Raw genomic sequence first — 57,671 nt, 5'->3', positions numbered from 1 at the left:
AACTAAATCCTGCTGTATTTAAATATTATCATAACCGGGCACTTGCTTATTTAAATAAAAGTAAAACCTTGTCTTCGCAACAAAAAAATTTAAGATTGGATTCTGCCGTTAAAGATCTTAGCAAATCTCTTCAACTAAATCCGGAATTCTGGAAAACATATTGGGTAAGGGGCCAAACATATATGGAATATTATACCTACCCTACTTATCCTAAACTTGAGTTAGCTATTGCCGATTTTACTAAAGGGTTGGAGTATGATAAAAATAATTATCAGTTGTATGTGGAGAGAGGTAATGCTTATACAAAAGATCCATATCAATATCATGATGAAGCGATAGCAGATTTTGATAAAGCCATTGAAATAAATAATACCGAACCTTTTCCTTATCTCGGCAAAGCGGATATGGAAAAGATAAAAAATGAATATGCTGCTGCAATAGCTGATTACAGTAAGTCATTAAGTCTTGCAAAAACAGATAATGATAAAGCATATATCCTGATAAGCCAGGGCAGGGCTTATGAGTTAAATGACATGCCTGAGAAAGCTGTCATTAATTATGCCGATGCAAATAAATTATTTCCTTCTAAGCAGATTGAGGATATGGAAACAGCAGCAACAAAAAAAGTTGTAGAAAAAGCGGGTAGAAATATTTCCAGTCAGTCGGCCAATTTACCCGATACGGACTCATTGCTTGCTGCTCTTGACAGAGAGTACAAACAAAAGCAAGCTGAAAAAGCTACACAACAGACTTATAACAACCAGAATAATAATAACTCATTTCCCTCTTATTCAAACAGTCATGTATGCCCGGCATGCGGTGGCAGTGGCTGGATAGAGACTTTTGGTAGAAAGATGGAATATGTAGATATAAAAGATTGGCAGGGTAGAATTATTGGAAGTGAGTTCAAACCTGTTGATGGCTTTCATTCAGAAAAATGCAGCAGATGTGGCGGTTCGGGAAAAAATTAAATGTTTTCGCCGTTGTTTATCTCCTGCCCAACATCATCGAAATTTTGATTAATTACAAGAAGCAAAAATTATAAATTATTATCCAGATACATCTGCAGATCCGCCTCAGTTTTTATCAATACATCTCTGGCTTTGCTACCCTGGTTAGCGCCTACAACACCTGCAGCTTCTAACTGATCCATCAAACGGCCGGCACGGTTATAACCCAATTTCATTCTGCGTTGCAGAAGAGAGGTACTACCCACTTGGCTGGCTACAATCAATCTAGCCGCATCTTCAAATAATGGGTCTTTATCATTGAGGTCAAAATCTTTCGCTTCCATGTCCTTCTCATCCACATATTCAGGCAATAAAAATGCCTGCGGATAACCACGTTGATCGCCGATAAAATCAACGATCTTATCTACTTCAGGGGTATCAACAAAAGCACATTGCAAACGAACCAATTCACCATTGTAGCTGATCAGCATATCTCCTTTACCAATTAATTGCTCCGCACCACCTGCATCTAAAATAGTACGACTATCGATCTTACTACTAACCTTAAAGGCTATACGGGCAGGGAAGTTGGCTTTGATCGTACCGGTAATGATATTTACTGAAGGACGTTGTGTGGCAATAATTAAATGGATACCGATAGCCCTTGCCAATTGTGCCAGGCGTGCAATTGGCATTTCAACTTCTTTTCCTGCAGTCATGATCAGGTCGGCAAACTCATCTACCACCAACACAATAAATGGCAAAAACTGATGTCCTTTTTCAGGATTCAGTTTTCTTGCAGCAAATTTTTCATTGTACTCACGGATGTTACGACAACCTGCTTCTTTTAACAGGTCGTACCGGTTATCCATTTCAATACACAAAGCATTTAATGTATGTACTACTTTCTTTGTATCAGTGATAATGGCATCTCCTTCATCAGGCAATTTTGCCAGGAAATGTTTTTCAATTGTTTTGTAAATACTCAACTCAACTTTCTTAGGATCAACCAACACAAATTTTAATTGTGATGGATGTTTTTTATACAACAAAGAAACAAGTATTGCATTCAGTCCTACAGATTTACCTTGTCCGGTTGCACCTGCCATCAGCAAATGCGGCATAGCCGCCAGGTCAACGATAAAGTTTTCGTTATCGATCTTTTTACCAATTGCAATTGGTAAAGAGAAATTATTTTTCTGGAATTTTTCAGAAGCTAATAATGTCTTCATGCTCACTACCGACTTCTTTGCATTAGGCACTTCAATACCAATGGTACCTTTGCCCGGTATAGGTGCAATGATACGGATGCCCAGTGCAGCAAGACTTAAAGCGATATCATCTTCTAAGTTTTTAATACGGGAGATACGAACGCCGGCAGCAGGAATGATCTCATACAACGTAACGGTAGGGCCTACAGTTGCAGAAATTTTCGATATAGCGATATCGTAATTCTTTAAAGTATTAATGATCTGGTTCTTGTTGTTTTCCAGTTCATTGGTATCCTGAACAATTTTATCACTACCATGATTTTCCAAAAGATCAAGTGTAGGATATTTATAATCTCTCAGGTCAAGGATCGGATCATATGGAGCAGGTGCCGCTTTTGCTTTTTCTGCTAAAGCCTGCGGAATTTCTTCGGCCGGTTTATCAGGCACTGTTTTTATTTCTAACTCCAAAGCACTTGCAGCAGCAGTTTTGGCAGGGGCCACCGGTTCCGGTTCAGGAACGATCTCTTCTTCAATTGGTTCAGGCTCCGGTATTTTTACCTCATCTTTCTCAACAATTTTTATATCATGATTCAATGCCGGATTCTCTTGTGAAGGGATTGGTCTCATTCCACCCTTACCCGTATTCGTTACAGTTTCCTCAATGGTCTCTTCTTCTGGATCATCATCTTCTACTGCTAATTCAGTAGGTACAGATTTTTCTTCAGGGATAATATCAACCGGAAGTAAAGTTTTTTTAGTAGGAAGGGTGAAGACAGGATTAAAACGCCAGATGATGTAAGATAGAAGCACCACACCTAAAATAGCAATAGTTCCTATCTGTCCGATGGCTTCATACATCCATACTTTTATCATATCACCAACAGCACCACCCCATGGAAATATTTTTCCATTCATTATCACTGATGCAGCAACACTCAACACCACCAATCCAATAAGAACATATTTAATATTACGGCCGATAGCAAATACTTTCTTTCCAAAAAACAAATTAACACCGATCACAAAAAGAGTACTGCAGATCAAATAAGATGCAATACCAAAACCTTTGTAAATAAAAAAGTGAGAAAGAAAGGCCCCGAGTGTACCCAGCAAATTGTTTACTTTGGCATCGGTGCCCAATAATAATTTATAACCGTGCTGAAATACTTTATCCTGGTCTTCTTCCCAGGTAAACAGGTAAGAGGTGAATCCGATAAATAACAATGCAGCCATCATCAAAAAAACCGCACCGGTAATTTTGTGTGTACGTTCATCCTGCAACAATTTTTTCACTTCTACCTTTTCTTCGGTTTCAGCTTTCAATGTTGTTTGATCGTCTGCTTTTTTTACTTTTGGTTTAATTGCCATTGCTAACAAAGATATAAAAAAGCATTACTGTAAATACCTATTCTACAGTAATGCGGATAAAATTAAAATTACTTTGATTTAACACCTATTGCCAGTAGTACCCAACCTGAAATAAAGCACAGCCCTCCTATAGGAGTGATGGCGCCAATGCCTCTGTAGCCAATAGTTTCAGTGGCTTCCAGATAAGTAAGCAGGTAAAGAGAGCCACTGAACAATACAATGCCAATGATAAAAAGATGACCGGCTCTTTGCACAAATGTATTCATATACTCTTTGTACAGGATGCCTGTAAGCAGTATAGCAAACACATGATAGAACTGATACCTCACTGCTGTTTCAAAAGTAGCAAGAGCAGAAGTTGGTAACACTTGTTTTAAAGCATGTGCTCCAAAAGCTCCTAAAATAACAGTTACGGCGCCAAGCACAGCAGCTATCTGAATGAATTTTTTATGCATTAATTGTGTTGATTAGAAGATGATATTGTTGAAAATGTTTCTTCGTTAATTGTTGCAGCATCAAGTGTAATGGTTGCCTGTGAGTAGAAGGGTTCTCTTTCTTTTAATTTTTGTTCGATGAAGAAAAGTAGTTCGGCCTGGTTTAATTTTTTTAATAAAGGTCTTTTATCCTGTTCTGCTAATACTCTTTTTAAAATATCATGAGAAGACGAACTGATATAAACAGTAGTGCCTTGTTTATTCATCCATTCCATATTGTCGTGAAAGCAAGGAGTGCCACCGCCGCAGGCAATGATGGTATGTTGTTTGTTGATCAAACGACGAAGCATTTTTGTTTCCAGTAATCTAAAATAATCTTCGCCATGTTGTTCAAATATCTCAGCTACAGTTTTGCCTTCGGCTTTTTCAATCATTTCATCCAGATCAATAAAGGAAAAATTATGTGCAGCCGACCATATCTTACCCCAATGGGTTTTGCCGGTTCCCATAAAGCCGATCAGAAAAATATTGTTTGTCGAAGCTTGTCCCATTTCACAAATATAAATACTGCAAAGGTTAAAGGAAACAATTTACAATATAAATGGATACGATAGAAGTATAAGTGGTTAACAGGGAGGGGTACTATTTCTTACTTTTAAAATCCCCTCGTTTCCATGCCTTTATAAATTCATTCCAGGCAAATGGGTTTAAGATATTCATAGGGGCATTTTGCCCTGCGTAATAAGTTTTATTAGCTTGTTTGTTAAAATATGCCCGCTGTGCCTCTTGTCCGTCTCTTGGCAGGTACGACATTAAGATCTTTCGTTTGGCCTCATCATTATTTTGCCGGGCAATTTCTAAATTATCAGCCGGCACCTGTGTGTTTAAAAAATCTCTTTCAAATTGTTCTCTCCGGGGCCTCGATTTGATCACTGTTGCGGCTAGGTAAACCGTATCTGTAACCATTAATTGGATCACACTGTATTCATTCCCCTCAATCTCTCTTGGAACAACAACAGATTTAGGCTTATATCCAATGCTGGAAAAATCAATTTCATCTCCTTTTAACACCACAATACTAAAAACCCCCTGGTTATTGGTAACTGTACCCCGGTTTTGCCCTTTCACAAGCACAGTTACGGCAGGCAGCCCCTGTAAACTATCGGCAGTCATTACTACGCCATATAGTTGAACAACAGAATCTTTAAAGGTTTCAAATTGTGCCCGGGCATCGGTAGGTAAAAAACAAATAGCGATAAAAATGTATAATAAAAATTTCTTCATGTAACCCGGGTGTAAAAAGACAGCTTTTTCTTAATTAATAAACAAAGTAACGGTTTCAATGGTTAATTTTGCGGTTCGAAACGGTTTTTTAACAATAAATTCAGTCTGTTTGTTGTCTGGATCAGGATTTACAGGATGAAAGGATCAACAGGATTTTGAACTGTTAATTTGTTGATACCAAGTTAAATGCTTCGATTTTAAGATCAGGGAACTGATGTTGAGTTTACAGTAGTACAAAAGCTTAATCAGGGAACCAATCTACAAACGGGATGTAATCGTTTGTAGACGGCTTTTTTGGTTACTTTTTTTCCGCAAAAAAAGTAACATAAATACTGCAACGATAAAATTAAAGAGAAGAACATGACACAAGAAGACATACTAAAAGCCCTCAGCAACGTACAAGAACCCGATCTTGGCAAAGACCTTGTAACACTCAACATGGTAAAAGACATTACCATCGATGGCAACAATGTTGCTTTCACCATCGTATTAACCACACCCGCCTGCCCGATGAAAGACATGATGCGGATGGCCAGTGAGAATGCAGTAAAATTATTAGTGAATAAAGAAGCTGTTGTAACTGTAAACTTTACTTCAAATACCAGCAGCAACAGAAAAGATGCAAAAACCGTTTTAACCGGAGTAAAAAATATCATTGCTGTTGTAAGTGGAAAAGGCGGCGTGGGTAAAAGCACTGTCAGCAGCAACCTGGCATTAGCATTGGCGCAAGGCGGTGCAAAAGTTGGTTTGATGGATGCAGATATTTATGGCCCTAGTCAGCACATCATGTTTGGTGTACGTGGCGACAGACCATTGATGAGAGAGGTAGATGGTAAAGGCATGATCATGCCAATTGAAAAATTCGGCATCAAAATGATGAGCATTGGTTTGCTGATCGATGAAAAACAGGCAGTGGTTTGGCGTGGTCCGATGGTGAGCAGTGCTATTCGTCAGTTCACTACCGATGTTGATTGGGGCGAATTGGATTATTTAGTAATTGATATGCCGCCAGGTACCGGCGATATACATTTAACGATGGTGCAAACCGTACCTGTAACCGGCGTAATTGTGGTTACCACACCACAAACTGTTGCATTGGCAGATGCCAAAAAAGGTATCGCTATGTTCGGACAGGCACAATTAAAAGTACCTGTAATTGGACTGGTTGAAAACATGAGTTTCTTCACTCCGGCAGAATTGCCTGAAAATAAATATTACCTCTTTGGTAAAGACGGCGGTAAAAATTTAGCCGAAGAATTTGATATTCCTTTCCTCGGACAAATACCTATTGTACAATCCATTCGTGAAGGAGGAGATCTTGGTATACCCGTAATGGTTAGTGATGATGAGATCACTAAAAATGCATTCAGAGATTTCGCCGGCGCAGCCGTAAGAGGTATTGCTATGCGTAATGCGAATCTGGCACCAACGGAGATTCAGGAAGTAGTAGTGTAAAACGAAAAGATAAAAATGAAAAATAAAAAAGTCAAAAACGTAAATGTTTTTGACTTTTTTGTTACGGGCATTTTAGCTTTGGTCATCATCGTTGTGTCACTCACTTGTACCGCATACCTTTCTGGAGCTTTTATTGCAGCGTATTTTTTTGAACTGTGATTTGGAATAATTCCTAAGAGTATGCTGATTATAAAATCAAAATCCTTTTAATTTTTTCAATCAATCTAAATCGTCGTTCATACAATTGATCTACTGTCCATCCGTATATCATTGTGGCGTTTTTGGGGTAATGCTGGCAGATCGAATGTCGGAAGAATGTATCATTTGTAGAAAAATGATTGAAAATCATAGTACTATCACTAACTGTTGTAAAGAAATGATCAACTGTTGTAAAGAAATGATCAACTGTTGTAAAGAAATGACCAACTGTTCGAAGGAAATGACCAACTGTTGTAAAGAAACGACCAACTGTTGTAAAGAAATGACCAACTATTAGAAGGAAACGACCAACTGTTGTAAAGAAATGAACAACTGTTCGAAGGAAATGACCAACTGTTGTAAAGAAATGACCAACTGTTCGAAAGAAATTACCAACTATCCAATCACAATTTAAAAAAGCAATAAAACAGATAATATTATCTTTGCGCCACCATGACACGTCAATTCTTAATCGACCAAATAAAAAGCAAAAGATCATATCTCTGCGTAGGCTTGGATACCGATATAACAAAAATCCCGAAACACCTGCAAGATCACCCCGATGCAGTGTTTGAATTCAATAAACAGATAATTGATGTCACCAAAGATCTTTGCGTAGCCTATAAAATAAATACAGCTTTTTACGAAGTCATGGGTTTAAAAGGTTGGGAAGCTATGCAAAAAACAGTGAACTATATCCCTGAAGAACACTTTACTATAGCCGATGCTAAAAGAGGTGATATAGGTAATACTTCCACGCAATACGCCAAAGCTTTTTTCAACACGTTCAATTTCGATTCTATCACTGTTGCTCCATATATGGGAGAAGATAGTATTCGTCCCTTTCTGGATTTTAAAAACAAATGGACAATTGTTCTTGGACTAACCAGTAATAAAGGTGCTGCAGATTTTGAAATGCTCAAAATTCAAAATGGTAATGAAGCACATTTACGAAGCGATTATTTATATGAAAACGTCATAAGAAAAGTAGCTTCTTGGGGCACACCCGATAATTTAATGTTTGTACTTGGGGCCACACAGGCAACAGAGTTGGAAAATATCCGTAGTATCATCCCCGATCATTTTTTATTAGTACCCGGCGTTGGTTTTCAGGGCGGCAGTTTAAAAGATGTAAGTAAATACGGTATGAATAAAGACTGTGGCTTACTCGTAAACGCATCAAGAGCCATCATCTATGCAAGCGATAAAGAAAATTTTGCAGAAGAAGCAAGAATGATCGCTATGCAATATCAAACAGAAATGGCCGGATACTTATAACAGAAATAAGAAATGTGGAATAAAAAATAAGGAAGTTGAGGGACCTGTTAAACAGCTAAACCTTCTAAACACATTCATAATATCTTCAGCCCAATTTTCAGTATCTTTAGTATTGAAGAAATTCGTAATTCGTAATGCTCAAATCGTAAATCGTATGGCTGCCAAAACTGATAATTTTCAATCTCCCGATTATTTTAATGTAGATGAGTTACTAAGCGAAGAACATAAACTCGTTCGTGAAAGTGTACGCAGTTATGTAAAAAAAGAAATATCCCCCATTATAGAAGAGTATGCCCAGCAGGCAGCATTTCCTCAGCAAATTGTAAAACAATTAGGCGACCTGGGTTGTTTCGGTCCAACAATACCCGAACAATATGGTGGTGGTGGATTGGATTATATCAGTTATGGATTGATGATGCAGGAATTAGAAAGAGGAGATAGTGGTGTACGCTCAACAGCAAGTGTACAGGGCAGTTTGGTAATGTTTCCTATCTATCAATATGGCAGCGAAGAACAACGGAAAAAATATCTTCCCAAATTAGCCAGCGGCGAATGGTTAGGTTGCTTTGGGTTAACAGAACCCGACCATGGAAGTGATCCGGGTAGTATGCTCACCAATATAAAAGATAACGGAGATGGACATGTTATTTTAAATGGTGCAAAGATGTGGATCAGTAATGCACCTTTTGCACAAATTGCAGTGGTGTGGGCCAGAGATGAAGAAGGGATTGTAACTGGCATAATTGTAGAAAGGGGAATGGAAGGCTTTTCAACACCCACCACACATGGCAAATGGAGTTTAAGAGCCAGCGCTACAGGAGAGTTGGTTTTTGATAATGTAAAGATCCCTAAAGAAAATATCTTACCCAATGTACGAGGTTTAAAAGGCCCGCTGGGCTGTTTAACCAAGGCTCGTTACGGAATTGCATGGGGAGTCATTGGGGCTGCAATGGATTGTTACCACACTGCATTGCAATACAGTAAAGAAAGAATTCAGTTTGATAAACCGATAGGTGCATTTCAGCTACAACAAAAAAAGTTGGCAGAGATGATCACCGAAATTACAAAAGCACAATTATTGAACTGGCGTTTAGGTGTGTTGATGAATGACGGAAAAGCTACACCACAACAGGTAAGTATGGCAAAGAGAAATGCCTGCGAAATAGCCACAAATATTTGCAGGGATGCCCGCCAGATGTTAGGAGGCATGGGGATTACAGGCGAATATCCTATTATGCGTCATATGATGAATTTAGAAAGTGTGATCACTTATGAAGGTACGCATGATATTCATCTGCTCATTACAGGTATGGATATTACGGGTTTCAATGCATTTAAATAAGTATTTAGATATAAATAATAATGATGAGCGAAGAGTGAAAGGAAGAGTATAATAAAAGACAGAAGCTTTCTTTAAGCAAAACGTATAATTAAACTCTATAAGCATTCATAAGGAAACAGAAGAAGTTCTAAAAATGAGTAGAAGTGCTATTATTACAACAAAATCAAAGAAGTAAGAACACTTATAATTTATAATTCATCACTCATAATTTTAAACATGGTTCATGTAGTTAGTGTAATCGGAGCTGGTACGATGGGCAACGGGATTGCTCATGTGTTTGCACAGGGTGGATTTACTGTAACATTGATTGATGTTGATCCAGCTCAATTAGAAAAAGCAATAAAGACCATCTCTAAAAATTTAGATAGGCAAATTGCCAAAGAGACAATTACTGAAGAGCAGAAATTAGCAACGTTAAAAAATATTTCTACATCTACAGATATCATAGAGGGAGTAAAAAATGCTGATCTGGTTATAGAAGCAGCAACAGAAAATGTAGAGTTGAAATTGAAGATATTTCAAACAATTGATGAAGCGGCTCCTGCAGGATGCATACTTGCTACCAATACTTCATCCATCTCTATTACTAAGATAGCCTCAGTAACAAAAAGACCGGAAATGGTAATTGGTATGCATTTTATGAACCCTGTTCCCGTAATGAAGTTGGTGGAAATAATCAATAACCCTGCAACTAAGCAAACCGTAACGTCAACAATAGTATCATTAGCAGAGGAGTTGAATAAAGTTCCATGTGTGGTAAATGATGCGCCTGGGTTTATTGCCAATCGTATTTTAATGCCTATGATCAATGAAGCGATTTATAGTTTACACGAAGGTGTAGCAGGTGTGGCAGAGATAGATACAATAATGAAAGTAGGAATGGCGCATCCAATGGGACCATTACAATTGGCTGATTTTATTGGTTTGGATGTTTGTCTGAGTATTATTAATGTATTGTACGAAGGCTTTGGTAATAATGCAAAATATGCACCCTGTCCCTTACTTAAAGATATGGTAGCAAAAGGCAGGTTGGGGGTTAAAAGCGGGGAAGGTTTTTATGTATATGGTTCAGGCAGTAAAGAATTGGTGGTAAATAAAAGCCTGAAATAATCGCTGTTCTTCATTTGTGAAAATGCAAATATTTTAGTTTGTAGTGCTATCGATAAACTTTTATTGACTTGCTGAAAAAATGAATCCATTTTTTTGTCATTTCAAAATAATGCATTAACTCTGCATACAAATGTGTAAAAAATACACATACCAGGTCCCTTACCCGTTGTTTAACCCTTGATAGCCTTACCTTGATCTGTTTATTTAAAACGAATGCTGTATGAAAAAAAATGTACTTTTTTTAAGCATGTGTCTATGCTTTGCGCTACTATCAAAGGCTCAAACCCAATCACTGGTAATTCAAAAGAATACATTACCCAATGCAAATCAAAATTTCACATTTGCTACTTCAGGTCCTGTCGGTTCTGCATTTGCTGCTAATCCTACCATTACATTGCATGATGAATTTGGAGGTAAACAACCGTTAGAAGTGGGTGCTTCTTCTTCTGGAACTGGGTATCTTGCTTTTACACAAAAAGATGCACCTGTAAATGATGTGTATACCTATACATCAGGTAATGCCGCATGGGTACATCCTGCAGGTAATAATGCAGTAAGAATAGATATCGAGACAAGCGGTATCAACTGGCAGATCAATTCATCTAATAATATTTACAGAAATGGGGTTCTATCCGGTACAGCGAAAGATGTTGGTGTAGGGCCCGATAATGGAGTGTATGTGGTTGGCACTGATGATAAACTCTACAAATGGGTAAGCGGATCAACCTATACAGCATTAGCCGGATCTCCTCAGCCAACAGGTAAACGTATAGATGGCGGACCTTCTGGAACAGCATGGTACATCGGATTGGATAATCATGTTTACTATTACAATGGAACATCGGCCACAGACAATGGACTTCCGGGTGGGCAGTCTGCAAAAGATATTGCTGTAGGTGCAGATGGTACAGCATGGGCAATTGCGGTAAATCCGGCAAATGTGAATTACGATATCATTTATTACTGGAATGGATCGGCCTGGACAGCAGATGCATTAGCTCCCACAGGTACTACCATGTATAATGTAACCGTAGGTGCAGATAACGAACCGCTCATGACCTTGAGCTTTAACGGAGGTCGATCTTATTTATTAAAAAGATTATCAGATGGCAGGTGGGTGGTGATATCAGCGCAAACGGCCGGCCTTAATAATACATTGATCTATTATAATCAACCTACGGGTAACTATAGTTTTACCGAAACAGTTGCTTCAGGATATTACCTGCAGGACATCATTATTTTTGGAAGTACAGGCGATTCATATAGTACCACTACAGGAACATCTTCTATTTCTGTAGGAGCTAACGAACATGTGTATGTGCAGTATACAAACGTATTGGGTACTAAACCTGCGGCTCAAACCATCTCTACAGCTTGTGGCGGTACATTTATTGAAACCTTTGGAACTGGTAGTACAAATGTGGTAAATTCTTTACCTGCAGGACAAACCAGCTATACCTTTAATAACAATCCTATGGGGCATTATCAAGGTAATGGGGTGAATGATGGTCAGTATGTGTTAACCACTTCTGTATATGATGCCACCGGGTATTATTATCAATGGATATCAGGACCAGGCCTAAACGGGGCAAACTGTAGCTACACTTGTGATGTGCATGGTGATGTTAGCTATGGTCTCTCAAAAGTGGCTTCAGATACAGATCATACAGCTGGAGATGTAAACGGTCAGATGCTTTTGGTAAATGCAGATTTTTCTTCAGGTGTTTACTATGAAAAAGAATATGCTGGATTGGTACCAGGTAATAGTTATCGGTTTTCTGCATGGTTGGCAAATGTGTTATTAGCTGCCGCTACAGATGCCACAGATCCTAATGTTATCTTAAGAGTAGTTGATCCAACAACGGGTGCTATTTTATTAGACCTTCCTTCGGGAGATATACCTAAAACAGGAAGTACATTAACCTGGATAGAAAAGAAAGGTTCATTCATAGCCCCCGCAAGCGGAAATGTAAGGGTGTACCTGATCAATAACAAGCCGGGCGGACAAGGGAATGATCTTGTGTTGGATGATATTTCTCTCACAGCAACCTGTCAAACAATTACTGGAAAATTGTACAATGACGCTAACGGATTGGCAGATGGTTTGGTAAATGGGATTGGCACTAACACCACTTCCACTTTGTATGCAATTTTAGTAGATGCTACTAATCATGTTGTAAATTCAGTTTTATTGCCATCTACAGGCGAGTATAGTTTCAGTAATTTATTTTCAGGTAACTATTCTGTTAAGCTGAGTACAACTGCACCAGGAGGAGTAGGTACTATCGCTCCAAATTCAAGCATGACCGCTGGCTGGATACATACCGGCAATAGTAAGGGAAATAATAATGGAGCAGGTTCCGGAAATGTTACAACAGGGAATTTGGATTCAACCTACATTGTTGTGGGTACTGCTGATGTAACAAATGTAGATTTTGGAATAGAGAAAGCACCAACCGCAAACACGGTAACAGCGATACCCCAGGTAAATCCGGGGGGAACGAATACAGTTGTAGTACCTACCTTAAATGGTAGTGATCCTGAGCAAGGAGTTTTTGATGGCGACAGTAAATTGGATACAGTAATTATAAAAACATTGCCCACCAATGCAACACTCTATTATGATTTCGGGGCAGGATTTGTTGCATTAGTTGCAGGTGATACCATAAAGAATTATGATCCGTCGTTATTGGTAGTTGATCCAAATAACGGAGGCCTTTTAATAGTGACATTTACTTACGTTGAAGTAGATGCTGCACTTATTTCAAGTACAGCGGCAACAGTTACAATGACATTTACACCGCTTTTGCCTGTAGCGCTTATAGATTTTACAGGCCAATTTAATAATAAGAAAGTTGATCTGAAATGGAGTACAAGTACTGAAACTAATGTCGATTATTTTGTTGTAGAAAGAAGCGCAGATGGGAACTCTTTTGCCGAAGTAGGAACGATGGGGGCAAAAGGGATTGCCTCAGTGTATCAATTTGCTGATGTATTGCCTTTTAATGGAGTAAATTATTACAGAGTAAAAACAACCGATAATGATGGCAGGATTACCTATAGTAAAGTGATCGTAGTAAAAGCAACTATTACCAATAGGGTTACAATTAGCGGCTGTAAACCCAATCCATTTGTAAACAAGGTAGATGTGTATATTGATCTCTTGGAGAGTGCAGTCATTAAAATTAATATGGTAGATGCAGTGGGCAGGTCTGTTTATCAACATACTGTAAAAGGAGCAAAGGGATTGAATTGGGTCAATATTGATAACCTCGAAAATTTATCATCAGGCATCTACATTATACGTGTAAATGCAGGTAATGTTGGGGCACAACAAAAAATAATCAAGCGTGACAGGTAAATAGAACTTGGGGGTTTCAGGAAGAAAAAATGTTATGTTTTTTAGCTCTTCAGTAATGAAGAGCTTTTTTTATTGTTGCCGGATATAGTGATAATAAAAAAAGCTCAAAATCTCTTATTGAAATTTTGAGCTTTTACAAGGCAGGAATGGTTTCAATTATAAACCAAATATGCCACTGTTAATTACCTGTAGCGTTTGTGTTTTATAGCTACCCGGAATAAGGATAGATACATTGTGTTTGCTTCCACCATAACTAACCATTCTTACAGGGATATCTGCCAATGCAGTAAATAAACGTTGTACTAAATTTTTTGTTTCACTGATCTCGTTACCAACAATGGAAACAATAGTTTGACCTTTTTCTGCTTCAACAGTGCCGAATGGTTCAAGCTCTTTTATTATTTCATCTAAGTAAGTATCGTTATCAATTGTTACAGATACGGCTACTTCAGAAGTAGTGATCATATCAATTGAAGTGCGGTATTTTTCAAAAACTTCAAAAACTTTTCTTAAGAAACCATACGCCAATAACATACGGCTACTTTTGATATTGATAACAGTGATGCCATCTTTTGCAGCAACAGCTTTAACGCCGTTTGAACCGGCTTCTGATGTAATGGTGGTTCCTGCAGCGTCAGGCTGCATGGTGTTTAATAATTTTACCGGAACCTTTGCTAATTGTGCAGGCCAGATACAAGTAGGGTGCAGGATCTTTGCACCGAAGTATGCTAATTCAGCAGCTTCATCAAAACTTAATTGTTCAATAGCTACTGTCTTGTTCACAACTCTCGGGTCATTGTTATGCATGCCATCAATGTCAGTCCATATTTCACAAACAGTAGCATTGCACGCTGCTGCTATCAATGAGGCACTGTAATCGCTACCGCCTCTTTTTAAATTATCCACTTCACCTTTTGCATTTCTGCAGATATATCCTTGAGTAATGAATAATTTTTTATCTGTATTCGCATTTAAAATTTCCGATAATTTCTTTTTAATTGTATCCAGATCCGGTTCGTCATATTCATCAATTACCATAAAATCCAAAGCAGGTAGATACATATGGTCAATGCCTTGCTCTTCTAAGAAAGTAGAGAATAACTTGGTGCTTAATAATTCACCTTGTGCTAAAATATCTTTATTCAATGCTTCATTGAAAGATATTTTTAAAATGATATTTAAAAATTCGAAATGCTCAGTTAAGATGGCTTTTGCTTTTGCCAAAGCCGCATCCGTTTTTACTAATTCGCTGATGAAGTTTTGATAATGGGTTTCCAGTGTATCAATTTGTTGTTTAGCAGTAACTCTGTCACTCTTAGCCAATGAGTCGCTGATTGCTACCAAAGAATTGGTAGTGCCGCTTAAGGCAGATAACACTACTATTTTGCTTTCAGCATCTTTAGTGATCAATCTTGACACTTCATGCATTCTTTCAGGCTTACCTACGCTGGTGCCACCAAACTTCATTATTTTCATCAGAAAAAGTATTTGATTTTTAAAATGGAGTGCAAAGATAATTACAAATTATATTGCTAGAACACAGATTGGATTTATCTGTAGTTACGTGGGTAAAGCAGAAAGGCCGGAAACTCAAATGGCACAGTATCAATAGGCTATACAAATATCGAATTTTTTACCAAGCTGGTTAAGGTCATCCACTACAGATTGTAAAAGAGGAATGCCATTGGCCATTCTTTCAATTTCAAATTCGGCCTCCGGTTGGCCGGGAATGATCACACGTTCGTGGCCGTTTACTGTTTTAGCTGATTTAAAACGTTGGATCCATTTATCCATGTGTAGTTTGAAATCTTCTGCAGGTCTAAAAGCATCTATACGCATAGCGCCAAAGAAATGACCGATGCCTTCACCGGGCATGCCTTCTGGCATAGGAACATAAGCAGGGAAAGGCGGAACCCAGGGGCCGTAATTGGCACCACTTAGTATTGCAGAAAAAATATCTACAATGGCACCGAGGTTATAACCTTTATGACTGCTATGGTCTCTGTCGCCTCCTAAAGGGAGTAAAGCCCCGCCATTTTTTAATTCGTTGGCATTGGTAGAAGGAAGCCCTTCTTTCGTTTGTACCCATCCGTTAGGAGTATCCAGATTTTTACGCTGTAATATTTCTAATTTGCCATTAGCAGCAGTAGTTGTTGCAAAATCAGATACAAAGGGGGCTTCGTTGCCTGCCGGTATTGCTACGGCTATCGGGTTAGTGCCCAATAGTTTTTCTACAGAAAATGTAGGGGCAACCAATGCAGAGGCATTGGTCATGGCAATACCGATCATATCATCCTCCAGCGCCATCATTGCATGATAACCTGCAATACCAAAATGGTTGCTGTTTTTTACACTTACCCAACCGGAGCCTACATTTTTAGCTTTATCAATAGCAATTTGCATAGCAGCGGGGGCTACCACTAATCCTAATCCTTTATCGCCATCAACTGTAGCGGTAGAGGGAGTTTCGTGTACTATTCTGATATTGGGATTTGCATTAATTCTTTCAGCTTCCCATAACCTAACGTAACCGGTTAAACGAGCAATTCCATGGCTGTCTACTCCACGCAGATCGGCGGAGAGTAACACTTTTGTGGCAGTTTCGGCATTGGCTTCATTGCAGCCCATTTGTAAAAAAATATTTTTTGCGAATGAAGCCAGTTGTTGATAAGTGTATACTGCTGCCATTAAAAGAGTTGAATTTTTGGATGTTCTAATAAACTTTGTTTACTATGTTGTCTGCTGCCGGTAGTACTAAAAGTACAAGAGGGCGACGCAACAATGTTGCCCAAAGATATACAGCCCGGACCAAAAAAATTAAAAATGCAGGTGCCTTACCGTATGACCGTTATTCATAATTTGTTTCAATGAATCAATACCGATCTTAATATGACGTTCTACAAATTGTGTGGTAACTTTTTTATCACTTGCTTCAGTTTTCACACCTTCTGGTACCATCGGACTATCACTTACAAGTAATAAAGCGCCGGTTGGTATTTTGTTGTAAAAACCTACGGTAAAAATGGTAGCGGTCTCCATGTCGATGGCATACGCTCTTACTTTTTGAAGATATTCTTTAAATGCTTCATCATGTTCCCATACACGGCGGTTGGTAGTGTAAACGGTACCGGTCCAGTAATCACAATCGTAATCTCTGATGGTGGTACTAATAGCTTTTTGCAACATAAACGCTGGGAGTGCAGGTACTTCAGGAGGAAAGTAATCATTACTGGTACCTTCGCCTCTGAGGGCTGCTATAGGTAAGATCAGGTCGCCGATAGTGTTTCGTTTTTTTAGTCCGCCGCATTTACCCAAAAACAATACAGCTTTTGGAGTGATGGCGGATAAGAGATCCATAATGGTGGCCGCACCCGGGCTGCCCATACCAAAATTGATGATGGTGATATTATCTGCAGTAGCACATTGCATTGGTCTGTCTCTACCCACCACTTGTACATTATTCCACTCGGCAAACATGCCCACATAATTGCTGAAATTGGTAAGCAGGATATATTCTCCAAAATTTTGTAACTCTTCACCGGTATAACGATGTAACCAGTTTTTTACTATTTCTTCTTTTGTTTTCATATCTTAAATGTTTTATTACGTTAACTGCAAATTTTAAATTTTAAACCCGCTTTAGTTTCAAATTTGTTTCTTTGCCATTGATAAAAGTACAAAATATTTTTTTGTTAGCAAGATGATCAAGATAGAATACCCTCCATACCAGCCAAAAATCAAGAAAGAAATGGAAAAAGAGTACATTTTTGATGCGGTACGCAAGCAGTGGGTGGTACTTACGCCGGAAGAATGGGTGCGACAAAACTTTTTGCAGTATTTAATACAAGTAAAGTGCTATCCGGCTTCATTAATAGCCATTGAGAAAGAGATTCAATTAGGAGAACTGAAAAAGCGATTTGATATAGTTGTATATGATGCAAGCACTTTACCCTGGATGATCATTGAATGTAAAGAAATGAATGTGCCTTTAGATGCTGCTGTATTGAATCAGGTACTGAGATATAACCAGGTGCTTAAAGTACCTTTTCTGGTAATTACAAACGGGAGCAATACGGTTGCTTATTCCACAAAAAATAATGAATTGATTGAGTTGTTGGTGTTACCTGAGTTTTAATTTTTTTCACAGAGAACACAAAGATTCACAGAGACAGTATCATATTTGATATCTCTCTTTGAATCTTTGTGCATACTCAGTGCCCTCTGTGAAAATATTATGGGAAGATGCCTAACTCGGCGTAAATGGTAGCAACCTTGTTAATAGCACTAACGTATGCGGCTGTACGCATATCCGGTATCGCTGGATTACTGTGCCAGATATCCATTATCTCTCTTGTAGCAGCAATCATTGTTTCCTCTAAACCACTATGTACCAGGTCAATTTCGTCAGGACCATGTTTGATAAAGGTTCTTTCTTTTTCGTTCACCTGTTTGCCACTTAACTCTTCTATTTGCGCCAAAATACGTGTGTTCAGGTTTTCTGTAAATCGTTTTTCTAATCTGCCATAACGTACATGGCTTAGATTTTTAAGCCATTCAAAATAACTAACTGTAACACCTCCTGCATTCAGATACATATCAGGGATACATACAATACCTTTCCTGGTAAACACTTCATCTGCTTCCGGCGTGCAAGGGCCGTTAGCTGCTTCACCAATTATTTTTGCTTTTACTCTTTCTGCATTTTCTTTATTGATGACATTTTCTAATGCAGCAGGGATTAAGATATCACAGGCTAATTCTAGTGCGTCTGAAGTTTTTGCCAGATTTGTTGCACCCGGGAAGTTTAAAATAGATCCGGTAGCTTTTCTGTGTTGAAAAACTTCTTCTTCATTTAATCCATCAGCATTGTATATGGCTCCTTCGTATTCGGCTAGGGCAACAACTTTAGCACCATGTTCTCTGAAAAATTTAGCGGAATGATAGCCCACATTACCCAGTCCCTGTACTACCACAGACTTTCCTTCCACACCAACAGTAAGGCCTATTCGCTGCATTACTTCCGGCATATTGCATACCTCACGAACGCCGTAAAATACACCAAGCCCCGTTGCCTCTTTTCTTCCACGAACACCACCCAATGAAACAGGTTTACCTGTAACACAACCGGCGCTATCAATTTCTCCGGGTTTTAAAGATTGGTAGGTATCAACTATCCAGGCCATTTCTCTTTCGCCAGTTCCATAATCAGGAGCAGGAACATCAATGCCCGGGCCGATAAAATTCTTCTTTACTAATTCAGATGTATACCGGCGGGTGATCTTTTCAAGTTCGTAAGCAGAATAGTTTCTCGGATTGATCTTTAAGCCGCCTTTTGCTCCGCCAAAAGGAACATTTACAATAGCGCATTTGTAGGTCATTAAAGCTGCTAGTGCCATCACTTCATCCTGATTTACTTCATCACTGAAACGGATACCTCCTTTACAGGGAGATTTGTGCTGGCTGTGTTGCACTCTGTATGCTTCAATTACTTCAATGTTCCCATTATCTCTTTTTATCGGAAAACGGATTTGGTAGACTGCATTGCAGGCTTTTATTTGTTCAAGAATTCCGGGATCCCATTTGGTAAGTTGTGCGGCTTTGTCGAAGCTTTGTTCCACGCTATGGAAAAAGCTGTAGGGTTTTTGTGCTGACATATAACAATCGTTTAAAGGTTCAAAACGTTTACAACGTTTTATAAGAAGATGGCAAGGAATGTAAAAAGATAGCAGACCGCTGGCTTAATTTCTGTCTTCTATCTTTCCTACTTTTCTGTCAATGGTTATTAAATATAAAATAAGTCCTACTAAAATAGTGATACAAACAGCCATCACTACATATATTTTTCCGTTGCTACGCATGATGCTTTCTTCTGTTGCATTAGTTTGTGCAAAGGTGTTTGTAGTAATTAAAAAACTACAGATCATAACCAGCAAACTGAATATTTTCTTACTCATGAATTAAATTTTTATCTCTTAATAAAGTTATTCTGATACTTACCGTACTGATCCATACACCTAATAATGTCCAGCCAATTACAGCAGGCCAAAAAACCAGTCGCATGGTAGCATCCAGATCAGCTCCGTTTAACCCCGGGTTGCCTTGTACGCCTTTACCTCCGGGGTGAAGCGATTCAACTAATCTTGGTAAGATCATTATCAACGGCAGATAAATAAAATAAGCGAAGATGTTGTACACTGCTGCTACTTTAGCTCTTCTGTCAATATCAGGCATTGAATTTCTTAATACCAGGTATGCAAAATAAATAAGCAATGCAATTGCTACTCCAACTTGTTTCGGATCATTACTCCATGGCTCTCCCCATGTGTATGTTGCCCAGATAGCTCCGGTTAACAAACCGAGTATACCCATGAATATGCCTGTTTTAGCAAATGCTGCTGCATAGATATCATGCTTTAAATTCGGGCAGCGCAAATATTTAATGGAATAGATAAGTGAAACGGTTAGTAATATGATTTGCCCGAACCACATAGGTACATGAAAAAATAAATTACGAATGGTTTCTTTTAAATTACCGAGGTCAGGCACTTTAATCAAAAAGCCTGCGGTAAATGTATAGATTAATAAAACTACCGCTAATATTTTCCACCAGGATTTACGCATAAAAAAATTGTATCTGCAAAATTAAAGGAAAGTAGGGTTGAAAAAACGGTAAATACTTGGTAACAATAAATTATAATACTCAGGATAACTTATTTATGCTAATCTTTCCATAAAAAAGGAAATAGAATTATAGACAGAACAATCACCATTACATCTAATCCAACAATCAATAAAGATAGCTGCATGAGGGCGCCTTCTCTGAAAACCTCACCAAATGCAGTTTTTGATAATCTCATTAACAACAATAATTGAGGTATGATTAGTGGGAAACCTAAAATGGCCATTAATGCGGCATTTTGCTGAGCTTTTGCGGCTATAGCCGACAGTAAGGTGAAGACCAGGCTTAAACTTATACCACCTAAACAAGCAATTCCTATAAAGGTAATAGTATTTGTGAGAGGGTTTTTTAGCAATACAATAAACAACCCGATACTGAGCAAACTCATGATCAACATCAAAATAATATTATAAATGAGTTTTGCAATAATAAACTCCTGCGGCCCGGCAATAGAATAAAAGTAAAGCATCCGTCCACGGCTCTCCTGCAGAAAGCTTTTTGCCACTGCATTGATACAAACAAACAATTGTATGATCCAGAATAATCCGTTCCAGACATCACCTTCGGGTTTATTGATGGACAGGTTTACTACAAAAATGCTGGCTACCAGGTACAGAATTATCCCATAAAAGGTATGTTGTTGCCTTAATTCCAGTAAAAGGTCCTTCTTTAATAAAGTGAATACAGATCGGTTCATTTATGCAAGTTTACAATTTATTATCAAAGAGTTAGAAATAAAATTTTACAAAAAAATGGTTATTTTTTCTGTTTTTATTGCAGAAAAATAGCAAATAATTACAAATATTTTATAAACAATTGTTAAATTGGATTGGTTTTTGCTTGCCAAAAAGCTACATTTATTCCTTATTTATTTAAAAAACAAACGACTATTATGAGAAAACTGTTGTTGTTGGCATTTTCGTTAATGATGATTTTAACGGTAAGTGCACAGGAAAGAAATTTTTGGAAACAGGTAAAAGAATCTTCTATTAAAAAAGATCTGTTTGCAAAAAGATACAAACCGAGTGCATATAAGATCTTTCAATTAAATGAAAATTTTTTCAAAGTTGATATTGAATCTGCGCCATTGTTAAAACACATATCTGCAGATAAATCAGATTTTATTTTATCAGTACCTAATGCTGATGGTAAAATAGAAAGATACAAATTAGTTGAAGCGCCGGTAATGGATCCGGCTTTAGCGGAAAAATACCCCAATATAAAATCTTATGCAGGACAAGGTATTGATGATCCTACATCAACCATTCGTTGCGATTATTCTCCAAGAGGTTTTCATGCAATGATCTTATCATCTGATAGAAAAACAATTTACATAGATCCTGTTGACAGAGACAGCAGATCATATGTAGTTTTTTCAAGACAAGATATGGTTAACTACAAACAGTCATTTCATTGTTTAACTCCTGAAACTGCAGATGCGTCATTAGTTAATGTAGCACCTGCACCTACAACATTGTACAGAGGTGCGGATGATGGCAAACTGAGGACGTACAGACTGGCACTGGCATGTACAGGTGAGTATGCTCAATATTTTTTGGATGGAACTGAGACAAGTGATGCACAACGCAAATCAAAAGTATTGGCGGCAATGGTTACGTTACTTACCAGAACAAATGGTATCTATGAAAGGGACTTTGGCATACATATGAATTTGATTGCTAACAATGATGCGATCATTTATTTGAATCCATCTACTGATCCATGGTCAACAGAATGGAATACAAAAACACAACAAACAATTGATGCGGTAATAGGTAGTGCTAATTATGATATCGGACATCTGGTGCATAAAGAATCTTCAGCTGCAAATAATAATGGTAATGCAGGTTGTATTGCATGTGTTTGTAAAGCAGGCTCTAAAGGAAGTGCTTTCACATCTCATGTAAATCCAGAAGGGGATCCGTTTGTAGTAGATTACACAACACATGAAATGGGGCATCAATTTGGAGCTAATCATACTTTTACTTTCAGCAATGAAACAGGTACAGCTTCACAAATGGAGCCAGGTAGCGGTTCTACAATTATGGGATACGCCGGTATTACTGGTACTACCGATGTACAAGCTCATAGCGACGATTATTTTCATGCAAGAAGTGTAGAACAAATTACAGATTATATAAAATTAGCAACGGGTGGAGGTAGTTGTGCAGTAGTAACGTCTACGGGTAACGCAATACCAACAGTTAATGCCGGAGCCGATTATACCATTCCTAAATCAACTCCGTTTGCATTAACAGGAGTAGCTACAGATGCTACCATAGGTGATGTGTTAACTTATACATGGGAGCAATACAATACAGGAACTAAAACTACCACTATGCCTAGTGCTACTGCTACTTCTGGTCCTGTTTTTCGTTCAAGAACATATACAACATCTCCTACACGAACATTCCCGATTTTAGCGTCTATCCTTGATGGTACAAATGGAAATACATGGGAGAAATTACCTTCAGTAGCAAGGACATTGGCTTTCAGACTGACAGTAAGAGATAATAATGCTGGTGGTGGTGCTAACAACAGCGATGATGTAAATGTAACAATATCAAGCACAACCGGTCCTTTTGCGGTAACGGCACCTAATACAGCTGTTACATGGGCTGGCGGCTCTTCTCAAACTATTACCTGGAGTGTGAATGGTACTGCAGGAACTCCTATAAACTGTGCGAATGTTAAAATTTCTTTGTCAACTGATGGAGGTCAGACATTCCCTACAGTCTTAGCTGCAAGCACACCAAATGATGGTAGCGAGGTATTAACCATACCTGCAACTCCAACTACAACAGCAAGAATTAAAATAGAAGCGGTTGGAAATATTTTCTTTGATATCAGTAATACCAATTTTACAATTGGAGGTACTGTTGCTTGTGGAAACCCGACTGGTTTAGCTTCTTCGGTAATTGGTAATAATACTGCAACAGTGAGCTGGACTGCAGTTAGCGGAGCAATTAGTTATGCGGTAGATTATAAATTAACGTCTTCATCAACATGGGTAAGCGCAGCAACTGCTACTACTGCTACATCTGTGGTATTATCAGGTTTAACACAAGCATCTACCTATGATTGGAGAGTGAAGGCGACTTGTACTTCAGGAAGTGGTACTGCTGTACAGGCACAGTTTACAACAACAGCTCCTGCTGTTTGTAATGCACCGAGCGGTTTAACTTCTTCTGCTATTACTACAAACAGTGCAACGATAAACTGGACTGCAGTTAGTGGGGCATTAAGTTATGTAGTAGATTATAAACTAACCTCATCATCAACATGGATAAATGCGGCAACAGCAACTACATCAACATCTGTTGCATTGAGTGGCTTAACAGCTTCCTCTACTTATGATTGGAGAGTGACCACAAATTGTACAAGCGGAACAAGTGTAGCAACCGCATCACAGTTTACCACAGCAGCAGTAACAACAACCTGTACTACTGCTTATGAGGCTAATGAAACTTTAGCAACTGCCGCTGCTATTGCTACAGGCACTCCAATATCTGCGGCAATCGGTTCATCTACAGATATCGATTATTATAAAATAGTAACAACCACTACTGGTAACATTACAGTGGCACTTAGCAATTTGCCAGGAGACTATGATCTGTATGTATATAATGCTGCTGGTACTCAGTTGGGGGCCTCAGAAAATGCGTCTACAACAAACGAGTCTATAGCGTTAACAAGCCAGGCTGCAGGAACTTATTACATAAAAGTAATTGGTTACAGCGGTGCATTCAGTACAACAGTTTGTTATGCTTTGAATGCTACTACATCTGTTAGTACAAGTTGTGTAAGTACCTACGATAATGCTACTAATGGTACAGTTTCCGGTGCTGCACAAATTCCGTTGAATACAAATGTTACCGGATTGATCAATACTTCTACTGATGTAGATTATTACAAATTTGTAATTACTACAGGAGGTACAATTACAATCACGTTAGGAACATTGCCTGGTGATTATGATGTTAAATTGTATAGCAGTAACGGTACAACGCAGGTGGGTATTTCTCAAAACAGCGGTACTACAGCAGAAACAATTAATTATACTGCAGCAGCAGGCACTTACTACGTTAGAGTGTACGGATACAATAGTGCTTACAGTGCATCTGTTTGTTATACCTTGAAAGTAGCTACGGGAACTGCTTCTAAAGTAGTGAGTGATTTTGTTACTGTTAATAAAAACAAGCAGTTGGTAGAGATATATCCTAATCCGGCAAGAAATACAGTAAATGTTAATCTTACAGGATATGAAGGTGCATCAGAAATTCGTTTATTTGACATTAATGGACGTCAGGTATTAACTAAGAAAACAGCATTAATAAATTCACAAATAGATATTTCTACTTTACCAAAGGGTGTTTATCTGGTGAAAATAATGAATGGTAAGACTACTATATCAAGTACAAAAATTGTAAAACAATAGGAAGATAATACAGGTTTGAACAAATAAGATGGGTTGCTTTTATGGCAACCCATCTTTATTTAAACAAGAAATTGTCTTTATGTAAAAATTGGATATATTTATATAGTACAATTTTTATACAATAGATATGCCACAACAAAACTTATCCGGCAAAGTATATCTGGCAATAGTAGGAGCTTTAGGATGGTTTGCATTGATAGCACAGTTTTACATTAACATTACCAGCAAAATAGCATCTACACCAGAATTGCTGATTCGTTATTTTAGTTATTTTACAATTCTTACCAATATTATTGTAGCAGTATGTTGTACTACATTATCATTGCTGCCGGATTCTCGTTGGGGACTTTTTTTTTCCAAACAAAAAACATTTGCAGCGGTTACTGTATATATTTTTGTTGTCGGATTAGTATATAACGTAATACTGAGGTTTTTGTGGAATCCGCAAGGCTTGCAAAGGATCGTAGATGAATTGCTGCATTCGGTAATTCCTGTGATGTTTTTACTTTATTGGCTAGTGTTGATGTTGAAGGATGAATTGCATTTTAAAAGTATTTTCCCCTGGTTGATATATCCTTTTGTCTACGCCGTATTCGTGATCTTTCGGGGGAGTGTATCTGGTTTCTATCCTTATCCTTTTATTGATGTCAGTCAGATCGGGATGACCAGAGCATTGTTTAATGCTGTAATGCTTACAGTTTTATTTTACTTCATTTCGGCTTTGTTTGTAGTAATCGGAAGAATGGAAAACAAGAAAAAGCGTCACCGCTGAAAATTATTTATTCAGTAAGAATGTCATAGGTATATGCAATCTTTTTCTCCATGCATTTTCACTATGGTCATCTCCCTGAAATTTTTTTGTGATCCAGTTTGTGGTAGTATATCCTTTTGCTTTCATGATCGCATCAGCTTTCAGTTGGAATCTTTCATATAAAACATCCAGTGTTTCTGTGCCATAGTCAAAATAGATACGGTGGTTTTTAGGAGAGGGTAAATGGACAGATAAATATTGTAATATCTTATCGGGAATAGGGTTGTTGTCTGAAGTGTATACACCTGTCCAATGTGTAGAAAGGCATGCGGCACCCCCAAATATTGCAGGGTATTCGCAGATAGCATACATCGAGATTAATCCTCCTTTACTGGAGCCGGCAATAAAAGTATTTTTTCTATCGCTTAATGTAGAAAATGTTTTGTCGATAAAAGGTTTTAACTCGGTCACTAAGAATTTTAGGTACTTATCAGATCGTACTTTACCAGAGAAGGCAGGAGAGCCGTCTGGTTTTCTTACTTTCAATAATGAATCCTGTTGAGCAGGGGAAATTGTTTCAAAAGGTTTTTGAGGAACATAATCGATATCTCTGTTGGCTCCGCTATTCCATATACCCACCACAATGCATGGTTTTATTTTCTTTTGGCTGATAAGCTTTCCTACCACTTCATCCACTTCCCATGCCTGATGATTCCACGTAATAGCGCTGTCAAAAAGCATTTGTCCATCATGCATATATAATACCTGGTATTTTTTTTTAGTACTATATCCTTTGGGCAGCCATACATCTATGTTTCTTGCATCAACGTATTTTGATGCAAAATTTTCGAAACGTTTTACTGAGCCTGATGAAACTTTTGGAGTTTGAGCAAACAGCGGCGATCCTGCATATGCAATACCACCTAGGAGAATGAGTATTCTTATCATATAAAAAAATAATATAAACAATGAAGGTAGTGATAAAACGAAAAAAGCCTCAACATGTGTTGAAGCTTTTTTGTACCACGTACGGGACTCGAACCCGTGATTCCTCCGTGAAAGGGAGGCGTCTTAACCTCTTGACCAACGCGGCGTTTTTGTTAATGGACGGCAAAGATAGTATTAGGCAGTTAATAAGCAAAATATTTCTGAATTATTCCTCCAATAAATCTGGTCTTTTTTCCTGTGTTCTTTTGTGGGCCTGCTCTTGACGCCATTGGTCAATTTTAGCATGATTGCCGCTCAGGAGAATTTCGGGCACTTTCCAGCCCCTGAATTCCTCAGGCCGGGTATATACAGGAGGGGCTAATAAGTTGTCTTGAAACGAATCTGTGAGAGCAGAAGTCTCATCATTTAAAACACCGGGTATCAGCCTGCCAATAGCATCTACCAAAACTGCGGCTGCCAATTCTCCTCCGCTTAATACATAATCACCTATAGAGATCTCTTTGGTTATGAAATGGTCTCTTACACGCTGATCAATACCTTTATAATGACCACAGATCAACAATAAATTCTTTTTCAGAGATAGATGATTGGCTGTTTTCTGATTGAAGGTTTCTCCATCCGGAGTCAGGAAAATGATCTCATCATAAGTAGTTTTTTTTTGTAAACTTTCGATAGCATTTACCAAGGGCTCTACCATCATTACCATGCCCGCCCCCCCGCCAAACTGGTAGTCATCAACCTGTGCTCTGGCGTAGGTAGTATACTCCCTTAGATTGATCACATTCACTTCCAGCAAACCTTTGTCCTTTGCTCTCTTCATGATTGAATGTGCAAAAGGACTCTGTAATAAATCCGGCACTACCGAAATAATATCTATTTTCATACTTCAAACTTATGCATTTGTAAATTGAATCTTTTTCAAGATGAAAAGAATTCGGGGAAATCTCTTTAATCCGTATTCCATTGTGTAAAATCGTCCAGGTCTCTTTTGTCTTTTTTTGTCGGTCTGCCTTGCTTACTCATTCTTTTACCGGTATGAAAAACAGCCGCCTGAAATTTGATGCGGTCTAATTCTTCAACTGGAGTAATATCTTCATAAAACTTAATTGCTTCGCTGTACTGAACTCTTTTCGGTAATAATCCCGTTACTTTTATGATCCAGCGTTTAGCCTCGGTCTTTACTTCATATTCATCGCCAATATTTACCGTCTTAGATGCTTTTACATTATCTCCTTTATATTTCACCTTGTTTTTATCGCATGCATCAGCCGCCTGGCTTCTTGTTTTAAAAAGTCGGATAGCCCATAAATACTTGTCCAGCCTGAGTTTTTCAATTTCCATATTCAAAAATAAATTCTTTTATACGAATGGTAATTATAACAGGGGGTATTTGTTTAATTTAGTCCTATAAATGTAAATATATGGGTATTAAAACGCATAAATGGCTGCTTATAATTATTGTTGTTTTTTCGGTTCAAACACTATCAGCACAATTTCCAAGAGATGGTATAAAATGGACAAGTGATGGAAATGGCTATTATAAGCTGACCGGCAAAAGCATTTTAAAAATAGATCTGGCAACCGGAGCAGAAACACATCTGGTTGACCCTGAATTACTGGCTGGATTACCAACATCTGTAGCGGCGTTTAGTATCAGCGCTGACAATAACAAAATATTGATTTTTACAAACACTGCCAGAGTGTGGCGTTATAAAACCAGGGGCGATTATTGGGTGTTGGATATTCCTTCAAAAAAATTGTCAAAACTGGGGGCTACATTAACACCGCAATCGTTGATGTATGCAAAACTCTCTCCTGACGGAAGATCGGTAGCTTACGTAAGCGAAAAAAATATTTATGTAGAAGATATTTTGTCAAACAAAATAAAGCAACTAACGTTTGATGGTACACGAAAATTGATCAATGGTACTTTTGATTGGGTGTATGAAGAAGAGTTTCAATGCAGAGATGGTTTTCGTTGGAGTCCTGACGGACAATCGATTGCTTTTTGGCAAATTGATGCTACCAAGATAAGGGATTACTATATGCTGAATACAACAGACTCTATTTATTCAAGAGTGATACCGGTAGAGTATCCCAAAGTGGGGGAGTCTCCATCTCCTGCAAGAATAGGTGTTATCAATGTAAACAGTGGTAATATAAAATGGATGAATGTTGAAGGAGATCCGCAACAGCACTATATTACCCGGATGGAATGGAATGATGCTAAAACTTTAGTTATTCAGCAATTAAATAGGAAACAACAGGTAAGTAAATTGTTTTATTGTAATACTGTTAATGGCAGCAGTTATTCTTTTTATACTGAAAGTAATAATTCATGGATCGAAACAAAGGATTACTGGAATAATGATGATCCTACAGGATGGGAATGGCTGAACAACGGAAAGGAATTTCTGTGGGTTAGTGAAAAGGATGGGTGGAGACATATCTACAAACTAAGCAGTGATGGTAAAAAAGAAACATTGCTCACTATTGGGAAATATGATATTCAGAATATCAAGTGTATAGACACCAAAGGCGGATATGTTTATTTTATGGCTTCGCCGGATAATGCAACGCAATTGTATTTGTATAGAGTAAAATTGGATGGTAAAAGCAAACAACCTGAAGCTATATCTAATCTCTCTTTAAAAGGAACGAATGACTATACGCTCTCTCCAAATGCAAGATGGGCAAAGCATTCTTTCAGTAGCTATAAAGTACCTCCTGTAGAAGAATGGGTCAATTTGCAAAACAAAATGCCTTTAACTTCAGCAGATTTTACAGAAATTCCCAACACCACAGTTGAGTATACGAAGATCACTACAGAAGATGGAGTGACGCTAGATGCCTGGATCAACAAGCCGATCAATTTCGATAGCACAAAAAAATATCCGATCGTATTTTATGTGTATGGTGAGCCGGGTAGTAGTACAGTAACAGATGAATACGGGAATCAGAATAATTTTTTGTATGATGGAGATATGAGTGCCGAAGGATACTTTCAGGTGTCGGTAGACAACAGAGGAACGCCATCTTTGAAAGGAGCAGCATGGCGTAAAGCTATTTACAGAAATATCGGTAGAATTAATGTGAGAGATATTGCGATGGCAGCAAAAAAAATAATAGATAAACCTTACATCGATAAAGACAGAGTGGCTGTTTGGGGATGGAGTGGAGGAGGTTCTACAACCTTGCATCTACTGTTTCAATATCCGGAACTTTTTAAAACAGGTATATCTATTGCAGCACTAGATAATTTGCTGTTTTATGATAATATTTATGAAGAAAGATACATGGGCTTACCGCAGGAAAACAGAGAAGATTTTGTAAAAGGTTCCGCTATCAATTATGTAAAAAATTTGAAAGGGAACTTGTTGGTGATACACGGTACAGGCGACGATAATGTGCATTATAGCAATGCCGAAGCATTGGTGAATGAACTGATAAAATATAATAAGTTATTTCAGTTTATGCCTTATCCTAACAGAACACACAGCCTCTCTGAAGGAGAAGGCACAAGAGCACATTTATCTAATATCTACACCGATTATTTAAGGAAAAATTGTCCTCCGGGTGCAAAATAAAAACGGATAATATATGTAACTACAAGTAAGTCATTTCGTAGTAAGATAATATAAAAAGATAGTCGGGTTTATTTGCATTTAATAATTAAAAAAGTAACTTAGTAGACCGAATAGAAGCATACATAGCCGTACCTGGTTTACGATTCTTTTAAGAGTTGTTTTCTTATATACTTCTAAGAACGAGATCCGCCCTTTATAACTTCCAGCATAATGTGCAAATAGTGAACAGCTAATTTCAATTCCTGTAAGAACCCTTTCAGTTTGAATTTTCGATCCTGCAATATCATATGGGGAACTTATTTGTTAACCATAAACAGACCCAGTCATGAAAATTTTTACCCCACTAAAAAATGGCAGATTAAAGTTTTATACAATCTTCATTATACTTTGTTCATCTATTTATTCTACGGCTCAAGTAATAAGACCGTATAACCAAATCTATTCCAATAGCTTAAAAGGAGGGCATATAATGTTTGGTAATACAAGCATGCGCATGGATAGTGCAAACGGTGATGAATTATTATACCGTATGAATGATTATGGTAATTATGCTAATGGAACAACAAGCCAGTATGGTAATGATAATTCAAACATGCAGTTTGTTGATATTGATGGAGGAGGAACGCCTGTTTCACTTGTGTCATACGGAAGTTCATGGAATTATTCCAATGCAAACAGCCAGCCAGCGGGTTGGCCTAATGTTACTACACTTGCAGGTGGTCCGGGCAGTGCACCATTAGGCTACGGCCCTACGGGAGGCGTAAATACAACGCTTACCGATCGCAGAACATATTACTTCACCAAAACAATAAATTTCGATCCGGCAGATCATGATAAGTTTATATTCGAATTGAATTTAGATGATGGTGCAGTTGTATATGTAAATGGAATTGAAGTGGGTAGAATAAATATGAATGTCGGTACACCTGATTATAATACAGATGCGATGGGTGACATCGAACCTGAAACAATTACAAGTTTTACTGTCCCTTCCGGTGCACCATTTGTTAATGGTAACAATACCATACAGGTAGAAGTACACACTTCGGCAAGTAACGAAAGTGGAACAGATGACCTGTTCTTTGATCTGCAATTAACCGGGTCCGGATTAAATCCTACATTCAATTCATCTTCTGCAGACCTTGTGCTTCCTGCCGGTACCAATACTATCAAGTATGCTCGTTTGTATTGGGGAGGAAGAATAACAAGTGGAATGAGTGGTGCAGATAATATTAATTTGCGTACGATCCTGATTAGAAAAGGAAATGCAGGTCCTTATACCACTGGTATAGCTCCAAGTGGTCAGGTTGATAAAGCATCTGCTGCAGCAATTTATACAGATTCTGCTTATCAGTCATATGTTGATATTACCGGTTTTATCAGTTCAAATGGAGCAGGTACTTATACAGTAGCAAATGTTACTGCAGCAACAGGGTCCAGAAATAGCGGAGGCTTTTATGCTGGTTGGAGTATTGTAGTGGTATATGAAAACCCAACGTCAACTTATTCAAGTGTTAGAATTTATGATGGTTTTCTGCAAGTGTACAGTGGCGGAAATGTAACAACCCAATCAATAACGCTTACCGGTTTAAATGCACCAAGTACGCCATTAAATTCATCCGATGCATATATGACTACGATGGCTTGGGAAGGTGATGCAAATTTGGCCGCATCCGTTATTAACCCTGACGGAGATTTTATGAAATTGAATAATATTACAGTAACGAATGCTCATAACCCTGCTACGAATTTCTGGAACGGAACCATTACCGAAAATGGGGTAGACGTTACCACTAAATTTCCCAACTATATAAATCAGTTTGGTTTGGATCTGGATGAAACAGATGTTGGAACAGGATTTGGAATAGTACCCAATGCAACTCAAGCAACTGTTGAATTTGGCACAGAAGCAGATCAGTATTTCCCAAGTGTATTTGCTTTTACTATGAAAACAAAAGAGCCGAGTATATTCATTGACAAAGCTGTAAGTGATGCGATTCCTCCATTTCATGCGTTGACAACAAATGAAATACTTACTTATACATTATCAGGTTCTAATGTTGGTATTGGGGCAGCATATAAGTGCACAGTGATAGATACGATTCCATCTAATGTAACTTTTGTTTCAGGTAGCTTAGAAGTTCTGGCATCACCCGGTGGTATTGTTGGTAGTAAAACAGATAATGCCGGCGATGATGTTGCTTTTAAAGGAACAGTTGGTAGTAAAACATACGTTAAGTTTTATATTGGTACGGGAGCAACGAGTTCTGAAGGTGGAGTATTGGAATCAGGTGAAAATTATTCTGTGAGATTCAAAGTAATAACACCAGCTATAGCCAGTCAGGTTACAACAGTAGCCAACTTAGTGCGTATTATGGGAGAAGGTATTTCAGGTGATCAATATGTAGATGACGCCACAGCTATTATTGGTCCGGAAGGAGGTTCTTTAGCTGTAAAAATGTCTTCATTTAATGTATTTAAAGAAAATGGAAATGCAGTATTGAGATGGACAACTGTTAGCGAAGATAATAATGATCATTTTGAAGTTGAACAAAGTTTTGATGGAATTAATTTCTACAAAGTAGGAACGATAGCAGGTAACGGTACTTCTCAATTGGTAAATAATTATCAGTTTATTAATATTCTTTATAATAATGCAGTCAGTGTAGTTTATTATAGATTGAAAATTTATGATAGAGATGATAATATATCGTTAACAAAAATTATTGCACTGCGTTTGAGTGGAGAAGAAAAGATCAATCAACTTAATATTTATCCAAATCCATTTGTACATAATATTAAAATACAATTGCACAGTGATAATGATCAGATATCAACCATAAGAATTGTAAATATATCTGGCCAAGTCGCCATTAAACGTTCAATTGGACTTCAGGCAGGTGAAAATATTATTGTATTGAAAGATCTGGAAGTATTACCAAAAGGAACTTATACCGTAGAGGTTCAAACACAAAGTGGTACCCAAACACAACGAATTATAAAAAATTAGGGTTTTAGGGTATAGTAAAAGCGGTTCCATTTGGAACCGCTTTTTTTTATTTACTTAATTCACAAAAGTTTTTGTGAAAAAATGGGATCGTTTCTATGCCTTTATAAAAATTTTCCAGGTTGAATTTTTCGTTCGGACTATGCAAGTTATCGCTATCCAATCCAAAGCCCATGAATACGATCTTAACACCTAATTCTTTTTCAAATAATGCACAGATAGGAATACTTCCGCCTCCACGAACAGGAATAGGTTTTTTATTAAAGGTTGTTTCAATTGCTTTTGCTGCAGCCTGATATGCTATGCTGTCAATGGGGGTCATGTAAGCTTCTCCTCCATGATGTTCGAATGCACTAACGGTAACGCCTGCAGGAGCAATTAATTTAAAGTGGTTCAACAGTTTTTCTGTGATCTTTACAGATGATTGATTGGGAACCAATCGGGCTGAAATTTTTGCAAATGCTTTACTTGGTAAAACAGTTTTTGCTCCTTCACCCTGGTAACCGCCCCAGATGCCATTTAACTCGAGCGTAGGTCTTATGCCGGTTCTTTCATTGGTGGTAAATCCTTTTTCACCCCACAATTCTTTTATGCCTAGATCATCTTTATATTCTTTTTCATCAAATGGAGCTGCAGCCATTAATTTTCTTTCCTCATCAGTAGCTATTACTACATCATCATAAAAACCAGGAATAGTGATATGATTATTTTCATCATGACAGCTTGCGATCATCTTTGCTAAGATAGTAATAGGGTTTGCAACAGCACCTCCATATACGCCACTATGCAGATCTCTGTTTGGGCCTGTTACTTCCACTTCAATGTAGCTCAGACCCCTTACACCGATATCAATGCTGGGTGTATCTAAACTGATCATTGCGGTATCGCTAATCAAAATCACATCAGCTTTTAATAGCTCTTTATGTGCGGCAACAAATACCCCCAGGTTAGGAGATCCGATCTCTTCTTCACCTTCGATACAAAACTTGATATTGCTTTCAAGTGTATTTGTTTTAACTAAAGTTTCCAAAGCTTTAACATGCATATACACCTGCCCTTTGTCATCGCAACTACCCCTTGCAAATATTTTTCCATCTACAATTACAGGATCAAATGGCCCGCTTTTCCAAAGATCAAGTGGTTCTGCAGGTTGCACATCATAATGCCCATAAACCAATACAGTTGGCTTACTTGGGTCTATGATCTTTTCTCCGTACACGATCGGGTGGCCTGCGGTAGGGTAGATCTCAACTTTGTCTGCACCCGCTTCAAGCAAACGTTGTTTAAAAGCCTCAGCACATTTGATCATGTCAGCTTTATGCTCTCCCTTTGCACTAATGCTTGGGATACGAAGTAAGTCCAGTAATTCATTTAAAAAGCGGTCTTTATTCTTGTCTTGATATTCTTTCCAGATCTGCATAGTGAAATAATTTAGAGTAACGAATGTAAGCGTTTTCTTACTAAAGTTTTTAATAAGATTTTTTGTGATTTATTTTACAACCACGGCAATATTTCCTTGAAATGAACGTATATATGTAAGATAAGATTCTTGTCAAACTATCAGCCTTTGTTTAGCATTACATTATGTGTATAATGACGCTAAACAAAGGCTGAGTCTATTTTATAGTAAATTGAAATAGCAGAAGTATTAACGTCCCATACCCGGCATTTTCCCCATTGGCATTTTGTTCATCATTTTCATCATGCCTTTCATTTGTTCAAACTGTTTTAAAAACTGATTCAGTTCTACAATGTCTTTCCCGGCACCTTTAGCGATTCTTGTTTTTCTGCTGGGAGTAATAATATCTGGGTTTCTTCTCTCTTCTAATGTCATTGAATTGATCATTGCTTCGATACCTTTAAAGGCATCATCTTTAATATCAATGTCTTTTATTTGTTTGCCAATGCCGGGGATCATGGCCATCAGGTCTTTTAGATTACCCATTTTTTTTATCTGCTGTAGCTGTGTTTTAAAATCTTCGAAATCAAACTGATTTTTTCTGATCTTTTTTTCCAGCTTGGCCGCTTCTGCCTCATTGAATTGTTCCTGTGCTTTTTCAACCAAACTGACGATATCCCCCATCCCCAAAATACGTTGCGCCATCCTTTCAGGATAGAACACATCCAGCGTTTCCATTTTTTCACCGCTGCTGGCAAATTTTATCGGTTTATTTACCGTGTATTTAATGGATAATGCCGCACCACCTCTGGTATCACCATCTAATTTGGTCAGTACAACGCCACTAAAATCAAGCCTTTCATTAAAAGCAGCAGCCGTGTTTACAGCATCCTGTCCGGTCATACTATCCACAACAAATAATATTTCCTGAGGATTTACAGCTGCTTTTATATTAGCAACTTCCGTCATCATCACTTCATCTACTGCAAGACGTCCGGCAGTATCAATGATGATAACATTTTTATTTTTTGCTTTAGCTTCTTTGATGGCATTTTGCACAATGCTAACGGCATCTTTATTTTCTCTTTCACTGAATACGTCCACGCCAATTTGTCCGCCTAATACTTCCAACTGATCTATCGCCGCAGGACGGTAAATATCTCCAGCTACCAATAAAGGTGATTTTCCTTTTTTTGTTTTCAGATAATTAGCCAGCTTACCACTGAAAGTGGTTTTACCACTACCTTGCAGCCCTGCTACTAAAATAATGGCGGGGTTTCCTGTAATAACAAAATCACTCTCTTTTCCACCCATTAATTGAGTCAATTCATCCTGAACGATCTTTACCATTTGCTGCCCGGGGTTCACAGATAACAATACCTTTGAACCTAAAGCAGTTTCTTTTACTTTGTCGGTAAATTCCTTGGCGATCTTATAATTCACATCGGCATCTACCAATGCTCTGCGTATATCCTTTACCGTATTAGCAATATTAAGTTCGCTGATACGTCCCTGGCCTTTAATATTTTTAAAGGCACTTTCTAATTTTTCACTTAACGAATTGAACATTTTGACTACTTATTTAATAATTTCCATAAAAAAAGTGAACTAAAAAGTTCACTATAAAAAGTTTGCAAATGTATGAAATCTTTAAGCACCGAGATAAGTACGTAACAATTTACATCTGGAAGTAGATCTTAATTTGGTGATAGCCTTATCTTTAATTTGTCTAACTCTTTCCCTGGTAAGGTGAAAATGTTCGCCAATATCTTCCAAACTAAGTGGATGATCTACGCCAATTCCAAAGAAAAACCTGATCACATCCTTCTGCCTGTCTGTAAGGGTACTTAAAGACCTGTCTATTTCTGTTTTTAATGAGGCCTTAAAGGTCATTTCCATATCAGTACTGTCTGCATTAGGGTTAACCAAAACATCAATTAATGAGCCGTCTTCACCTTCAGAAAACGGCTGGTCCATACTAACATGTCTGGCGGCGGCACCAAGGGTGGCGGCCACTTCTTCAGTATCTATTTCAAGAAGCGTAGCCAATTCTTCGGCTGTAGGCTCTCTCTCATATTCTTGTTCTAATTGAGAAAAAGCTTTGCTGATGCGATTGGTTAGCCCTACTTTATTGAGTGGTAAACGCACTATTCTTGATTGTTCTGCCAATGCCTGTAAGATACTCTGGCGTATCCACCAAACGGCATAGGATATAAATTTAAAGCCCCTGGTTTCGTCAAAGCGCTGGGCTGCCTTAATTAGTCCGAGATTTCCTTCGTTAATGAGGTCGGATAGCGTAAGTCCTTGGTTTTGGTATTGTTTTGCTACAGAAACTACAAATCGCAGGTTAGCCTTTGTTAGCTTATCCAGTGCACATTGATCGCCTTGTTTAATTCGGATTGCCAATTTAACTTCCTCCTCAGGAGAAATTAATTCAACTTTTCCTATCTCTTGAAGGTACTTCTCTAAGCTTTGGCTTTCACGATTAGTAATTGACTTCGTGATTTTGAGTTGACGCATACTCATAAGCCTTTAGGTTTTAGGTGTGGTTAGGAAAGGGTTAATGTAGTGTTAAGATTATTAAACGTAATTTAATGCATTTACGATATGTTTCCAAAAAATAATTTTTTTGTACAGTGGTGGCAAAGCTAGATTCCGCCTCATTTTAAGCTAAATCAGCCAAGAGTTAACAAAAAATAGTTGAGAAAATGTTTTGTTGGCTCGTTTATTTTGTTATTATTGCATCATTCAAGACAGAATTAAATAATTGGGATGAGCAAGAAAGTTTTATATACGTTAGAATATCCGGTAAGATGTTCTCCGGGGATACTCTATGATTTTTTACGTACACCGGCAGGATTACAGGAATGGTTTGCCGACAAAGTAGATGAGAGAGACGGGGTATTCAGTTTTTCATGGAATGGGGATGATGAAAAAGCAGAGTTATTGGAAACAGAACAGGATAAATTTGTTCGTTTTCGTTGGTTACATAATGCTAAAGATGAATATTTTGAATTCAGCATAGATAAATCTGAAGTAACCAATCAAACTATTTTGATCATAAAAGATTTTGCAGATAAAAAAGAAATAAAAGACCAAAGCCAGTTATGGGAATACCAGGTGAAAGATCTTTTTCATCGGTTGGGTAACTAGTTTTCAAGCAGGTTTATCATTTCCTTAAAGGTATTATTAATAAATGCATCAGCCTCACCCAATCGGGTGAGGCTGATTTTTTTCCCGATCTTTATAAATGAGTTATTCTGGAGGGTATCCCAAAAAGTATTTGCCGGCATATCTTTAATCAATATATAATTATCGGCTTCAAAATGATGTAGCCATGGTGTATCAGCTATACATATTGAGTAATCATTATGTTGAAGTGAAGTATAAACGCTTTTTATTTTTTCAATTGTGTTGGTTTTATGATCTCCCGATAATAAAAGATGAATACTGATAGAGTCTCCCCACCAAAAAAAAGTTCTGATGGCCATTATGTTTTTCTTATTGAATAAACGAGGATAGTCGAGCATTACATAAGGTAACAATTGGTAGTTCTCCCCTTTGGATATTTTTGGTGTGGTCTGCTTAATTTCATCTGATAAAAAACACTTATTTACGGTTTGTTGCATATCAACTGCGGCATTTCCAAATAATAAATATATCTTATTGATGATATTGTGTTTGGTTAATATCCAGTCAGTATTACAAACCAGTTCGAGTTCCTTGGCAGAAAGAGTTATTTTTGTGTTTTCAATCATCTTGAAAAGTAATAAATAAATCCATACAACTGTTTATGGATGGTATGTTATGATAAAAAAACTAGACAGGCTTATTCTTCGATCATTTATAGGACCGTTCTCTGCAACGTTCTTCATTGCGTATTTTGTTTTGATGATGCAGAGTTTGTGGAAGTATATTGATGATCTGGTAGGGAAAGGGCTTGATTTTATCACAGTCTGCAAATTTTTGTGGTATGCAAGTGCCTCATTACTGATATTGGTAATGCCGATAGCTATATTGATCTCTTCTATAATGACCTTTGGTAATTTGGGAGAAAAATTTGAGCTGGTTGCTATTAAAGCTTCAGGTATTTCCTTGCTGAGATTTATGCGTCCTTTGATGTGGGTGGCCGTTTTACTTTGTCTTATCACTTTTTACTTTGCCAATTATGTTATTCCCAATGCCAATTTAAAATTCAAGGCATTATACTCAGGCATATTATATAAAAAACCGGCATTAGATTTAAAAGAAGGTACATTCTATACGGCAATACCCGGCTATGCAATAAAGGTGGCAAAAAAGGATCCCGATGGAAAAACCATTCGTAAAGTGATCATTTATGAGCAAGGGAATTCTTTACAAGACAATTGTATCATTGCCGAAAAAGGGATCATGCAATTATCCGATAATGAAAAATACCTGGAGTTCACTTTACAAAATGGATTTCGTTACCAGGAACGTGGGTCCTTAATGGATACGGCTACAGAATTTATTGCATTAGGATTTAAAGAGTATAAAAAATTGATAGATATTGAATCGTTGAAATTAGCAACTACACCGGATAGCACTTTTAAGAATGATAGCAGAGCTATGAGTATTCCTAAGATAAATATATTGATAGCATCATTATCGAGGAATGCTGATAGTATAGATAATTTCATAAAAAAGAATATCAACCGAGAGTTGCCTTTTACAAATTCATCCGATTCTTTATGGAAGTATAAAGCAATTGCAGTGACCAAAGCAGATGCAAAAAGAACATCAGTATTGTTTCCTGATTCAGTAAAAACGCAGGTGGAAGAAGAAGCGTTTAGAATAGTTGAGAATTTAAAAAATGTCATACAATTCAGTGGATCGGAATTAGAGAATTACCAAAAAGAAATACGTATCAGTAATATTGAATGGCATCATAAATTCTCCATATCACTGGCTTGCCTGGTATTGTTTTTTATCGGCGCTCCGCTGGGGTCTATTATTCGTAAAGGAGGTTTTGGTATGCCAATGGTGGTAGCCATTATTTTTTTCCTCATCTTTCACTTACTCAATATGTTTGGCGAAAAATTTGCTAGAGATGGGATAGTGCCGTTGGTAGTAGGAACCTGGTTGCCCGTTATTGTATTGACACCTGTTGGTTTTTTCCTTACATACAAAGCCATGCATGATTCTCAGTTATTCAATAAAGAGTTTTATCACAGATCATATAAAAGATTACAAAAATTTGCCCGGTCAACTGTTAATGTTGTAAAGTCCAAAAAATAGTTTACTACATTTACTGTCGTAAAACAATTTCATATGGAACCCTCATCAAGAAGAAAATTTATCAGCAAATCAGCCAAAGCAGGTTTAGCTGCAGTGATAGCCACACAAGGACTTGGTACATTTTTGTCCTCCTGTGCCGCTCCAAAAACTATTACCGGAACCTCAGGGATAAAAACAGGTTTTTCGCAAACACCTTTACCGTATGCATACAATGCATTGGAGCCGTGGATCGATACGGAGACGATGGACATTCACTACAACAAGCATGCAGCCGCGTATGCAAAAAATTTGAATGATGCTGCTAAAGACGAAAGCGTGGATACAGGAAAGCCATTAGAAGATGTGTTGCAAAAAATATCCAAATATTCTATCAAAATGCGAAACAATGCCGGAGGGCATTATAATCACGAGCTTTTCTGGAAATTGCTTTCGTCAAACACCACTACTGCCCCTAAAGGAGCTTTGTTAAGTGTTATCGAAAGAGATTTTGGTTCGTTAGTAAGTTTGCAGAAAGCTTTTAATGAAGCTGCAAAAAGTAGGTTTGGAAGTGGTTGGGCCTGGCTCATATACACAGAAAAGAAACAATTGATGATATGCTCTACCCCCAATCAGGATAATACATTGATGGATATTGCCGAAAATAGAGGCTTCCCATTGTTTGGATTAGATGTATGGGAACATGCCTATTATCTTAAATATCGCAACCGCAGAGCAGAGTATATCGATAATTTCTGGAAAATATTGAACTGGGAATACGTACAACAAAGATTTGATGTTGTGAGGTAATCTCTTCGGTATTAATTACATGCATTTTATTTTGCATGTGTTGACAAACAAAACTGTTTATAAAATTTGGATATTAGTGGCCGGAATAGTACCTTCGCTATCCTTTTTTAAGGAGATTTAGAAACCCTATTAATTAACAACCCAAAAAAATTTCTATTTTTTATGGCTGTAAAAATGAGACTACAAAGACATGGTTCTAAGAAAAGACCATTCTACTTCATCGTAGTTGCGGACGGCAGAGCGCCTCGTGACGGTAAATTCATTCAAAAACTTGGAACCTACAATCCTTTGACTGTTCCTGCAACTGTGCAGATCGATCGTCAAAAGGCATTAGACTGGTTACACAAAGGTGCTCAGCCTACTGACACTGTACGTCGTATCCTTTCTTTCAAAGGTGTATTGTTCTTGAAACATTTACTTCGTGGTGTTAGCTTAGGCTTATTTGATGAAGCGGTTGCAATGCAAAAATTTACCAGCTGGACAGCAGAACATGATTCTAATGTTGCCCGTCGCCAGGGTGCTCATAAAAAAGCACGTATGGAGAGTCGTAACAGACCTGTAGTAAAAAAAGTAGCTGAAGCTCCTGTAGCTGTTCAGGCAACAGAAGAAGCGCCTGCAACTGAAGAACCTAAAACAGAAGAATAAGATTGCTTTTGTTCTTAAATTCTTTGAGTCCCGTTTTGTTACGGGACTTTTTTTATTTATGTACTAAACAGAAGTACTATTATTGAACTTCATTGGCGTCGCACTCTTGTACATTTTATCTTTATTGAACTTTTATCTAAGCGTATATTAATCATAGTTCAGACAATTAAGAACTAGAAACTAAAAACTAACTTTGCAGGATGAATGAATATTTTAAGATAGGAAAGCTGGCAGCAAGTTTTGGACTGAAAGGCGAATTAGTTTTGCAGCATAGTCTTGGTCAAAAAACATCTTTAAAAGGCTTAGAAACTTTTTTCATCGAAGAAGGAAAAGATAATTTCATGCCCTATTTTATTCAATCAACATCTATAAAGAATGATACAGAAATTTACGTTAAAGTAGAAGGTATTGATACTAAAGAAGTAGCCCGTAAACTTACTCCCAAAGAAGTATGGCTACTTGAAGATGATTTTAAAAGATTCGCAGCTAAAGCCTCACCGATCTTTATGGTGGGCTTTAATTTAGTGAGTGATGGAAAAGACCTCGGAGAGATCATTGAAGTGATAGAACAGCCCCACCAGATACTTTGTGCGATCTTATTGAATGGTAAAGAAGCACTTATCCCAATTCACGAAGACTCCTTAGAAAAAGTAGACCATAAAAACAGGAAAGTTTTTGTAACACTACCGGATGGCTTGTTAGATATCTACCAATAACATGCATTTAAAATTTTCAGCGTTCAATTTTCAATTGCAAATTGCTCAAAAATTTAGTATTTTGCAGTGTGAACGATCCCCAACGCATCATAGCACATTTTGATCTCGATTCTTTTTTTGTAGCCGTGGAAGTATTGCTCAATCCCGAGTTAAAAGGGAAGCCGGTAATACTAGGCTCAAAAGAAAGAGGGATAGTAACTACGTGCAGTTACGAAGCCAGAAAATTTGGTGTGCATAGTGGTATGCCCGGTAATAAGGCTTTTCAGTTATGTCCGCATGGATTGTTTATAAAAGGAACAAGAGGAGAATACAGCAAATACAGCAGGTGGGTCACACAGATCATTGCATCCCGGGCTCCCTTGTTTGAAAAAGCAAGTATTGATGAATTTTATCTTGACCTAACAGGTATGGATAAGTTCTTTAATCCATTACAATGGACCATTGATCTGCGTCAGCAAATTATTGATGAAACCCGGCTACCTATTTCTTTTGGTATGGCCAGTAATAAGATGGTTGCTAAGATCGCTACCGATGAGGCTAAGCCCAATGGATATTTACAGGTCCCTTTTGGAAAAGAGAAAGAATTTTTAGCACCTTTGGCAGTAAATAAAATTCCTGGAGTTGGTGGGCACACCTATGAAGTACTGAAAGCAATGGGCATTAAGACCATTGCCGATATAAGTAGCAGAACAAAAGAAGAATTGGAAGAGCGATTAGGCAAATGGGGTGGAGATCTATGGCAGAAAAGTTTTGGTATTCATTCAAGAGAGGTTTCACAATACCATGAAGCAAAATCTATTTCTACAGAAAATACTTTTTTTGACAATCTTACAGATATAGCTTTGGTATTGAGTGAACTGGTAAGGCAAACTGAAAAAATTGCTTTTGAATTAAGACAGGAGGGAAAGGTGGCTGGTTGTATAGCAGTGAAGATCCGTTATCCTGATTTTGAAACTACCTCACGGCAAACAACGGTGCCGTATACCTGTGTCGATGATGAAATTATACCTGTGGCTAAGGAGTTGTTTCACCAATTATACAAAAAAGGGAAACCTATCCGATTGTTAGGTGTAAGATTAAGTGAGTTGACGAACGATGCTGTACAAACAAACTTATTTAATGATGCCGAACGTAAATCTGATCTATATAAAGCAATTGATGATGTAAAAAATAAATTTGGAACAGTGAAATTGAAGAGGGCATCTTCATCTTAATGATCTTTTATATATAAAAAAATCAATTGCTATCAATCAACTCTGCCAAAGTCTTTTTCTCTAAAATTTTCAATGTAGCATCTCTAGTAATTTGCATTGCTTTATTCAAGCCACAGGATTTTTCATCACAATCCTCACATTTTTCGTAAAAATTAAGGCTTACACAAGGAAGCAAAGCAATCGGTCCTCCCACTAATCTGATTGCAGTAGCCAAAGAAGTTTTTTTAGGAGATTGTATCAGGTAATAACCTCCCCCCTTACCTTTTTTGCTATCCAAAACCTTTGCCTGTTTCAATTCTAACAAAATGGTTTCCAGAAATTTGATCGGAATTTTTTTCTTTTTAGCAATATCAGAGATCAGCACAGGCCCCTCGCCGTATTTAGCAGCCAGGTATCCAAGCGCTTTCAATGCGTATTTCGTCTTTTTCGATAACATGGTTTAAAATTACTATTATTTTTTAAAAAAATATCAATAAAAGTCTACTTATTTTGTAGACTACAGTATATTTGCACTTCAAATCATTTAATCACTTAAAAAATTATATAGCTATGAGTTTACGTTTAGGGGATATTGCTCCCAACTTTAAAGCAAAAACTTCTTTAGGAGAGATCGACTTTTATGAATATCTAGGCGATTCTTGGGGAATTTTATTTTCTCACCCTGCAGATTATACTCCTGTTTGTACTACTGAATTAGGAAGAACTGCTGCCTTGAAAGACGAATTTGCAAAACGCAATGTAAAAGTATTGGCATTAAGTGTTGATCCGGTTGATAAACATTTAGGCTGGATCAGTGATATCAATGAAACACAACACTGTTCTGTTGAATTTCCGATTATTGCTGATGATGATAGAAAAGTATCTACTTTGTATGATTTTATTCATCCTAATGCTTCAGCTACTGCAACAGTACGTTCTTTAGTGATCATTGGCCCGGATAAAACTGTTAAACTGATCATTACTTATCCTGCATCTACCGGAAGAAATTTCGTTGAAGTATTAAGAGTGGTAGATTCATTACAATTAACAGCTAACTACAGTGTAGCTACACCGGCTAATTGGGCTAATGGAGAAAAAGTAATTGTAGTACCTGCTGTTAGTACCGAAGATGCAATTAAGAAATTTCCTAAAGGGTTGGATATAGTAAAACCTTATTTGAGGTATACACCGCAACCAAATCTTGACTAAGAATTATATTTTTTTTTGAAGCCGCTATATGCGGCTTTTTTTATGCGGCATCTTTATCCATCCAGTCCTTCTCCTTAGCATCGCCACCGGCAATTACCGCAGCGGTAATGAAAAGAAATAATATCTGTGATACCAATACAAAGTGTGAATTATCATTCAATGTATTCAACCAGATCTTTCTTAATCCAAAAAATTTAAGTGTAAGCAATACAATTGCAGTAAAGCAGATCAAACTTCCAAGCGTAAGTAAGGTTCTTGCCAGTACTCTTGAAAATTTGCTGGTTGATAACGGAATTTTTTTGTGCAGATAATAATATCCTGCAAAGAAAACAGCGTATGGGATAATGAGAACAACGATACTAAAAAAACTATCAAATCCGGGAATATTGAACATTGTTATAGATAATACTTTCAGGATATAAAAGATCAGTATTACGAATAGAATAAATCCGATCAATCCTCCCAGTATCATGGCCATTAACCCGAAATATTTATTAAAATTTCTCATGTATTGATTTAAACGTTTACAACAAGTACAGGGATCTTTAGTTCATGTCTTACGGTGTTTACTGTTTCGCCATAAATAAGATCTTTAAGGCCGGTGTGCCCATGAGCACCTACCACCAACATATCTGCATCAATATCTTTTACAATTCTTACAATTTCTTTAGCCCTGTTTTTAAAACCGATAGATCCAGCGGCCTTATATCCTTTTGTTTGTAATTGACTTACATACAGATCAATTCTTTCTTTATCTTTTCTTGTTTCATAATCATCACTCTCTTTTCCAAGCATAGATGCAGAAGCACTTTCTACAATATGTATCAAATGATATTCTGTATTTATATTACCTTGCCCTAATGCAAATGATATTAATTTTTCATCATTTTCAGAAAAATCCAATGCAATAGCTACATGATCAAATGCAGGGATGGCAAGGTTTTGCAGGTCATATACATCCGGGTGTAACTCTATTGATGGCGGAGTGTTGTATTTTGAAAAGAATGGATGAACTACTATATATGCCAACAATCCGGTGAATAATAATCCAAATAATAGTAAAATTATTTTTGGAAAAATTGCCGGGGAAGCAAAAACAGGAATAGCTTCATTTAATAACATCTTTATATTTAAAAAAATAAGTACTGAAGCAATTAACCAGGCTGCAATTTTTGTAGGAAGTTTGATAGAGAAATTGCCCATTTTTTGTTTGTCACTTACAAAATGGATCAATGGGATAATGGCAAATCCTAATTGAAGGCTTAGCACAACCTGACTTAGCACCAATAAAGCATCAATATTTTCTTCTCCATAAATTATGATCACTATCAGTGCCGGGATAATGGCAAGCAACCTGGTGATCAATCTGCGTAACCATGGGTTGATACGTAAGCTAAGATAACCTTCCATAATGATCTGTCCTGCCAGCGTACCAGTGATCGTACTGCTTTGCCCTGCGGCAATTAAAGCAACAGCAAAAAGTACCGGAGCAGCATTTCCTAAAAAGCCAGGTAATAAGCGGTGAGCTTCTTTAATTTCTGCTACATGTGAATTGCCTGTTTTAAAAAATACTGTTGCTGCAACTACTAAAATTGCAGCGTTTACAAAAAATGCCAGGTTTAATGCGATTGTGCTATCAATACGATTGAATTTGAGCGCTTGTTTTATTCCTTCATCAGTACGTTCAATTTTTCGGGTTTGGACCAAAGCAGAATGTAAGTATAAATTATGCGGCATTACTGTAGCTCCAATGATACCTATCGCAATATACAGGGCTTCATTATCAGGAAAATGAGGAATAAAGCCAACAGCTACTTCCGATAAGTTAGGCTTTGCCAAAATGATCTCAATTAAAAAACATACAGCAACAATTGCCACCAGCGTTATAATGAAAGCTTCCATTTTACGCATGCCCATCTTTTGCAGATATAATAATAAAAAGGTGTCAAGCACTGTAATGGATACACCCCATACCAGTGGAAGTCCTGTTAATAATTGTATGCCTATTGCCATCCCTAATACTTCAGCCAGATCGCATGCAGCAATGGCTATTTCTGCTAATATGTACAAAATGAAATTTACCACTCTCGGATATGCTTCTCTATTCGCCTGTGCCAGATCTCTGCCTCGAACAATGCCCAATCTTGCAGACAAACCCTGTAGTAATAAAGCCATCAGGTTACTCATCAGCAACACCCATATAAGTGTATAGCCAAATTTACTACCGCCGGCAAGGTCGGTGGCCCAGTTGCCAGGGTCCATATAACCAACACTTACAAGATACGCCGGACCGAAAAACGCTAATATGCGTCTCCAGCCTATTTGCTTTTTTTGGGTGGTGTCTACACTTTCGTGTACTTCGCTAAGAGATAAATCTTTATTTTTATTCATTCTGCAATAACAAAATTACGCATATATGACTGAAAGAGTGAAAATAGCTTCTGGCAGTGCCTGGGAAAATATAGTTGGTTACTCAAGAGCGGTAAGGGTTGGTAATATAATAGAAGTGGCCGGCACTACCGCTGTGGATGGAGATCAATTGATTGGCGAAGGGGATGTCTATGTTCAGACGAGGTTTATTTTCAGTAAAATTGAAAAAGCTCTTCATGAAGCAGGAAGTTCATTAAATGATGTGGTGCGTACACGTATGTATGTAACCGATATCAGTAAATGGGAATTGATAGCCAAAGCTCATGGTGAAGTATTCGGACAGATAAAGCCGGTAACCACTATGGTGGAGGTTGCCAAACTCATCGATGAAAAACTATTGATAGAAATAGAGATGACGGCAATCATATCCTGATTTTTTGTAACAGGACAGAAAAGACGTACCTTACGCCTTGCTGCCAATATGAAAAAAGGAGTAATATTTACTATTACTTCAAAACAACATAGTATTCTTTGGGCAGCTATTTTTTTGGGGTATGTCCCATATGTGTATGAGTTACACAATAATTTCCCACAGACATCTATTTTACTGAATTTTTATCTTAATATTGCACCCACAAATTAAAGCGAACTGAATATGAATTTCACAAATTTTAAAGTACCGTATCAGGTTAATGAAAACTATTCCAAAAAGGTTGCTTACTTCTCAATGGAGTTTGCCGTACATCAACCTTTAAAAATATACAGCGGAGGGTTAGGTTTCTTATCAGGCTCACACATGCGTAGCGCCTATGAATTAAAACAAAATTTAGTTGGTATTGGTATACTCTGGAAATATGGTTACTATGATCAGGCACGTAATCCCGATCAAACACTTCAAGTACAATGGAATGAAAAAATATATAATTTTTTAGAAGATACAGGGATCAAATTTCAGATAACTGTTCATGATCATCCGATCTGGGTAAAAGCGTATTATTTGAATCCGGAAACTTTTAAAAGTGCTCCGATGTTCTTATTAAGTACAGATCTGCCTGAGAATGATTATGTAACGCAAACTATTTGTCATCGTTTGTACGATGGTAATATATCAACGAAAGTTGCTCAGTTTATTTTACTTGGAGTAGGTGGTGCAAAATTAATGGATGAATTAAATTTCAATCCTGAATTGTATCATTTGAACGAAGCACATGCTATCAGTGCAGCGTTTTATTTGTATCGTAAATTCGGTAATGTTGAAGAAGTTAAAAAACGTCTGGTGTTTACTACACATACACCGGAAGAAGCTGGTAATGAAAAACATGATATTTTTCTTTGTGATAAAATGAGTTACTTCTGTGGAATGCCATTGGATGAAGTTCGCAGAATTACCGGGATGGAAGATGATCAGTTTAACCATTCTTTGGCAGCATTACGTTTTGCTAAATTGGCAAATGGTGTATCACAATTGCATGGTGAGGTAAGCAGGAAGATGTGGGGTAAATACAAAGGCATCTGCGAAATAAAAGCCATTACCAATGCACAGAACTGGACATATTGGGCAGATAAACAAATGTATAAAGCCAAGGCTGAAGAAAATGATGTTTGGTTTGATGATAGAAAAAGATTTTTGAAAAAAAGAGCGTTGGATATTGTTGCTGATCAAACCGGAAAAGTATTAGATCCGGATGTGCTTACTATTGTTTGGGCACGTAGGTTTGCAGGATACAAAAGAGCAGAATTGTTAACCAGAGATATCAAACGTTTTGAAGCATTGTTGAGCAATAAGAAATATCCGGTTCAAATAATCTGGGCTGGTAAACCTTATCCATTAGATTATCCTGCTATCAATGACTTTAATCACCTGGTACATTTAAGTAAACAATATAAGAATGTTGCGGTGTGCATTGGCTATGAATTAGCATTGAGTAAACGCTTGAAACAAGCAGCTGATATTTGGTTAAATAATCCACGTGTGCCAAGAGAAGCCAGTGGTACCAGCGGTATGACAGCTGCTATGAATGGAGCGGTAAACTTCAGTACCAATGATGGATGGATCTGTGAGTTTATCAATAATGGCAATAATGGTTTTGTAGTTCCGCCAATTGACTATGAAAATATTCATGTACAAGAACAAGATGAATACGACCTTAATCAATTGTACGAAATATTGGAAAAACAAATATTGCCTTTGTATTACGATAACAAAGATACCTGGAGACATATAGTCAAAAATGGTATGAGTGATGTTCAGGTGCAGTTTGATAGCAATCGCATGGCCGATGAATATTATAAAATATTGTACAAATAATCACTGTTTACAGTATTAAAAAAGGGCTGTCTGTAAAAGACGGCCCTTTCTGTTTTTAAAAAAATATATTTTTACTCGCTGGTGATAGAGGTAATTACTGTGCCTGTAACAGGTACCGACATTCCCATGATATCTGCACTTCCATTCATCTTAACTGTAGATTTTCTTTCTATGATAACGCCGGTTTTGATATCTACTTTTCTTGCTTCAGCAACATCATTCACAATATTGGTTGAAATATCCATGCCCATCATTTCTGTTTTAATATTATTTATGATCTTTTCTGTAATAGTTAACACCGCTATATTGTTTTGTAAAGAGTCCCATTTATAGGTAGTGTATTTTTTAATATCTCCTGATATTAGGCTGTCTGTCCAGCTATCTCCTAATTTTTTATCGGTTGGTAACAGCATAAAATAACTTTCAATCGTTGCTTCATCATTTCCGCTGCCCATCAATTGATCGATCATCCCACTCATCAGGTCAGCATTTTTTGAAGCGGTATTGCTGCTTTTAGCAATAGAATCAGTTGATATGCAACTATTGTTACAACCTAGTTCAAATGGTTTAACTACATTTATATCTTTTCCGAAATCTTTCATCTCACCATTCATGTCCTCTTTATTGTCACTGTCAAATTTTTTGCTGGTTCCCATCAAAGAGATGTCAGATTTCAAACGGGTAGTGGTAAAATCTATCTTGTATTTTTCTTTATCAACACTTTTAACCAGAATGTTTTTATGATTAACAACGTCAATATCCATGTCCATACTTTGACCAAGTGCTTCCTGGCTAATATTGCCCTTTATCGTAGAAGTGAATTTTAGTGATTGATTTCCTGTAAGCACAATCTTTGTTGTTTGCTTTTGGGCGAAGCAACCTATTGAAACTATAATTGCTAAAGGTATCAGGATAGCTTTTTTCATATATGTTTTGTTTGTAAAGACGCAAATTTAAAGTCAAAAGGTGGATTATAATCTCGTATTTAAGATGAATTTAACAGCAGGGGCAATAAAAAGGGCTGCAATAGCAGCCCATAATACCTTATTATTAAGAAAGATTAATTTATTAAACTAATTTAACGTTAACGGCATTCATACCTTTTTTACCTTCTTGCAAATCAAACTCAACTTTATCGCCTTCTTTGATATCGCTTAGTAAACCACTTACGTGTACAAAGGTTTCTTTGTTAGAGTCATCATGCTTGATAAAACCGAAGCCTTTTTCTGCGTTGAAAAATTTTACGGTTCCTTGATTTTTTGTGTCCATTTTAAATTGTATTGTATTAATTAATGTGCAAAGCTATGCTTTTATTTCCACAAACCCGGAAAGATTGTTATGTTATTACTTTGCTAAACTCCCAAAATCAGGGCTTTTACGCTGTTTTTATATATAATTTGGTCTTAATTAATGGGAACGTTGCCGCAATTTTTCTTTCCCTGCATGGGGTGAAAGTGTAATTTTGGTGACATTGCTTGTTAAGAAAAAGTATAAACATGATAAAAATATCCAATAAAGTACTGCCGTATTTCTCAAGAAAAATGATTTTCCCCCTTATGTTTTTGCTGATATCGGCCTTTAGTGCAACTGCACAGAAAAAAGATCTGGCATGGTATACAGCAAATGCTCCTTTTAAAATGCCCGTGGTAGCTACTCCCGTTTTCTCAGACAAAGTGTTTTCTATAAAAGATTTTGGTGCAGTAAGTGATGGACAAACTTTAAATACCACAGCATTTGAAAAAACCATTGCAGCATGTGCAACGGCTGGTGGAGGTAAAGTAGTGGTACCCGCTGGTCTATGGCTCACAGGTCCTATACAGCTTAAGAGTAATATTAACCTTGAGGTTCAAAGAGGAGCCATTATACTTTTTACAAAAGATCATTCACAATATCCAATCATTAAAGCTTCTAACACCAGCACTAATTATCAACCAGCATCTCCTATTTATGGATATGATCTGAAAAATATTGCTATTACCGGAGAAGGTATCATTGATGGAGGGGGCGATAGTTGGAGGCCAGTAAAAAAAGGCAAGACAACCGAAGCCCAATGGAAAGGGTTATTAGCATCCGGTGGTGTTCTGAGTAAAGATGGCGGATTATGGTGGCCAAGTAAAGAGGCAATGGAGGGGGAAGATTTTGTAAAACAATTAAAGCTAAAAACAGCTAAGCCGCTTGCCGCTGATTATTTACCTGCAAGAGATTACCTGAGACCTCATCTGTTGTTTTTGGTTAATTGCGAAAATATATTGGTAGAAGGCGTAACCATCAGAAATTCTCCTAAGTTTTTATTTTATCCAAGTAAATGTATAAACCTTACGATTCAGCATGCTAATTTCTATAATGAGTGGTGGGCCCAAAATGGTGATGCAATAGATATCAGTGCCTGTGAAAATGTAGTGGTATATGATTGTAATGTGAGTGCAGGAGATGATGCGATCTGTATGAAAAGTAGTAGAGGTAAAAGCGACTTGAGTGATGCATTTAATTTGCAGAATATTTTAATTGCCGGTTGTAATGTATATAATGGTCATGGTGGTTTTGTTATTGGTAGCAATACAGATGGCGGCATGAGAAATATTTTTGTAACGGATTGTAATTTTATTGGAACAGATATTGGTATACGTGTTAAAAGTAATGCTGGCAGAGGTGGTGTTGTAAAGGATATTTATATCTGCAATATTTACATGAAAGATATCTTACACGAAGCCATTTCTTTTGATACTTATTATGAAGATGTTCCTGCAGGAACAGTAAAAGATACAATACGTACTATAAGAGATAAAACACCTATGTTCAGTGATTTTCATCTGAGCAATATATATTGTAATGGAGCAGAAATAGCTGTAAGCATTACAGGGTTGCCTGAAATGCCCATTACTAAACTGATGTTTGATAATGTTGTTATTAGTGCTAAGAAAGGATTTGAGGCTTCAGATGCGACTCAGCTTAATTTGAAATCGGTGAAGATAATCACACCTGAAAGCCCTATATATACATTGAATAATGTAAAAGGATTCTATATAACTGATGGTTATTTCCCTGTTGATGCCAAAGTGTTTATTAAGGCAGATGCAAAATCTTCAGACATAAAAGTGTTGTCAACTGATCTCAGAAATATAAAAGGAGCACTTGAGTTTGCAGCAAAAAAATAATAAAATAATGTTTGTTTGATAGATAGTAAAGGCCCGGCATTAATTGTCGGGTCTTTCTTTTGTGTAAATTCTTTTACAAGGCATTAAACTTTGCATTGCTGCAGGCATCCAATAAAAAAATGATCAATGAAAAATATTTTTTTGCTACTCGTTATAAATATTATTTGTATTAATTCCTTTGGCCAAATTCAACGAAATGTGGTGCCATTGGATAAAGGCAGATTTTCGGCGGATTCGGTAAGACCGGATAAATCAAAAGTAGTTGGGAAAAAGAATAAGCAAATATTTAAAGACCTTAATCTTACAAAAGAACAATTTGGTAAACTTAAAGAAATTCGACAAGTGAACAAAGCCAAAAGAGAAGCGGTAAATGACAATGATGCACTTTCTGCAGAGGAGAAAAGAATACAGTTGAAAGCAATAAACAAAACTGCCAATGATGCGATCAAGGCTATTTTGAGCAAAGAACAGTGGGAAAAATATCAGGAAGAAAAGAAAAAGAAGTCAGTGGATACCGAGAAAAATATGCAGGTAACAGATACAGAACAATAAAGAATAACAAATTTCTTACATAAGCAGTAAGGTTTGAGTTAAGCAAGATAAGAAGCCGTCGTTTTTTGAACGGCGGCTTTCTTATTTGCAGTAAATTGCAGCCACAATTTAATCAATGCGTTATTATATCATAGCAGGCGAAGCAAGTGGGGATCTACATGGCAGCAATTTAATAAAGGAATTGCGGCCGCTTGATAGTGCTGCACATATACGTTGTTGGGGCGGGGATAAGATGCAGGCCCAGGGAGCAACGCTGGTGAAGCATTATAGAGATCTGGCGTTTATGGGTTTTGTGGAAGTAATAAAAAACCTTCGTACCATTTTCAAGAATTTAGCATTTTGCAAAGAAGATATATTGCAACATAAACCGGATGTGTTGATATTGATTGATTATCCGGGTTTTAATTTACGCATTGCCAAATGGGCAAAACAACAAGGTTTAAAGGTCATCTATTATATCTCTCCGCAAATTTGGGCATGGAAAGAAAACAGGGTACATGACATAAAGAGATCAGTTGATAAAATGCTTGTTATTCTTCCCTTTGAAAAAGAATTTTACAAAAAATGGAATTATGAAGTGGAGTATGTAGGGCACCCGCTTGTTAAAGTGATCGACGATTATAAATTGCAATCACCTGTTTCAAAAAGTGAAAATATAATTGCGATTTTGCCAGGTAGCCGAAAGCAGGAGATTTTAAAAAAGCTGCCTATCATGTTAAAGGTGGCGGAAAGCTTTCCCGAATATAATTTTATAGTTGCCAAAGCTCCGGGTATTGAAGAGAGTTTCTATACCACGCTATTGGCGCCGTATAGTAATGTAGGTTCGGTAGAAAATAAAACATATGAATTATTAATGAGGTCAAAAGCTGCCATGGTAACAAGCGGCACGGCTACTTTAGAAACAGCTTTGTTTGGTGTGCCGGAAGTCATCTGTTATAAAGGCGGATCAATTTCTTATCAAATTGCAAAGCGGTTGATAAAAATAAAATATATCTGCCTCGTGAATTTAATCATGGATAAAGAAGTGGTGAAAGAATTGATACAAAATGATCTGACTGTAGAAAATCTTGTCCGGGAAATAAAAAATATTATAGAAGATCCTATTAAGCAACAGCAGCTGAAAGATGATTATACTGCGTTGAAAAATTTACTTAGCAAAGGAGGAAATGCTTCGGCTAATGCAGCGGAAAGCATTTATAAGTTTCTAACTAATGCCTCAGCAACTTAATTGCCAAAATGATCATCGCTACAATAAACAGCAAAATTGAAATGCGGTTTATGCCATGCATGTAATTTACCCATTGCGATTTTGGAGCATCCGGGTCCTTTTTCTTAAGAAATAAATACTGTGCTATTTGATTCCACACGCCCATTTTATGCTATATTTAAGAAACAAAATTACAGTTAAAAATTTGTGAACGCAAAACCGTTTTTACCTGTATCTCGTAACTGCTATAAAATAACATCATGAAACAGTTTTCTATTTTAGCAGTGGCTATTCTTGTATTTGTCGGTATCGGGTCCTGCCAATCTACTACACATAAATTTACTATCGTAAAATCCGATGCAGAGTGGAAGAAACAATTAAGTAATGAAGCATATTTAGTAACCAGAAAAGAAGGAACTGAAACTGCCTATACCGGAGCCTATTGGGATAATCATCAGAAAGGCGTTTATAGATGTATTTGTTGTGATCTGGAACTTTTTAGTTCTGCTACTAAATTCGATAGCGGAACAGGTTGGCCAAGTTTCTGGAAACCAATCAATAAAAACGCTGTATTAGAAGAAAATGACAACGCTTTTGGCATACAAAGAACAAAGGTTACCTGCAGCAGGTGCGGAGCTCATTTGGGACATGTGTTTGAGGACGGTCCTAAACCGACGGGATTGAGGTATTGTATTAATTCTGTTTCGCTGAAGTTTGTAAAAAACTAATAATAGTTTTAACTTGACATGATGAAAAAAATTGTCCGAAAACATCCGTTGGCAATCAGGTGGTTTCACTGGATCAATTTTCCGGTATTGGCTATCATGATATGGAGCGGATTACTGATCTATTGGGCGAATGATGTGTATCGTTTAGGATGGGGAGACACAACTATTCTTAAATTTTTTCCTGATTCATTTAACAAAGCCCTTAATATCCCTTTTCGTTTGGCAGAAGGAATGAGTTTTCATTTTGTATTCATGTGGATATTTGCGATCAATGGCGTCTTATATTTTTTATATCTGTTATTTTCAAAAGAGTATAAATTGATCTTTCCCAACAAAAGGTCTTTTAAAGAAGCCTGGCAAGTGTTGCTACATGATCTCCATATTCGTAAAGGGTTGCCTCAGCAAAAAAAATATAATGCAGCACAGCGGATAGCTTACACCGGTGTTATTGTGATGGGGTTCGGGTCTTTACTTACCGGATTGGCTATTTATAAGCCTGTTCAGTTTACAATCATTTGTTTTTTATTAGGAGGCTATGAGTGGGCAAGAGCGGAGCATTTTATTCTTACCATTTTATTTTCCCTGTTTTTTTTGGTACATATTGTACAGGTTATTTTAGCAGGCTGGAATAATTTCAGAGGAATGGTAACAGGTTTTGAAGTAATACCCCCTCCGCCCCCTAAAGGGGGAACTTTGAAAGAAGACGTAATTTCAACGGACTCTTCTCAAACAAAAATTTAATTATGCTAGAAGAAAAAATAATTTCATCTAAAGAAATAAAAAAAAGAACCATCGTTTCTTTTTTGATTTTTTTTGTTTTGATTGCGTCTGCAATTTTCGGTTGGAAATGGTTGAATAAACAACCGGAAGATAACGGTGTGCCTCAACCGCTAAGAGCTGTTTTGAATACTAATGAAAAAATATTCAGTAATTTTATTTTCAGCAGTAATAATCTTACCAGGTCATATCCCAAAAGTGCTGTAGGGCCCAAGACCAGGGTAAATGGTGATGCAGGTATGGGGAATAATTTTGATGCATCTAAATGGAAATTACAAGTAGTGAGGAATCCGGGGGATACATTGTTTCTTTCTTTAGCAGAAATAAAAAAATTACCTAAAACAGAAATTATTTTTGATTTTAAATGTATAGAAGGATGGAGCCAGGTAACACATTGGGGTGGTGTTAAATTTTCTGATTTTGCAAAAGCATATGGTCTTACAAAGCAAAGTGAAATGCAATATGTGGGATTGAATACTCCGGATAAAGAATATTATGTTGGTATCGATCGTAAAAGTATTCTTCATCCCCAAACAATCTTATGTTATGAAATGAATGGCCAGCCACTACCTATGAATCAGGGGTATCCATTACGTTTGATTATTCCTGTGAAATACGGTGTTAAACATTTAAAACGCATCGGAACTATTTTCTTCAGTAATCAACGTCCTCCTGATTATTGGTTTGAGCGTGGGTATGATTATTATTGCGGCTTATAAATTTTCTTCTATATTTGCAATCCAAAATGGGGTTAGCTCAGTTGGCTAGAGCATCCCGAAAGCATTCGGGAATGTCGTCGGTCTTTTAAAATAAATGGGGGGTTAGCTCAGTTGGCTAGAGCGCTTGCATGGCATGCAAGAGGTCGTCGGTTCGACCCCGATACTCTCCACAAAATTTATCCCTCTCTTCCAGAGGGATTTTTTTATGCCATTTTATATCTACATACTATATTCTGTTACATCCGATAAATATTATGTTGGGAGTACAGGTGATTTAGAAGTTAGACTCGATCAACATAATAACGGAAGAAATAAATCTACAAAGCATGGTGTACCCTGGATAATAAAATATACTGAAACATTTGTTTTACAAGTGGATGCAATTAAAAGAGAAAATGAGATCAAAAAGAAAAAAAGCAGAAAGTATATTGAATGGCTGATTGGTTCAGTAGGCTAAGCGTCCCGAATGCTTTCGGGAAGGTCGTCGGTTCGACCCCGATACTCTCCACAAAAAATCCCACATGTTGTGGGGTTTTTCTTTTTGTTATTTTTATGTGATCTCTCAATACACCACAATTCTGGTGTGTGGTTTTTTTGACGGTTGATCTGTTTTTGGTAAACGCAAATGCAGGATGCCTTCTTTATATTCTGCATTCACAAATTCTGCATCTACATTTTCAGGCAAGATAATATGCCTGTCAAAACATTCATAATTAAATTCATGCAGTTGAAAATTTCCTGCTCTTTGTGATCCCTGCTCTTTATGAATCACACATACAGATAATATATTATCGTCACAATTAATTAGTAGCTCTTCTCTTTTGATACCCGGCAGTGCTACCTCTATCTCAAATGAGTCTCTCAATTCCAGCATGTTTACGGGAGGATAAACGATATCCTCTTTAACCGATCGGTTTAATTCATTTCTTATTTCTTCTTCACTAAATAAAGGAATAAATTCTCCTGGATAAATAGAATTAGTGCTGAGATGTAAGGCTAAGTTGTTCATGGCAGTAGCATTTAGGTGCCCTTGAAATTAATTCCATTTTTTGTTAAATGCAATGATATCTGAATAAATATAACTGATTCTGGTCATAATTTAAGGTCTGAGGTTGGGTTACCTTCGCCGCAAACTTAACGGGTAGAAATTGATCGATTTTAAACCTGTGTAAAAAAGTAAATAAGATTAAAAACAATATGCAGGTATTAACCATTTTATACATCCACCAATACATCTATACTTAAAT

Annotated in this window: 53 protein-coding genes and 2 tRNA genes (1 of these 55 only partly in view); 28 read left to right on the top strand and 27 right to left on the bottom strand. The window is 37.2% G+C overall.

What is annotated here, in order from left to right; translation table 11 throughout:
* Positions 1 to 971: the 3' portion of a tetratricopeptide repeat protein gene (locus tag LK994_RS01725; protein WP_229761154.1), read on the top strand. Its footprint begins 175 nt before the window's first position; the window shows 971 of its 1,146 coding nt (coding positions 176–1,146); its start codon lies off the left edge, out of view; it ends in the stop codon at positions 969 to 971.
* Positions 972 to 1,039: 68 nt separating this feature from the next.
* On the opposite strand, the gene LK994_RS01720 is transcribed toward LK994_RS01725, so the two are convergent.
* From LK994_RS01720 to LK994_RS01705, 4 genes are all read right to left on the bottom strand, one after another.
* The gene (locus LK994_RS01720) at positions 1,040 to 3,529 is read right to left on the bottom strand and encodes an FtsK/SpoIIIE family DNA translocase (protein ID WP_229761153.1); all 2,490 of its coding nucleotides are present in this window, start codon (positions 3,527 to 3,529) and stop codon (positions 1,040 to 1,042) included.
* Positions 3,530 to 3,597: 68 nt separating this feature from the next.
* A complete protein-coding gene (locus LK994_RS01715; RefSeq protein WP_229761152.1) occupies positions 3,598 to 3,984 on the bottom strand; it encodes a DUF423 domain-containing protein in 387 nt (128 codons plus the stop codon).
* The gene (locus LK994_RS01710; RefSeq protein WP_229761151.1) at positions 3,984 to 4,514 is read right to left on the bottom strand and encodes a shikimate kinase; all 531 of its coding nucleotides are present in this window, start codon (positions 4,512 to 4,514) and stop codon (positions 3,984 to 3,986) included. The genes LK994_RS01715 and LK994_RS01710 overlap by 1 nt, the downstream gene beginning before the upstream one ends.
* Positions 4,515 to 4,605: 91 nt before the next feature.
* A complete protein-coding gene (locus LK994_RS01705; protein ID WP_229761150.1) occupies positions 4,606 to 5,247 on the bottom strand; it encodes a carboxypeptidase-like regulatory domain-containing protein in 642 nt (213 codons plus the stop codon).
* Positions 5,248 to 5,607: 360 nt separating this feature from the next.
* On the opposite strand from LK994_RS01705, the gene LK994_RS01700 reads away from it, so the two are divergent.
* On the top strand, positions 5,608 to 6,702 hold the full coding sequence (locus LK994_RS01700; protein WP_229761149.1) for an Mrp/NBP35 family ATP-binding protein: 1,095 nt from the start codon (positions 5,608 to 5,610) through the stop codon (positions 6,700 to 6,702).
* 187 nt (positions 6,703 to 6,889) lie between these two features.
* Here the strand turns inward: LK994_RS01700 and LK994_RS01695 are convergent, their stop codons facing one another.
* On the bottom strand, positions 6,890 to 7,360 hold the full coding sequence (locus LK994_RS01695) for a hypothetical protein (protein ID WP_229761148.1): 471 nt from the start codon (positions 7,358 to 7,360) through the stop codon (positions 6,890 to 6,892).
* On the opposite strand from LK994_RS01695, the gene pyrF reads away from it, so the two are divergent.
* From pyrF to LK994_RS01675, 4 genes are all read left to right on the top strand, one after another.
* Positions 7,354 to 8,178, top strand: a complete 825-nt coding sequence (gene pyrF, locus LK994_RS01690) for an orotidine-5'-phosphate decarboxylase (RefSeq protein WP_229761147.1) — start codon at positions 7,354 to 7,356, stop codon at positions 8,176 to 8,178. The two genes, LK994_RS01695 and pyrF, sit on opposite strands and share 7 nt — an antisense overlap.
* A gap of 154 nt (positions 8,179 to 8,332) precedes the next feature.
* On the top strand, positions 8,333 to 9,520 hold the full coding sequence (locus LK994_RS01685) for an acyl-CoA dehydrogenase family protein (protein ID WP_229761146.1): 1,188 nt from the start codon (positions 8,333 to 8,335) through the stop codon (positions 9,518 to 9,520).
* A gap of 216 nt (positions 9,521 to 9,736) precedes the next feature.
* The gene (locus tag LK994_RS01680; protein ID WP_229761145.1) at positions 9,737 to 10,630 is read left to right on the top strand and encodes a 3-hydroxyacyl-CoA dehydrogenase family protein; all 894 of its coding nucleotides are present in this window, start codon (positions 9,737 to 9,739) and stop codon (positions 10,628 to 10,630) included.
* A gap of 220 nt (positions 10,631 to 10,850) precedes the next feature.
* Positions 10,851 to 13,991: a T9SS type A sorting domain-containing protein gene (locus LK994_RS01675; RefSeq protein WP_229761144.1), complete on the top strand. Its 3,141-nt coding sequence runs from the start codon at positions 10,851 to 10,853 to the stop codon at positions 13,989 to 13,991.
* A 156-nt stretch (positions 13,992 to 14,147) separates the two neighbouring features.
* On the opposite strand, the gene LK994_RS01670 is transcribed toward LK994_RS01675, so the two are convergent.
* The 3 genes from LK994_RS01670 to LK994_RS01660 all read right to left on the bottom strand — a co-directional run bounded on the left by LK994_RS01670 (position 14,148) and on the right by LK994_RS01660 (position 17,579).
* Positions 14,148 to 15,467 (bottom strand): aspartate kinase, encoded by a 1,320-nt coding sequence (locus LK994_RS01670; RefSeq protein WP_229761143.1) that lies wholly within the window; start codon positions 15,465 to 15,467, stop codon positions 14,148 to 14,150.
* A gap of 129 nt (positions 15,468 to 15,596) precedes the next feature.
* Complete coding sequence (locus LK994_RS01665; protein ID WP_229761142.1) at positions 15,597 to 16,679, bottom strand: Ldh family oxidoreductase; 1,083 nt, start codon at positions 16,677 to 16,679, stop codon at positions 15,597 to 15,599.
* Positions 16,680 to 16,808: 129 nt separating this feature from the next.
* Positions 16,809 to 17,579, bottom strand: coding sequence for an AMP nucleosidase (locus LK994_RS01660; RefSeq protein WP_229761141.1), 771 nt, complete (start codon positions 17,577 to 17,579; stop codon positions 16,809 to 16,811).
* Positions 17,580 to 17,739: 160 nt separating this feature from the next.
* Between LK994_RS01660 and LK994_RS01655 the strand changes: the two genes are divergently transcribed.
* The gene (locus LK994_RS01655) at positions 17,740 to 18,126 is read left to right on the top strand and encodes a type I restriction enzyme HsdR N-terminal domain-containing protein (RefSeq protein ID WP_229761140.1); all 387 of its coding nucleotides are present in this window, start codon (positions 17,740 to 17,742) and stop codon (positions 18,124 to 18,126) included.
* Positions 18,127 to 18,223: 97 nt separating this feature from the next.
* Here the strand turns inward: LK994_RS01655 and LK994_RS01650 are convergent, their stop codons facing one another.
* From LK994_RS01650 to LK994_RS01635, 4 genes are all read right to left on the bottom strand, one after another.
* On the bottom strand, positions 18,224 to 19,645 hold the full coding sequence (locus tag LK994_RS01650; RefSeq protein ID WP_229761139.1) for a Glu/Leu/Phe/Val family dehydrogenase: 1,422 nt from the start codon (positions 19,643 to 19,645) through the stop codon (positions 18,224 to 18,226).
* A gap of 84 nt (positions 19,646 to 19,729) precedes the next feature.
* Positions 19,730 to 19,945, bottom strand: coding sequence for a CcmD family protein (locus LK994_RS01645; protein ID WP_229761138.1), 216 nt, complete (start codon positions 19,943 to 19,945; stop codon positions 19,730 to 19,732).
* The gene (gene ccsA / locus LK994_RS01640; protein ID WP_229761137.1) at positions 19,938 to 20,612 is read right to left on the bottom strand and encodes a cytochrome c biogenesis protein CcsA; all 675 of its coding nucleotides are present in this window, start codon (positions 20,610 to 20,612) and stop codon (positions 19,938 to 19,940) included. The genes LK994_RS01645 and ccsA overlap by 8 nt, the downstream gene beginning before the upstream one ends.
* Before the next feature lie 98 nt (positions 20,613 to 20,710).
* The gene (locus LK994_RS01635; RefSeq protein ID WP_229761136.1) at positions 20,711 to 21,367 is read right to left on the bottom strand and encodes a heme exporter protein CcmB; all 657 of its coding nucleotides are present in this window, start codon (positions 21,365 to 21,367) and stop codon (positions 20,711 to 20,713) included.
* A gap of 195 nt (positions 21,368 to 21,562) precedes the next feature.
* Here LK994_RS01635 and LK994_RS01630 point away from each other — a divergent pair, with 195 nt between their 5' ends.
* Together LK994_RS01630 and LK994_RS01625 are read left to right on the top strand one after the other, a co-directional pair.
* Positions 21,563 to 25,108 (top strand): reprolysin-like metallopeptidase, encoded by a 3,546-nt coding sequence (locus LK994_RS01630; RefSeq protein WP_229761135.1) that lies wholly within the window; start codon positions 21,563 to 21,565, stop codon positions 25,106 to 25,108.
* Positions 25,109 to 25,235: 127 nt separating this feature from the next.
* Positions 25,236 to 25,880 (top strand): Pr6Pr family membrane protein, encoded by a 645-nt coding sequence (locus LK994_RS01625; protein WP_229761134.1) that lies wholly within the window; start codon positions 25,236 to 25,238, stop codon positions 25,878 to 25,880.
* Positions 25,881 to 25,883: 3 nt separating this feature from the next.
* On the opposite strand, the gene LK994_RS01620 is transcribed toward LK994_RS01625, so the two are convergent.
* The 4 genes from LK994_RS01620 to LK994_RS01605 form a co-directional block, all read right to left on the bottom strand.
* Positions 25,884 to 26,807, bottom strand: coding sequence for an alpha/beta hydrolase (locus tag LK994_RS01620; RefSeq protein WP_229761133.1), 924 nt, complete (start codon positions 26,805 to 26,807; stop codon positions 25,884 to 25,886).
* A 73-nt stretch (positions 26,808 to 26,880) separates the two neighbouring features.
* Positions 26,881 to 26,952, bottom strand: a tRNA-Glu gene (locus tag LK994_RS01615).
* Positions 26,953 to 27,012: 60 nt separating this feature from the next.
* Entirely contained in the window at positions 27,013 to 27,690 is a 678-nt protein-coding gene (gene trmD, locus LK994_RS01610; RefSeq protein WP_229761132.1) for a tRNA (guanosine(37)-N1)-methyltransferase TrmD, read from the bottom strand.
* Positions 27,691 to 27,755: 65 nt separating this feature from the next.
* A complete protein-coding gene (locus tag LK994_RS01605; RefSeq protein WP_229761131.1) occupies positions 27,756 to 28,148 on the bottom strand; it encodes an RNA-binding S4 domain-containing protein in 393 nt (130 codons plus the stop codon).
* A gap of 80 nt (positions 28,149 to 28,228) precedes the next feature.
* Here LK994_RS01605 and LK994_RS01600 point away from each other — a divergent pair, with 80 nt between their 5' ends.
* Positions 28,229 to 30,394 (top strand): S9 family peptidase, encoded by a 2,166-nt coding sequence (locus LK994_RS01600; protein ID WP_229761130.1) that lies wholly within the window; start codon positions 28,229 to 28,231, stop codon positions 30,392 to 30,394.
* A gap of 325 nt (positions 30,395 to 30,719) precedes the next feature.
* Positions 30,720 to 33,404, top strand: coding sequence for a T9SS type A sorting domain-containing protein (locus tag LK994_RS01595; protein WP_229761129.1), 2,685 nt, complete (start codon positions 30,720 to 30,722; stop codon positions 33,402 to 33,404).
* Positions 33,405 to 33,450: 46 nt separating this feature from the next.
* Here the strand turns inward: LK994_RS01595 and LK994_RS01590 are convergent, their stop codons facing one another.
* The 3 genes from LK994_RS01590 to LK994_RS01580 all read right to left on the bottom strand — a co-directional run bounded on the left by LK994_RS01590 (position 33,451) and on the right by LK994_RS01580 (position 37,320).
* Entirely contained in the window at positions 33,451 to 34,821 is a 1,371-nt protein-coding gene (locus LK994_RS01590; RefSeq protein WP_229761128.1) for a dipeptidase, read from the bottom strand.
* Between the two features lie 228 nt (positions 34,822 to 35,049).
* A complete protein-coding gene (gene ffh, locus LK994_RS01585) occupies positions 35,050 to 36,369 on the bottom strand; it encodes a signal recognition particle protein (RefSeq protein ID WP_229761127.1) in 1,320 nt (439 codons plus the stop codon).
* A gap of 81 nt (positions 36,370 to 36,450) precedes the next feature.
* A complete protein-coding gene (locus tag LK994_RS01580; RefSeq protein ID WP_229761126.1) occupies positions 36,451 to 37,320 on the bottom strand; it encodes a sigma-70 family RNA polymerase sigma factor in 870 nt (289 codons plus the stop codon).
* A 252-nt stretch (positions 37,321 to 37,572) separates the two neighbouring features.
* On the opposite strand from LK994_RS01580, the gene LK994_RS01575 reads away from it, so the two are divergent.
* Positions 37,573 to 37,953: an START-like domain-containing protein gene (locus LK994_RS01575; protein WP_229761125.1), complete on the top strand. Its 381-nt coding sequence runs from the start codon at positions 37,573 to 37,575 to the stop codon at positions 37,951 to 37,953.
* On the opposite strand, the gene LK994_RS01570 is transcribed toward LK994_RS01575, so the two are convergent.
* The gene (locus tag LK994_RS01570) at positions 37,950 to 38,558 is read right to left on the bottom strand and encodes a hypothetical protein (protein ID WP_229761124.1); all 609 of its coding nucleotides are present in this window, start codon (positions 38,556 to 38,558) and stop codon (positions 37,950 to 37,952) included. The two genes, LK994_RS01575 and LK994_RS01570, sit on opposite strands and share 4 nt — an antisense overlap.
* Before the next feature lie 49 nt (positions 38,559 to 38,607).
* Between LK994_RS01570 and LK994_RS01565 the strand changes: the two genes are divergently transcribed.
* From LK994_RS01565 to dinB, 5 genes are all read left to right on the top strand, one after another.
* Positions 38,608 to 40,059 carry an LptF/LptG family permease gene (locus LK994_RS01565; RefSeq protein WP_229761123.1) on the top strand — a complete coding sequence of 484 codons (1,452 nt, stop codon included), beginning with the start codon at positions 38,608 to 38,610 and terminating at the stop codon, positions 40,057 to 40,059.
* 33 nt (positions 40,060 to 40,092) lie between these two features.
* Positions 40,093 to 40,845 carry a superoxide dismutase gene (locus LK994_RS01560; RefSeq protein ID WP_229761122.1) on the top strand — a complete coding sequence of 251 codons (753 nt, stop codon included), beginning with the start codon at positions 40,093 to 40,095 and terminating at the stop codon, positions 40,843 to 40,845.
* 174 nt (positions 40,846 to 41,019) lie between these two features.
* Positions 41,020 to 41,490: a 30S ribosomal protein S16 gene (rpsP, locus tag LK994_RS14575; protein WP_317206739.1), complete on the top strand. Its 471-nt coding sequence runs from the start codon at positions 41,020 to 41,022 to the stop codon at positions 41,488 to 41,490.
* Positions 41,491 to 41,690: 200 nt separating this feature from the next.
* Positions 41,691 to 42,206, top strand: a complete 516-nt coding sequence (gene rimM / locus LK994_RS01550) for a ribosome maturation factor RimM (RefSeq protein ID WP_229761121.1) — start codon at positions 41,691 to 41,693, stop codon at positions 42,204 to 42,206.
* 41 nt (positions 42,207 to 42,247) lie between these two features.
* The gene (dinB, locus tag LK994_RS01545) at positions 42,248 to 43,420 is read left to right on the top strand and encodes a DNA polymerase IV (RefSeq protein WP_229761120.1); all 1,173 of its coding nucleotides are present in this window, start codon (positions 42,248 to 42,250) and stop codon (positions 43,418 to 43,420) included.
* Between the two features lie 22 nt (positions 43,421 to 43,442).
* On the opposite strand, the gene LK994_RS01540 is transcribed toward dinB, so the two are convergent.
* On the bottom strand, positions 43,443 to 43,856 hold the full coding sequence (locus tag LK994_RS01540) for an RrF2 family transcriptional regulator (protein ID WP_229761119.1): 414 nt from the start codon (positions 43,854 to 43,856) through the stop codon (positions 43,443 to 43,445).
* 113 nt (positions 43,857 to 43,969) lie between these two features.
* Here LK994_RS01540 and LK994_RS01535 point away from each other — a divergent pair, with 113 nt between their 5' ends.
* Complete coding sequence (locus tag LK994_RS01535; RefSeq protein WP_229761118.1) at positions 43,970 to 44,608, top strand: peroxiredoxin; 639 nt, start codon at positions 43,970 to 43,972, stop codon at positions 44,606 to 44,608.
* Positions 44,609 to 44,648: 40 nt separating this feature from the next.
* Here LK994_RS01535 and LK994_RS01530 read toward each other — a convergent pair whose 3' ends face one another.
* Entirely contained in the window at positions 44,649 to 45,116 is a 468-nt protein-coding gene (locus LK994_RS01530; protein WP_229761117.1) for a hypothetical protein, read from the bottom strand.
* A gap of 8 nt (positions 45,117 to 45,124) precedes the next feature.
* The gene (locus tag LK994_RS01525; protein ID WP_229761116.1) at positions 45,125 to 46,999 is read right to left on the bottom strand and encodes an Nramp family divalent metal transporter; all 1,875 of its coding nucleotides are present in this window, start codon (positions 46,997 to 46,999) and stop codon (positions 45,125 to 45,127) included.
* A gap of 25 nt (positions 47,000 to 47,024) precedes the next feature.
* On the opposite strand from LK994_RS01525, the gene LK994_RS01520 reads away from it, so the two are divergent.
* Together LK994_RS01520 and glgP are read left to right on the top strand one after the other, a co-directional pair.
* Positions 47,025 to 47,411: a RidA family protein gene (locus LK994_RS01520; protein ID WP_229761115.1), complete on the top strand. Its 387-nt coding sequence runs from the start codon at positions 47,025 to 47,027 to the stop codon at positions 47,409 to 47,411.
* A 222-nt stretch (positions 47,412 to 47,633) separates the two neighbouring features.
* A complete protein-coding gene (gene glgP / locus LK994_RS01515) occupies positions 47,634 to 49,286 on the top strand; it encodes an alpha-glucan family phosphorylase (protein ID WP_229761114.1) in 1,653 nt (550 codons plus the stop codon).
* A gap of 71 nt (positions 49,287 to 49,357) precedes the next feature.
* On the opposite strand, the gene LK994_RS01510 is transcribed toward glgP, so the two are convergent.
* Together LK994_RS01510 and LK994_RS01505 are read right to left on the bottom strand one after the other, a co-directional pair.
* On the bottom strand, positions 49,358 to 50,212 hold the full coding sequence (locus tag LK994_RS01510) for a DUF6263 family protein (protein ID WP_229761113.1): 855 nt from the start codon (positions 50,210 to 50,212) through the stop codon (positions 49,358 to 49,360).
* Positions 50,213 to 50,354: 142 nt separating this feature from the next.
* Positions 50,355 to 50,555, bottom strand: coding sequence for a cold-shock protein (locus LK994_RS01505; protein WP_229761112.1), 201 nt, complete (start codon positions 50,553 to 50,555; stop codon positions 50,355 to 50,357).
* A 227-nt stretch (positions 50,556 to 50,782) separates the two neighbouring features.
* Here LK994_RS01505 and LK994_RS01500 point away from each other — a divergent pair, with 227 nt between their 5' ends.
* The 3 genes from LK994_RS01500 to lpxB all read left to right on the top strand — a co-directional run bounded on the left by LK994_RS01500 (position 50,783) and on the right by lpxB (position 54,221).
* Entirely contained in the window at positions 50,783 to 52,441 is a 1,659-nt protein-coding gene (locus LK994_RS01500; RefSeq protein ID WP_229761111.1) for a glycoside hydrolase family 28 protein, read from the top strand.
* 126 nt (positions 52,442 to 52,567) lie between these two features.
* The gene (locus LK994_RS01495; RefSeq protein ID WP_229761110.1) at positions 52,568 to 52,993 is read left to right on the top strand and encodes a hypothetical protein; all 426 of its coding nucleotides are present in this window, start codon (positions 52,568 to 52,570) and stop codon (positions 52,991 to 52,993) included.
* A gap of 115 nt (positions 52,994 to 53,108) precedes the next feature.
* A complete protein-coding gene (gene lpxB / locus LK994_RS01490; RefSeq protein ID WP_229761109.1) occupies positions 53,109 to 54,221 on the top strand; it encodes a lipid-A-disaccharide synthase in 1,113 nt (370 codons plus the stop codon).
* Here lpxB and LK994_RS14570 read toward each other — a convergent pair.
* Entirely contained in the window at positions 54,202 to 54,366 is a 165-nt protein-coding gene (locus LK994_RS14570) for a DUF6728 family protein (protein ID WP_317206738.1), read from the bottom strand. The genes lpxB and LK994_RS14570 overlap by 20 nt on opposite strands.
* Positions 54,367 to 54,460: 94 nt before the next feature.
* Between LK994_RS14570 and msrB the strand changes: the two genes are divergently transcribed.
* The 5 genes from msrB to LK994_RS01465 all read left to right on the top strand — a co-directional run bounded on the left by msrB (position 54,461) and on the right by LK994_RS01465 (position 56,881).
* Entirely contained in the window at positions 54,461 to 54,928 is a 468-nt protein-coding gene (msrB, locus tag LK994_RS01485) for a peptide-methionine (R)-S-oxide reductase MsrB (RefSeq protein WP_229761108.1), read from the top strand.
* 21 nt (positions 54,929 to 54,949) lie between these two features.
* Positions 54,950 to 55,669: a cytochrome b/b6 domain-containing protein gene (locus tag LK994_RS01480; RefSeq protein WP_229761107.1), complete on the top strand. Its 720-nt coding sequence runs from the start codon at positions 54,950 to 54,952 to the stop codon at positions 55,667 to 55,669.
* A gap of 2 nt (positions 55,670 to 55,671) precedes the next feature.
* Complete coding sequence (locus tag LK994_RS01475; protein WP_229761106.1) at positions 55,672 to 56,424, top strand: molybdopterin-dependent oxidoreductase; 753 nt, start codon at positions 55,672 to 55,674, stop codon at positions 56,422 to 56,424.
* 96 nt (positions 56,425 to 56,520) lie between these two features.
* Positions 56,521 to 56,594: transfer RNA gene (locus tag LK994_RS01470), tRNA-Ala, on the top strand.
* A gap of 35 nt (positions 56,595 to 56,629) precedes the next feature.
* A complete protein-coding gene (locus LK994_RS01465; protein ID WP_229761105.1) occupies positions 56,630 to 56,881 on the top strand; it encodes a GIY-YIG nuclease family protein in 252 nt (83 codons plus the stop codon).
* Positions 56,882 to 56,986: 105 nt separating this feature from the next.
* On the opposite strand, the gene LK994_RS01460 is transcribed toward LK994_RS01465, so the two are convergent.
* A complete protein-coding gene (locus LK994_RS01460; RefSeq protein WP_229761104.1) occupies positions 56,987 to 57,433 on the bottom strand; it encodes an Hsp20/alpha crystallin family protein in 447 nt (148 codons plus the stop codon).
* Positions 57,434 to 57,671 lie beyond the last annotated feature (238 nt).

Origin of the sequence: Ferruginibacter lapsinanis (genome assembly GCF_020783315.1) — a bacterium.
GTDB classification, from domain to species: Bacteria; Bacteroidota; Bacteroidia; order Chitinophagales; family Chitinophagaceae; genus Ferruginibacter; species Ferruginibacter lapsinanis.
This window is presented reverse-complemented; position numbering and strand designations above follow the sequence as displayed.

Excerpts from the sequence above, each read along its gene's own strand:
- LK994_RS01700 (WP_229761149.1), top strand. The coding sequence starts at position 5,608 with ATGACACAAGAAGACATACTAAAAGCCCTCAGCAACGTACAAGAACCC.
- LK994_RS01685 (WP_229761146.1), top strand. The coding sequence starts at position 8,333 with ATGGCTGCCAAAACTGATAATTTTCAATCTCCCGATTATTTTAATGTA.
- LK994_RS14570 (WP_317206738.1), bottom strand. The coding sequence starts at position 54,366 with ATGGGCGTGTGGAATCAAATAGCACAGTATTTATTTCTTAAGAAAAAG.
- LK994_RS01480 (WP_229761107.1), top strand. The coding sequence starts at position 54,950 with ATGAAAAAAATTGTCCGAAAACATCCGTTGGCAATCAGGTGGTTTCAC.
- LK994_RS01565 (WP_229761123.1), top strand. The coding sequence starts at position 38,608 with ATGATAAAAAAACTAGACAGGCTTATTCTTCGATCATTTATAGGACCG.
- LK994_RS01645 (WP_229761138.1), bottom strand. The coding sequence starts at position 19,945 with ATGAGTAAGAAAATATTCAGTTTGCTGGTTATGATCTGTAGTTTTTTA.
- LK994_RS01475 (WP_229761106.1), top strand. The coding sequence starts at position 55,672 with ATGCTAGAAGAAAAAATAATTTCATCTAAAGAAATAAAAAAAAGAACC.
- pyrF (WP_229761147.1), top strand. The coding sequence starts at position 7,354 with ATGACACGTCAATTCTTAATCGACCAAATAAAAAGCAAAAGATCATAT.
- LK994_RS01605 (WP_229761131.1), bottom strand. The coding sequence starts at position 28,148 with ATGGAAATTGAAAAACTCAGGCTGGACAAGTATTTATGGGCTATCCGA.
- LK994_RS01625 (WP_229761134.1), top strand. The coding sequence starts at position 25,236 with ATGCCACAACAAAACTTATCCGGCAAAGTATATCTGGCAATAGTAGGA.
- LK994_RS01590 (WP_229761128.1), bottom strand. The coding sequence starts at position 34,821 with ATGCAGATCTGGAAAGAATATCAAGACAAGAATAAAGACCGCTTTTTA.
- LK994_RS01505 (WP_229761112.1), bottom strand. The coding sequence starts at position 50,555 with ATGGACACAAAAAATCAAGGAACCGTAAAATTTTTCAACGCAGAAAAA.
- LK994_RS01575 (WP_229761125.1), top strand. The coding sequence starts at position 37,573 with ATGAGCAAGAAAGTTTTATATACGTTAGAATATCCGGTAAGATGTTCT.
- LK994_RS01495 (WP_229761110.1), top strand. The coding sequence starts at position 52,568 with ATGAAAAATATTTTTTTGCTACTCGTTATAAATATTATTTGTATTAAT.
- LK994_RS01635 (WP_229761136.1), bottom strand. The coding sequence starts at position 21,367 with ATGAACCGATCTGTATTCACTTTATTAAAGAAGGACCTTTTACTGGAA.
- rimM (WP_229761121.1), top strand. The coding sequence starts at position 41,691 with ATGAATGAATATTTTAAGATAGGAAAGCTGGCAGCAAGTTTTGGACTG.
- LK994_RS01465 (WP_229761105.1), top strand. The coding sequence starts at position 56,630 with ATGCCATTTTATATCTACATACTATATTCTGTTACATCCGATAAATAT.
- LK994_RS01460 (WP_229761104.1), bottom strand. The coding sequence starts at position 57,433 with ATGAACAACTTAGCCTTACATCTCAGCACTAATTCTATTTATCCAGGA.
- LK994_RS01500 (WP_229761111.1), top strand. The coding sequence starts at position 50,783 with ATGATAAAAATATCCAATAAAGTACTGCCGTATTTCTCAAGAAAAATG.
- LK994_RS01540 (WP_229761119.1), bottom strand. The coding sequence starts at position 43,856 with ATGTTATCGAAAAAGACGAAATACGCATTGAAAGCGCTTGGATACCTG.
- LK994_RS01530 (WP_229761117.1), bottom strand. The coding sequence starts at position 45,116 with ATGAGAAATTTTAATAAATATTTCGGGTTAATGGCCATGATACTGGGA.
- LK994_RS01630 (WP_229761135.1), top strand. The coding sequence starts at position 21,563 with ATGAGAAAACTGTTGTTGTTGGCATTTTCGTTAATGATGATTTTAACG.
- msrB (WP_229761108.1), top strand. The coding sequence starts at position 54,461 with ATGAAACAGTTTTCTATTTTAGCAGTGGCTATTCTTGTATTTGTCGGT.
- LK994_RS01600 (WP_229761130.1), top strand. The coding sequence starts at position 28,229 with ATGGGTATTAAAACGCATAAATGGCTGCTTATAATTATTGTTGTTTTT.
- LK994_RS01620 (WP_229761133.1), bottom strand. The coding sequence starts at position 26,807 with ATGATAAGAATACTCATTCTCCTAGGTGGTATTGCATATGCAGGATCG.
- LK994_RS01580 (WP_229761126.1), bottom strand. The coding sequence starts at position 37,320 with ATGCGTCAACTCAAAATCACGAAGTCAATTACTAATCGTGAAAGCCAA.
- LK994_RS01560 (WP_229761122.1), top strand. The coding sequence starts at position 40,093 with ATGGAACCCTCATCAAGAAGAAAATTTATCAGCAAATCAGCCAAAGCA.
- trmD (WP_229761132.1), bottom strand. The coding sequence starts at position 27,690 with ATGAAAATAGATATTATTTCGGTAGTGCCGGATTTATTACAGAGTCCT.
- LK994_RS01650 (WP_229761139.1), bottom strand. The coding sequence starts at position 19,645 with ATGTCAGCACAAAAACCCTACAGCTTTTTCCATAGCGTGGAACAAAGC.
- LK994_RS01660 (WP_229761141.1), bottom strand. The coding sequence starts at position 17,579 with ATGAAAACAAAAGAAGAAATAGTAAAAAACTGGTTACATCGTTATACC.
- LK994_RS01665 (WP_229761142.1), bottom strand. The coding sequence starts at position 16,679 with ATGGCAGCAGTATACACTTATCAACAACTGGCTTCATTCGCAAAAAAT.
- LK994_RS01535 (WP_229761118.1), top strand. The coding sequence starts at position 43,970 with ATGAGTTTACGTTTAGGGGATATTGCTCCCAACTTTAAAGCAAAAACT.
- LK994_RS01655 (WP_229761140.1), top strand. The coding sequence starts at position 17,740 with ATGGAAAAAGAGTACATTTTTGATGCGGTACGCAAGCAGTGGGTGGTA.
- LK994_RS01570 (WP_229761124.1), bottom strand. The coding sequence starts at position 38,558 with ATGATTGAAAACACAAAAATAACTCTTTCTGCCAAGGAACTCGAACTG.
- ccsA (WP_229761137.1), bottom strand. The coding sequence starts at position 20,612 with ATGCGTAAATCCTGGTGGAAAATATTAGCGGTAGTTTTATTAATCTAT.
- glgP (WP_229761114.1), top strand. The coding sequence starts at position 47,634 with ATGAATTTCACAAATTTTAAAGTACCGTATCAGGTTAATGAAAACTAT.
- ffh (WP_229761127.1), bottom strand. The coding sequence starts at position 36,369 with ATGTTCAATTCGTTAAGTGAAAAATTAGAAAGTGCCTTTAAAAATATT.
- LK994_RS01520 (WP_229761115.1), top strand. The coding sequence starts at position 47,025 with ATGACTGAAAGAGTGAAAATAGCTTCTGGCAGTGCCTGGGAAAATATA.
- rpsP (WP_317206739.1), top strand. The coding sequence starts at position 41,020 with ATGAGACTACAAAGACATGGTTCTAAGAAAAGACCATTCTACTTCATC.
- LK994_RS01525 (WP_229761116.1), bottom strand. The coding sequence starts at position 46,999 with ATGAATAAAAATAAAGATTTATCTCTTAGCGAAGTACACGAAAGTGTA.
- LK994_RS01670 (WP_229761143.1), bottom strand. The coding sequence starts at position 15,467 with ATGAAAATAATGAAGTTTGGTGGCACCAGCGTAGGTAAGCCTGAAAGA.
- LK994_RS01715 (WP_229761152.1), bottom strand. The coding sequence starts at position 3,984 with ATGCATAAAAAATTCATTCAGATAGCTGCTGTGCTTGGCGCCGTAACT.
- LK994_RS01510 (WP_229761113.1), bottom strand. The coding sequence starts at position 50,212 with ATGAAAAAAGCTATCCTGATACCTTTAGCAATTATAGTTTCAATAGGT.
- LK994_RS01705 (WP_229761150.1), bottom strand. The coding sequence starts at position 5,247 with ATGAAGAAATTTTTATTATACATTTTTATCGCTATTTGTTTTTTACCT.
- LK994_RS01720 (WP_229761153.1), bottom strand. The coding sequence starts at position 3,529 with ATGGCAATTAAACCAAAAGTAAAAAAAGCAGACGATCAAACAACATTG.
- LK994_RS01710 (WP_229761151.1), bottom strand. The coding sequence starts at position 4,514 with ATGGGACAAGCTTCGACAAACAATATTTTTCTGATCGGCTTTATGGGA.
- LK994_RS01595 (WP_229761129.1), top strand. The coding sequence starts at position 30,720 with ATGAAAATTTTTACCCCACTAAAAAATGGCAGATTAAAGTTTTATACA.
- LK994_RS01675 (WP_229761144.1), top strand. The coding sequence starts at position 10,851 with ATGAAAAAAAATGTACTTTTTTTAAGCATGTGTCTATGCTTTGCGCTA.
- lpxB (WP_229761109.1), top strand. The coding sequence starts at position 53,109 with ATGCGTTATTATATCATAGCAGGCGAAGCAAGTGGGGATCTACATGGC.
- LK994_RS01680 (WP_229761145.1), top strand. The coding sequence starts at position 9,737 with ATGGTTCATGTAGTTAGTGTAATCGGAGCTGGTACGATGGGCAACGGG.